The 55,954-nt window shown below is 60.5% G+C and carries 56 protein-coding genes, 3 tRNA genes and 2 riboswitches (2 of these 61 cut by a window edge); of the genes, 44 read left to right on the top strand and 15 right to left on the bottom strand.

Translation table 11 applies throughout. The features are described from left to right. The 17 genes from HYN24_RS08640 to pnp form a co-directional block, all read left to right on the top strand. A protein-coding gene (locus HYN24_RS08640) for a bifunctional 2-polyprenyl-6-hydroxyphenol methylase/3-demethylubiquinol 3-O-methyltransferase UbiG (protein WP_117608868.1) crosses the window boundary here: on the top strand, positions 1-124 show its final stretch. 572 nt of this gene lie to the left of the window's left edge; 124 of the gene's 696 nt are visible here — the last part of the coding sequence; its start codon lies off the left edge, out of view; its stop codon occupies positions 122-124. Between the two features lies 1 nt (position 125). Continuing rightward, positions 126-896: an S-methyl-5'-thioinosine phosphorylase gene (locus HYN24_RS08635; RefSeq protein WP_117608867.1), complete on the top strand. Its 771-nt coding sequence runs from the start codon at positions 126-128 to the stop codon at positions 894-896. A gap of 194 nt (positions 897-1,090) precedes the next feature. After that, positions 1,091-1,930 carry a 3',5'-nucleoside bisphosphate phosphatase gene (locus HYN24_RS08630; protein WP_240327642.1) on the top strand — a complete coding sequence of 280 codons (840 nt, stop codon included), beginning with the start codon at positions 1,091-1,093 and terminating at the stop codon, positions 1,928-1,930. Between the two features lies 1 nt (position 1,931). Then, positions 1,932-2,558 (top strand): L-threonylcarbamoyladenylate synthase, encoded by a 627-nt coding sequence (locus HYN24_RS08625; RefSeq protein WP_117608865.1) that lies wholly within the window; start codon positions 1,932-1,934, stop codon positions 2,556-2,558. A gap of 9 nt (positions 2,559-2,567) precedes the next feature. Then, positions 2,568-3,215: a site-2 protease family protein gene (locus HYN24_RS08620; RefSeq protein ID WP_117608864.1), complete on the top strand. Its 648-nt coding sequence runs from the start codon at positions 2,568-2,570 to the stop codon at positions 3,213-3,215. Positions 3,216-3,224: 9 nt separating this feature from the next. Continuing rightward, the gene (locus HYN24_RS08615; RefSeq protein ID WP_117608863.1) at positions 3,225-4,427 is read left to right on the top strand and encodes a tryptophan--tRNA ligase; all 1,203 of its coding nucleotides are present in this window, start codon (positions 3,225-3,227) and stop codon (positions 4,425-4,427) included. Further along, complete coding sequence (locus HYN24_RS08610) at positions 4,427-4,717, top strand: lipid-A-disaccharide synthase N-terminal domain-containing protein (protein WP_205421355.1); 291 nt, start codon at positions 4,427-4,429, stop codon at positions 4,715-4,717. The genes HYN24_RS08615 and HYN24_RS08610 overlap by 1 nt, the downstream gene beginning before the upstream one ends. Position 4,718: 1 nt before the next feature. After that, on the top strand, positions 4,719-5,570 hold the full coding sequence (locus HYN24_RS08605; RefSeq protein WP_117608862.1) for a ScpA family protein: 852 nt from the start codon (positions 4,719-4,721) through the stop codon (positions 5,568-5,570). 28 nt (positions 5,571-5,598) lie between these two features. Next, positions 5,599-6,084, top strand: a complete 486-nt coding sequence (gene scpB / locus HYN24_RS08600; protein WP_371413253.1) for an SMC-Scp complex subunit ScpB — start codon at positions 5,599-5,601, stop codon at positions 6,082-6,084. Continuing rightward, on the top strand, positions 6,071-7,123 hold the full coding sequence (gene rluB / locus HYN24_RS08595) for a 23S rRNA pseudouridine(2605) synthase RluB (RefSeq protein WP_117608860.1): 1,053 nt from the start codon (positions 6,071-6,073) through the stop codon (positions 7,121-7,123). Before scpB ends, rluB begins: the two co-directional genes overlap by 14 nt. Before the next feature lie 118 nt (positions 7,124-7,241). Beyond that, a complete protein-coding gene (gene rimP, locus HYN24_RS08590) occupies positions 7,242-7,682 on the top strand; it encodes a ribosome maturation factor RimP (RefSeq protein WP_205421354.1) in 441 nt (146 codons plus the stop codon). 21 nt (positions 7,683-7,703) lie between these two features. Then, the gene (gene nusA, locus HYN24_RS08585) at positions 7,704-9,176 is read left to right on the top strand and encodes a transcription termination factor NusA (RefSeq protein WP_117608858.1); all 1,473 of its coding nucleotides are present in this window, start codon (positions 7,704-7,706) and stop codon (positions 9,174-9,176) included. A gap of 17 nt (positions 9,177-9,193) precedes the next feature. Then, the gene (gene infB, locus HYN24_RS08580) at positions 9,194-11,914 is read left to right on the top strand and encodes a translation initiation factor IF-2 (protein WP_117608857.1); all 2,721 of its coding nucleotides are present in this window, start codon (positions 9,194-9,196) and stop codon (positions 11,912-11,914) included. Beyond that, positions 11,914-12,285, top strand: a complete 372-nt coding sequence (rbfA, locus tag HYN24_RS08575) for a 30S ribosome-binding factor RbfA (protein ID WP_117608856.1) — start codon at positions 11,914-11,916, stop codon at positions 12,283-12,285. The genes infB and rbfA overlap by 1 nt, the downstream gene beginning before the upstream one ends. Positions 12,286-12,292: 7 nt before the next feature. Then, a complete protein-coding gene (truB, locus tag HYN24_RS08570; protein ID WP_117608855.1) occupies positions 12,293-13,192 on the top strand; it encodes a tRNA pseudouridine(55) synthase TruB in 900 nt (299 codons plus the stop codon). A gap of 102 nt (positions 13,193-13,294) precedes the next feature. Then, positions 13,295-13,564 carry a 30S ribosomal protein S15 gene (gene rpsO, locus HYN24_RS08565; protein ID WP_117608854.1) on the top strand — a complete coding sequence of 90 codons (270 nt, stop codon included), beginning with the start codon at positions 13,295-13,297 and terminating at the stop codon, positions 13,562-13,564. A gap of 240 nt (positions 13,565-13,804) precedes the next feature. Continuing rightward, entirely contained in the window at positions 13,805-15,955 is a 2,151-nt protein-coding gene (gene pnp / locus HYN24_RS08560) for a polyribonucleotide nucleotidyltransferase (protein WP_117608853.1), read from the top strand. A 96-nt stretch (positions 15,956-16,051) separates the two neighbouring features. Here pnp and dksA read toward each other — a convergent pair whose 3' ends face one another. Continuing rightward, complete coding sequence (gene dksA, locus HYN24_RS08555) at positions 16,052-16,477, bottom strand: RNA polymerase-binding protein DksA (RefSeq protein WP_117610272.1); 426 nt, start codon at positions 16,475-16,477, stop codon at positions 16,052-16,054. Positions 16,478-16,615: 138 nt separating this feature from the next. Here dksA and HYN24_RS08550 point away from each other — a divergent pair. Together HYN24_RS08550 and HYN24_RS08545 are read left to right on the top strand one after the other, a co-directional pair. After that, positions 16,616-16,692 (top strand) — tRNA-Pro (locus tag HYN24_RS08550). A 22-nt stretch (positions 16,693-16,714) separates the two neighbouring features. Further along, a tRNA-Arg gene (locus HYN24_RS08545) sits at positions 16,715-16,791 on the top strand. 1 nt (position 16,792) lies between these two features. Here HYN24_RS08545 and HYN24_RS15880 read toward each other — a convergent pair. Further along, entirely contained in the window at positions 16,793-17,002 is a 210-nt protein-coding gene (locus HYN24_RS15880) for a hypothetical protein (RefSeq protein WP_162888665.1), read from the bottom strand. A gap of 202 nt (positions 17,003-17,204) precedes the next feature. Between HYN24_RS15880 and HYN24_RS08540 the strand changes: the two genes are divergently transcribed. The 5 genes from HYN24_RS08540 to rpoS are packed head-to-tail and all read left to right on the top strand — an operon-like array spanning position 17,205 to position 20,759. Further along, the gene (locus HYN24_RS08540) at positions 17,205-17,522 is read left to right on the top strand and encodes an H-NS family nucleoid-associated regulatory protein (protein WP_117608852.1); all 318 of its coding nucleotides are present in this window, start codon (positions 17,205-17,207) and stop codon (positions 17,520-17,522) included. Positions 17,523-17,525: 3 nt separating this feature from the next. Then, a complete protein-coding gene (gene surE, locus HYN24_RS08535) occupies positions 17,526-18,266 on the top strand; it encodes a 5'/3'-nucleotidase SurE (RefSeq protein WP_117608851.1) in 741 nt (246 codons plus the stop codon). A 26-nt stretch (positions 18,267-18,292) separates the two neighbouring features. Continuing rightward, on the top strand, positions 18,293-18,925 hold the full coding sequence (locus HYN24_RS08530; RefSeq protein ID WP_117610270.1) for a protein-L-isoaspartate(D-aspartate) O-methyltransferase: 633 nt from the start codon (positions 18,293-18,295) through the stop codon (positions 18,923-18,925). Further along, positions 18,922-19,833: a peptidoglycan DD-metalloendopeptidase family protein gene (locus tag HYN24_RS08525; RefSeq protein ID WP_117608850.1), complete on the top strand. Its 912-nt coding sequence runs from the start codon at positions 18,922-18,924 to the stop codon at positions 19,831-19,833. Before HYN24_RS08530 ends, HYN24_RS08525 begins: the two co-directional genes overlap by 4 nt. Next, a complete protein-coding gene (rpoS, locus tag HYN24_RS08520) occupies positions 19,830-20,759 on the top strand; it encodes an RNA polymerase sigma factor RpoS (protein WP_117608849.1) in 930 nt (309 codons plus the stop codon). The genes HYN24_RS08525 and rpoS overlap by 4 nt, the downstream gene beginning before the upstream one ends. On the opposite strand, the gene mltB is transcribed toward rpoS, so the two are convergent. From mltB to HYN24_RS08500, 4 genes are read right to left on the bottom strand one after another with little or no spacing between them, the layout of a single operon-like run. Further along, complete coding sequence (gene mltB, locus HYN24_RS08515) at positions 20,722-21,822, bottom strand: lytic murein transglycosylase B (protein WP_371413208.1); 1,101 nt, start codon at positions 21,820-21,822, stop codon at positions 20,722-20,724. The genes rpoS and mltB overlap by 38 nt on opposite strands. Positions 21,823-21,827: 5 nt before the next feature. Continuing rightward, positions 21,828-23,762: a DUF3488 and transglutaminase-like domain-containing protein gene (locus HYN24_RS08510; protein ID WP_117608848.1), complete on the bottom strand. Its 1,935-nt coding sequence runs from the start codon at positions 23,760-23,762 to the stop codon at positions 21,828-21,830. After that, the gene (locus HYN24_RS08505; protein ID WP_205421353.1) at positions 23,759-24,712 is read right to left on the bottom strand and encodes a DUF58 domain-containing protein; all 954 of its coding nucleotides are present in this window, start codon (positions 24,710-24,712) and stop codon (positions 23,759-23,761) included. The genes HYN24_RS08510 and HYN24_RS08505 overlap by 4 nt, the downstream gene beginning before the upstream one ends. A 5-nt stretch (positions 24,713-24,717) precedes the next feature. Further along, a complete protein-coding gene (locus HYN24_RS08500) occupies positions 24,718-25,665 on the bottom strand; it encodes a MoxR family ATPase (protein ID WP_117610264.1) in 948 nt (315 codons plus the stop codon). A 120-nt stretch (positions 25,666-25,785) separates the two neighbouring features. Between HYN24_RS08500 and HYN24_RS08495 the strand changes: the two genes are divergently transcribed. The 5 genes from HYN24_RS08495 (at position 25,786) to HYN24_RS15875 (ending at position 30,149) form a co-directional block, all read left to right on the top strand. Further along, the gene (locus HYN24_RS08495) at positions 25,786-26,712 is read left to right on the top strand and encodes a histone deacetylase family protein (protein WP_117610262.1); all 927 of its coding nucleotides are present in this window, start codon (positions 25,786-25,788) and stop codon (positions 26,710-26,712) included. An 85-nt stretch (positions 26,713-26,797) separates the two neighbouring features. Then, complete coding sequence (locus HYN24_RS08490) at positions 26,798-28,018, top strand: aspartate kinase (RefSeq protein ID WP_117608847.1); 1,221 nt, start codon at positions 26,798-26,800, stop codon at positions 28,016-28,018. 57 nt (positions 28,019-28,075) lie between these two features. Further along, positions 28,076-28,168 (top strand) — tRNA-Ser (locus HYN24_RS08485). Between the two features lie 344 nt (positions 28,169-28,512). Then, complete coding sequence (locus tag HYN24_RS16010) at positions 28,513-29,568, top strand: hypothetical protein (RefSeq protein ID WP_205421352.1); 1,056 nt, start codon at positions 28,513-28,515, stop codon at positions 29,566-29,568. A gap of 218 nt (positions 29,569-29,786) precedes the next feature. Continuing rightward, entirely contained in the window at positions 29,787-30,149 is a 363-nt protein-coding gene (locus HYN24_RS15875; RefSeq protein WP_162888664.1) for a DUF4124 domain-containing protein, read from the top strand. Between the two features lie 64 nt (positions 30,150-30,213). Here HYN24_RS15875 and HYN24_RS08475 read toward each other — a convergent pair whose 3' ends face one another. Together HYN24_RS08475 and HYN24_RS08470 are read right to left on the bottom strand one after the other, a co-directional pair. Then, positions 30,214-30,489, bottom strand: a complete 276-nt coding sequence (locus HYN24_RS08475) for a GIY-YIG nuclease family protein (protein WP_117608846.1) — start codon at positions 30,487-30,489, stop codon at positions 30,214-30,216. After that, positions 30,482-30,736: a hypothetical protein gene (locus HYN24_RS08470; RefSeq protein ID WP_205421351.1), complete on the bottom strand. Its 255-nt coding sequence runs from the start codon at positions 30,734-30,736 to the stop codon at positions 30,482-30,484. The genes HYN24_RS08475 and HYN24_RS08470 overlap by 8 nt, the downstream gene beginning before the upstream one ends. Before the next feature lie 65 nt (positions 30,737-30,801). Between HYN24_RS08470 and HYN24_RS08465 the strand changes: the two genes are divergently transcribed. The 5 genes from HYN24_RS08465 to HYN24_RS08445 all read left to right on the top strand — a co-directional run bounded on the left by HYN24_RS08465 (position 30,802) and on the right by HYN24_RS08445 (position 35,597). After that, a complete protein-coding gene (locus HYN24_RS08465; protein WP_117608845.1) occupies positions 30,802-31,440 on the top strand; it encodes a 3'-5' exonuclease in 639 nt (212 codons plus the stop codon). 18 nt (positions 31,441-31,458) lie between these two features. Further along, positions 31,459-32,097 carry a YceH family protein gene (locus HYN24_RS08460; protein WP_117608844.1) on the top strand — a complete coding sequence of 213 codons (639 nt, stop codon included), beginning with the start codon at positions 31,459-31,461 and terminating at the stop codon, positions 32,095-32,097. Beyond that, positions 32,094-32,990, top strand: a complete 897-nt coding sequence (locus HYN24_RS08455; protein WP_117608843.1) for an arginase — start codon at positions 32,094-32,096, stop codon at positions 32,988-32,990. The genes HYN24_RS08460 and HYN24_RS08455 overlap by 4 nt, the downstream gene beginning before the upstream one ends. Positions 32,991-33,119: 129 nt before the next feature. Beyond that, positions 33,120-34,559, top strand: a complete 1,440-nt coding sequence (locus tag HYN24_RS08450) for a mannose-1-phosphate guanylyltransferase/mannose-6-phosphate isomerase (protein WP_117608842.1) — start codon at positions 33,120-33,122, stop codon at positions 34,557-34,559. A gap of 15 nt (positions 34,560-34,574) precedes the next feature. Continuing rightward, entirely contained in the window at positions 34,575-35,597 is a 1,023-nt protein-coding gene (locus HYN24_RS08445) for a DnaJ C-terminal domain-containing protein (RefSeq protein ID WP_117608841.1), read from the top strand. An 11-nt stretch (positions 35,598-35,608) separates the two neighbouring features. Here the strand turns inward: HYN24_RS08445 and HYN24_RS08440 are convergent, their stop codons facing one another. From HYN24_RS08440 to map, 7 genes are all read right to left on the bottom strand, one after another. Then, a complete protein-coding gene (locus HYN24_RS08440; protein WP_117608840.1) occupies positions 35,609-37,207 on the bottom strand; it encodes a transglutaminase family protein in 1,599 nt (532 codons plus the stop codon). A gap of 75 nt (positions 37,208-37,282) precedes the next feature. Beyond that, the gene (locus tag HYN24_RS08435; RefSeq protein WP_117608839.1) at positions 37,283-37,825 is read right to left on the bottom strand and encodes a DUF2946 family protein; all 543 of its coding nucleotides are present in this window, start codon (positions 37,823-37,825) and stop codon (positions 37,283-37,285) included. Continuing rightward, positions 37,825-40,716 carry an aminomethyl-transferring glycine dehydrogenase gene (gene gcvP, locus HYN24_RS08430; protein ID WP_117608838.1) on the bottom strand — a complete coding sequence of 964 codons (2,892 nt, stop codon included), beginning with the start codon at positions 40,714-40,716 and terminating at the stop codon, positions 37,825-37,827. Before gcvP ends, HYN24_RS08435 begins: the two co-directional genes overlap by 1 nt. Before the next feature lie 13 nt (positions 40,717-40,729). Further along, positions 40,730-41,116, bottom strand: coding sequence for a glycine cleavage system protein GcvH (gene gcvH, locus HYN24_RS08425; protein ID WP_117608837.1), 387 nt, complete (start codon positions 41,114-41,116; stop codon positions 40,730-40,732). 23 nt (positions 41,117-41,139) lie between these two features. Next, on the bottom strand, positions 41,140-42,231 hold the full coding sequence (gene gcvT / locus HYN24_RS08420) for a glycine cleavage system aminomethyltransferase GcvT (RefSeq protein WP_117608836.1): 1,092 nt from the start codon (positions 42,229-42,231) through the stop codon (positions 41,140-41,142). A 77-nt stretch (positions 42,232-42,308) separates the two neighbouring features. Beyond that, positions 42,309-42,388: riboswitch (glycine riboswitch) on the bottom strand. A gap of 11 nt (positions 42,389-42,399) precedes the next feature. Further along, positions 42,400-42,488, bottom strand: a riboswitch (glycine riboswitch). 88 nt (positions 42,489-42,576) lie between these two features. After that, a complete protein-coding gene (locus HYN24_RS08415; protein ID WP_117608835.1) occupies positions 42,577-45,135 on the bottom strand; it encodes a [protein-PII] uridylyltransferase in 2,559 nt (852 codons plus the stop codon). Then, positions 45,135-45,935: a type I methionyl aminopeptidase gene (gene map / locus HYN24_RS08410; RefSeq protein ID WP_117608834.1), complete on the bottom strand. Its 801-nt coding sequence runs from the start codon at positions 45,933-45,935 to the stop codon at positions 45,135-45,137. The genes HYN24_RS08415 and map overlap by 1 nt, the downstream gene beginning before the upstream one ends. A gap of 114 nt (positions 45,936-46,049) precedes the next feature. On the opposite strand from map, the gene rfbD reads away from it, so the two are divergent. The 10 genes from rfbD to bamA form a co-directional block, all read left to right on the top strand. Continuing rightward, positions 46,050-46,961, top strand: a complete 912-nt coding sequence (rfbD, locus tag HYN24_RS08405; RefSeq protein ID WP_117608833.1) for a dTDP-4-dehydrorhamnose reductase — start codon at positions 46,050-46,052, stop codon at positions 46,959-46,961. Positions 46,962-47,149: 188 nt separating this feature from the next. Next, positions 47,150-47,896: a 30S ribosomal protein S2 gene (gene rpsB, locus HYN24_RS08400; protein ID WP_117608832.1), complete on the top strand. Its 747-nt coding sequence runs from the start codon at positions 47,150-47,152 to the stop codon at positions 47,894-47,896. Between the two features lie 55 nt (positions 47,897-47,951). After that, on the top strand, positions 47,952-48,851 hold the full coding sequence (tsf, locus tag HYN24_RS08395; RefSeq protein ID WP_117608831.1) for a translation elongation factor Ts: 900 nt from the start codon (positions 47,952-47,954) through the stop codon (positions 48,849-48,851). Positions 48,852-48,866: 15 nt separating this feature from the next. Next, on the top strand, positions 48,867-49,583 hold the full coding sequence (gene pyrH, locus HYN24_RS08390; RefSeq protein WP_117608830.1) for a UMP kinase: 717 nt from the start codon (positions 48,867-48,869) through the stop codon (positions 49,581-49,583). A 13-nt stretch (positions 49,584-49,596) separates the two neighbouring features. After that, a complete protein-coding gene (gene frr, locus HYN24_RS08385) occupies positions 49,597-50,154 on the top strand; it encodes a ribosome recycling factor (protein WP_117608829.1) in 558 nt (185 codons plus the stop codon). Between the two features lie 27 nt (positions 50,155-50,181). Then, complete coding sequence (gene uppS / locus HYN24_RS08380) at positions 50,182-50,943, top strand: polyprenyl diphosphate synthase (protein WP_117608828.1); 762 nt, start codon at positions 50,182-50,184, stop codon at positions 50,941-50,943. Next, positions 50,936-51,766 (top strand): phosphatidate cytidylyltransferase, encoded by an 831-nt coding sequence (locus HYN24_RS08375; protein WP_117608827.1) that lies wholly within the window; start codon positions 50,936-50,938, stop codon positions 51,764-51,766. Before uppS ends, HYN24_RS08375 begins: the two co-directional genes overlap by 8 nt. After that, positions 51,742-52,959 (top strand): 1-deoxy-D-xylulose-5-phosphate reductoisomerase, encoded by a 1,218-nt coding sequence (ispC, locus tag HYN24_RS08370; protein WP_371413207.1) that lies wholly within the window; start codon positions 51,742-51,744, stop codon positions 52,957-52,959. The genes HYN24_RS08375 and ispC overlap by 25 nt, the downstream gene beginning before the upstream one ends. Beyond that, positions 52,956-54,323, top strand: coding sequence for an RIP metalloprotease RseP (rseP, locus tag HYN24_RS08365; protein WP_117608825.1), 1,368 nt, complete (start codon positions 52,956-52,958; stop codon positions 54,321-54,323). The genes ispC and rseP overlap by 4 nt, the downstream gene beginning before the upstream one ends. 3 nt (positions 54,324-54,326) lie before the next feature. Beyond that, positions 54,327-55,954: the 5' portion of an outer membrane protein assembly factor BamA gene (gene bamA / locus HYN24_RS08360; protein ID WP_117608824.1), read on the top strand. It continues 655 nt past the right edge of the window; only the first 1,628 of its 2,283 coding nucleotides appear in the window; its start codon is at positions 54,327-54,329; its stop codon lies beyond the right edge, outside the window.

Below are 55,954 nucleotides of genomic sequence, written 5' to 3'. Positions count from 1 at the left end.
ACGCCAGTCGGCGCTCTATCGCAAGCTGGGCGAAGAGGTGGGCGGCCCCCAACGCAAACAGCACCCATCGCTCAAGGGCGTGGTGCCGACGCTGGCCTCGTTGCTGGCGGAAAGGAAGCAATAGCATGCTGGCAATCATCGGCGGCAGCGGTCTGACGACCCTGTCCAATCTCGACGTTTCGCATCGCGAAGTGGTGCGCACCCCCTACGGCGAAGCCTCCGGCGCCCTGGTGTTCGGCCAGATCTGTGGTCAGCCGGTAGTCTTTCTGCCGCGTCATGGCTACGGTCATACCATTCCGCCGCACATGGTCAATTACCGGGCCAACATGTGGGCTTTGCATCACCACAAGGTGAGCGGTGTCATTTCCGTGGCTTCGGTCGGCAGCATCCGTCCCGACCTGCATCCGGGCGACATCGTCCTGCCCGACCAGATCATCGATTACACCTGGGGCCGCAAATCGACCATGTTCGACGGTAACGGCACGCCGGTGACGCACGTTGACTTTACCGAGCCCTATGATGCCGACCTGCGTCGCCGTATTCTTGCGGCTGGGCAGCAACTGAGCATCGACGTCAAAGTGGATGCCGTTTATGCCGCCACACAGGGGCCGCGTCTGGAAACGGCGGCCGAAATCAATCGCCTGGAACGTGACGGTGCCGACGTGGTCGGCATGACCGGCATGCCGGAGGCCATTCTGGCCCGTGAACTGGGTTTGCCCTATGCGGCCATCAACGTCGTCGCCAACCATGCGGCGGGTCGTGGCAACAGCGTCAATGGCATTCATTTCGAAAGCCTCGAGCATGTCCTGCAGGAGGCGATGGGACGAGTCAGGGCGATTGTCGAAAATCTGGTCGGATGCACGGATAGTTGCCAGCCGATGGGTCTGTCGGGTTAAGTATCGACGCTACGGCCTGCTGTCTGACTGATCGGGGTGGTGCCGATAGTGGTGGGTATGGCGAGGATTGGGCGGGGAGTCAGCGGCGCCAGGGATCCGCTTGCTTGCCTCGCCAATGACCGGGCAGGGCACCTCGCCCTCGGGTCATGCCCGTGTTCGTGCTAAACTCTTCGTTTGCCTTCAAACGCTTACCCGTGACGCCTGCCAATTTTGATTTTCACTGCCATTCCATCGTCTCCGACGGCTTTTTGCCGCCGGCGGTCGTGGCGCAGCGGGCGGCAGCCAATGGTGTCGATCTGTGGGCACTGACCGACCATGATGATATTAGTGGCCTGTCGGAAGCCAGGGGGGCGGCAGAAGCGGCCGGCATGGCTTTCGTCAATGGCGTCGAGATCTCGATTGAATGGCGCGGTGTTCCCATCCATGTGGTCGGTCTTGGCTTCGATGCGGCCAATCCGGCCTTGACCGGTGGCCTCGATGAACTCCGACTGGGCCGCGTCGAACGGGCTAAACGTATGGGCGAGGCGCTGGCCGCCATCGGCATCCCCGGCGTTTATGAAGGTGCCCTGACCTTTGTCACCAACCCGAGCCTGATCTCGCGGGCCCATTTTGCCCGTTACATGGTGTCGATCAACATTGCCCGCGATGTGCCGGGCATCTTTCAGCATTACCTGACGCCGGGCAAGCCGGGCTATGTCGATCATCGCTGGGCAACGCTCGACGACGCCGTGGGCTGGATTGCCGGGGCGGGTGGCGTCGCCGTGGTGGCCCATCCTGGCCGCTACAAGATGTCGGGTGCCGACATGCGCCACTTTCTTGGCGATTTCAAGGATGCGGGCGGGCAGGGCATTGAAGTCACCTGTGGCAGTCATTCGCCTGATCACGTCATGCATTTCGCCCGTCTGGCCCGCCATTTTTCCTTCCATGCCTCACGCGGTTCCGATTTTCACGGCCCGGACGAGAGCTATGTTGATCTCGGCAAGCTGCCGCCCTTGCCGGAAGACCTCAAGCCAGTCTGGCGTCTGGTGATCTGACATGGCACGCGTTGTTCATATCCACCCCGAATCACCGCAGCAGCGCCTGCTCGCCCAGGCTGCCGAGTTCATCCGCAACGGCGCCATCGTCGCCCTGCCGACGGACTCCTGTTATGCCCTGGGTTGCCATCTCGGCGACAAGGAAGCGCTGGATCGCATTCGCCAGATCCGCCAGATGGATGATCGCCACCACCTCACGTTGATGGTCCGCGATCTGTCCGAAATCGCCCATTTTGCCCGCGTCGACAACGCCCAGTACCGCTTGCTCAAGGCGACGACACCGGGCAGCTACACCTTCATTCTCGAAGGCTCGAAGGAATTGCCGCGCCGGGTCATGCACCCCAAGCGCAAGACCATCGGCCTGCGTGTGCCGGATCACCCGGTCGCGCTGGCCTTGCTTGAAGAACTGAATGAGCCCTTGCTGACGACGACCTTGCAATTGCCGGGTGACGAGTTCCCGCTGACCGAGGGCTGGGAAATCCAGGACCGTCTCGATGACCATCTCGAACTCATTCTCGACGGGGGCCATTGCGGCACCGAGCCGACGACGATCATCGACCTGACCGGTTCGACGCCCGAACTGGTGCGCGCCGGGCGTGGTCCGCTGGCACCCTTTGGCCTGGGCTGAGCGTCGATCGTGGATAGCCTGATCCAGACCATTGCTATTTCCGCCTTGCCGGTGATTTTTGCCATCACCCTGCACGAAGCGGCGCATGGTTATGCGGCTCGCCATTTTGGTGACCCAACGGCATTTCTGGCTGGGCGGATCACGCTCAATCCGTTGCGCCATATCGACCCGGTCGGCACCATTCTGATTCCGGCCATGATCCTGCTCTTTTCCGGCGGCTCCTTCCTGTTCGGTTACGCCAAGCCGGTGCCGGTCGATTTTGGCCGTCTACGTCACCCCAAGCGTGACATGCTGTGGGTGGCGGCGGCCGGCCCGGCAGTCAACCTGCTGATGGCTCTGGGCTGGGCGGCGCTCCTCAAGTTCGCCGTGACCGCACCGGAGAACCTCTATTCACTGCCGCTGGCCGAAATGAGCCGGGTTGGTGTGATGATCAATTGCGCCCTCATGGTGCTTAACCTGCTGCCTTTGCCGCCGCTTGACGGTGGGCGTATCGCGGTCAGCCTGCTGCCCTATTCGCTGGCCTGGAAATTTGCCCAGCTTGAGCGCTGGGGCTTCCCTATTTTGCTGGTCCTGCTGTTCACCGGTATCCTCGATGCCATCATGAATCCGCTGCTCGGTATGGCGATGCGGATAATCCGAGTCATTTTCAGTTTCTAATTAAAAAATATGTACGCAGAACGTGTTCTCTCCGGCATGCGCCCCACCGGGTCGCTCCATCTTGGCCACTACCACGGTGTTCTCAAAAACTGGATCAAGCTCCAGCACGAGTACCCCTGTTTGTTTTTCGTGGCTGACTGGCATGCGCTGACGACCCAGTACGACAGCCCGCAGGGCATTGAAAAGGCGTCGATGGACATGGTCGTCGACTGGCTGGCCGCCGGCGTAGATCCCAACCAGGCGACGCTGTTTGTCCAGTCGCGGGTGCCCGAGCATGCCGAACTGCACCTCCTGATGTCGATGATGACCCCGCTCAGCTGGCTGGAGCGCGTGCCGACCTACAAGGACCAGCAGGAAAAGCTGGCCGGCAAGGACCTGACCACCTACGGCTTTCTCGGCTATCCGCTGCTGATGAGCGCCGATATCCTGATCTACCGGGCCGACAAGGTGCCGGTCGGCGAAGACCAGATTCCCCACGTCGAATTCACCCGCGAACTGGCCCGCCGTTTCAACCACATGTACGGCCGCGAGCCGGGCTTCGAGGACAAGGCGCGCGAAGCCGTCAAGAAACTGGGCAGCAAGAAGGCGCGTCTCTATGAAGAGATGCGTACCCGCTTCCAGCAGAATGGCGACCGCGATGCTATCGAGCAGGCCAAGGCCGTGCTCGATGAAGTCCAGCACCTGTCGATGGCTGACCGCGAGCGCCTGTTCGGCTATCTCGAGGGGACCGGCAAGATGATTCTGGTCGAGCCGGGCTACCTGCTCACCGAAGCCTCCAAGATGCCGGGGCTGGATGGCCAGAAGATGTCGAAGTCGTACAACAACACCATCACCATGCGTGAATCCGAGGAGTCGGTCAGCAAGAAGGTGCGCAGCATGCCGACCGACCCGGCCCGCGTCCGCCGCACCGATGCCGGCGACCCGGCCAAGTGTCCGGTCTGGCAACTGCACCAGGTCTACTCCAACGACGCCTGCAAGGAATGGGTGCAAGCCGGTTGCCGCAGTGCCGGCATTGGCTGTATCGAATGCAAGCAGCCGGTGATCGACGCCATTCTGCGCGAACAGGCGCCGATGCGCGAACGCGCCCAGGTCTATCTGGACGATCCGACGCTGGTCAAGAACATCATCGCCGACGGCTGCGAAAAGGCCCGTGAATACGCCCGCGAAACCATGCGCGACGTGCGCGAGGCGATGGGGCTGGAATACCACTGATGTTCGACATGGACTGGGAAACGCTGATCTGGATCGGCATCGGCTTCGGTGGTCAGGCGCTGTTCATGATGCGTTTCGTCATCCAGTGGTGGAGCAGCGAAAAAGCCAAGATGGTCGTCATACCGGTCTCATTCTGGTATTTCAGCCTGGCCGGCGGCATCGTGCTCACCATTTACGCCATTCACCGCAAGGATCCGGTCTTCATCTTCGGGCAGGCGCTCAGCCTGATCATCTACGTCCGTAACCTGCATCTGCATTACAAGGGCAAGGGCCGCGCTGCGGCCTCCTGAGATGAACGCCGTGCTCGACGTGCCGGAAACGGCCCCAGCCGCATTGCTCTTCGATCCGGTCGCCCGCGTTTACGGGCAGCCCATCGAGCAGTTGCCGCTCGACCTCTACATCCCGCCCGATGCGCTGGCGGTGATGCTCGACGCCTTCGAGGGGCCGCTTGACCTGTTGCTGTACATGATCCGCCGGGCCAATATCGATATCCTCGATATTCCCATGGCGCCGCTCACCCGGCAGTATCTCGATTACGTCGAGGCGATGCGGGCCAGCAATCTCGAACTGGCGGCTGACTACCTGGTGATGGCTGCCATGCTCATCGAGATCAAGTCGCGCATGTTGTTGCCTCGGCCAAAGTTGGGCGAGGGCGACGATGCCGACGATCCGCGGGCAGAACTGGTACGCCGGCTGATGGAGTACGAGCAGATGAAGCTGGCCGGCCAGAATCTCAACGCGCTGCCGCAGGCCGAGCGCGAATTTTTCTGGGTCGAGACGCTGGTCGAGAAGTCGCTGCTGGTTCGTTTGCCGGAAGTCTCGGTCGATGACCTCAAGAACGCCTGGATGGCCGTCGTTCGTCAGGCCAACCTGAAGCAGCATCACAAGATCGGGCGTGAAGAGTTGTCAGTGCGCGAGCACATGGGCATCATCCTGCGCGCCTTGCAGGCGAAGGGCGGTTTCGTCCAGTTTGAAACACTGTTCGACCCGGACATGGGTGTCCCCGGACTGGTTGTTCATTTTATTGCCATGCTTGAACTGGGTCGCGAAAAGCTGATTGAAATCACCCAGACCGAGGCCTTTCAACCCATTTACATTCGAGTGCATCAAGGTGGAACCGAGCCAGGTCAAGAGAGTGCTTGAGGCTGCGCTGCTCGCTGCCCGCGAGCCGATGCCGCCGAGCGAGATGAAAAAGATGTTCGACGAGGAACTGTCGACCGATACCCTGCGCCGTCTTCTCGACGAACTGCGCGAGGAATGGGGTGAGCGGCCGGTCGAACTGATCCAGCTGGCTTCTGGCTGGCGTTTCCGGACGCGAGCTGAATATCTGCCGTATCTTGAACGCCTCAATCCCGAGCGACCGCCGAAATATTCGCGGGCGGTCCTCGAAACCCTTGCCATCATCGCCTATCGCCAGCCGGTGACGCGTGGTGATATTGAAGAAATCCGTGGCGTCGCGGTCAATACCAACGTCGTCAAAACCCTCGAAGAGCGCGGCTGGATCGACGTTGTCGGCCATCGCGAAACACCGGGCCGACCGGCCCTGTTTGCCACCACCAAGCAATTTCTCGATGATCTGGGACTGCGTAGCGTCAGCGAACTGCCGCCGCTTGAACAAATCGCCCAGACACTGGAGCTGAACCATGAAAACCAATAAACGTACCCCACTTCGTTCGAGCAGCAAGCCGGGCGGGCCGGAAAAACGGGCGCCGAGCACCGGCGGTCGCGGCCGTCAGGCCCCGCCCTCGGCCGAGCGCACGCTGCCGCCGCGTGGCCGCGCCCCGCGTGAAGACCACGACGAAGCGCCAGAAGTCGACGCCGTTGCCGAGGCGCCAAAGCCGCGTCGGCGCGCGGCGCTGCCGGCCACAGGTCGAGCCAGTCGCGGCAACATTGCGCGCAACGGCAAGGCAGTCGTTGAGGCCAAGCCGGAGCGCCTGCAGAAGATTCTCGCCCAGGCCGGCGTCGGTTCGCGCCGCGAAATGGAAGAGTGGATTTCGGCCGGCAAGGTTACGGTCAACGGCGTCGTCGCCACCATCGGCCAGTCCGTGGTACCGACCGACAAGGTCAAGATCGGCGGCCGCCTGATCAATATTCGTTTCACCGGCAGCACGCGCCCGCCGCGCGTCCTCATGTACCACAAGCCGGAAGGTGAAATTGTCTCGCGCGACGACCCGGATGGACGGCCCTCGGTGTTCGCGGCGCTGCCCCGCATGCGTGGTGGGCGCTGGATCAACGTTGGTCGACTCGACTTCAACACCTCTGGCCTGCTTATTTTCACGACTTCGGGTGATCTGGCCAACAAGCTCATGCACCCGAGTTCGGAACTGGTTCGCGAGTATGCCGTACGTGTCCTCGGCGAACTGACCCTCGAAGCGCAACAACAGTTGCTGCATGGCGTCGAACTTGAAGACGGCCGGGCCAATTTCGGCACCCTGCACGACGGTGGCGGCGAGGGCGCCAACCACTGGTATCGCGTCACCATCTTTGAAGGGCGTAACCGCGAGGTGCGTCGCATGTTCGAAGCGGTTGGCTGTACGGTCAGCCGCCTGATCCGTGTCCGCTATGGCCCGTTCATCCTGCCGCCGCAACTGAAACGAGGCATGGCGCGGGAGCTGAAAGAGGCAGAAATCAAAATGCTGATGCGCGACCTCGAAAACCATGCGGCAGCGCCCCGAAAAGGCCCTGAAAGCAAGTAAATCGATTGTCGGTGAGGAACAAATCCGTTATAATTCACGGGTTTGTTCCTCCTGCCATTTTTGGCAGGGCATCTTTTTTTCATAAGGTGGGCGTTTCGCCCATTTTTTATTTGTGGCTATGGATTTAAACGCACTGCTTGAAACGACGGTTGTCGGTCTGGGTTATGAACTCGTGGATGTCGAGATGTCGCCGCGTGGGCGCACGATTCGTGTGTTCATTGATGCGCCTGGCCGGGCTACGGGTATTGATGTCGAGGATTGCGCCAAAGTCTCGAATCAGCTGACCCGTGTTTTCGAAGTCGAGAACTTCGATTTCGACCGCCTTGAGATTTCTTCGCCGGGCCTCGATCGCGTCGTCAAGAAGGCTGAAGATTTTGCGCGCTTTGCCGGCCAGGAGATCCAGATCAAGCTGCGTATTCCGCATGGCGGTCGCCGTAACTTCCAGGGCGAACTCCTCGGCTGTACGGATGGAAAAGTTGGTCTGCGCCTTGAAAAAGATGCTGTGGAACTGGAATTCAATAATATCGAGAAGGCACGTCTGGTGCCTCGTTTCGACTGAAGGACTAGGAGGTTTTAGCCCATGAGCCGTGAAATATTGCTGCTGGTTGATGCACTCGCCCGCGAAAAGAATGTCGCCAAGGAAATCGTTTTTGGCGCCCTTGAGCTGGCCCTTGCGTCGGCCACCAAGAAGCGTATCCATGACGAAGCCGAAGTGCGCGTGTCGATCGACCGCAATACGGGTAGCTACGAGTCCTTCCGTCGCTGGCAGGTAGTCGCGGACAGCGAGTACGTCAACGAATACGTCGAAATTCCCCTGTCGGAAGCCCAGAAGGACGATCCGGAAATCGAGTTGGGCGATACCCTCGAAGAAGGTCTCGAGCCGATCGATTTCGGTCGCATTGGTGCCCAGGCGGCCAAGCAGGTCATCCTGCAAAAAATTCGCGATGCCGAGCGTGAGCAGATCCTGTCTGACTTCCTCGATCGCAAGGAACACGTCGTTTCCGGCACCATCAAGCGCATGGAGCGCGGCAACGCCATTGTCGAAGCCGGCAAGATCGAAGCCATGCTGCCGCGTGACCAGATGATCCCCAAGGAAAACCTGCGGGTCGGTGACCGCATCCGTGCCTTCCTGCTGCGTATCGATCGCAATGCCCGTGGTCCGCAGATCATCCTCTCGCGTACCGCGCCGGAATTCGTCATCAAGCTGTTCGACATGGAAGTCCCGGAAATCTCCGATGGCCTCATGGAATTGAAAGCCTGTGCCCGCGACCCCGGTCTGCGCGCCAAGATTGCTGTCAAGTCGAATGACCCGCGTGTCGATCCGATCGGTACCTGCGTCGGCCTGCGTGGTTCCCGCGTGACCGCCGTGCGCAATGAAATCGGTGGCGAAAACATCGATATCGTCCTGTGGTCGGCTGACCCCGCCCAGTTCGTGATCGGCGCCCTGTCGCCGGCTGAAGTGTCCTCCATCGTGGTCGATGAAGAAAAGCACGCCATGGACGTGGTGGTCGACGAAGACAACCTGGCTATCGCCATTGGCCGTAACGGCCAGAACGTTCGCCTGGCTTCCGAGCTGACCGGCTGGACGATCAACCTGATGACTCAGGACGAGTCGGCCAAGCGTTCCGAGGCCGAATATGCCGTGACCCGCATCACCTTCATGGAAAAGCTCGATATCGACGAAGAACTCGCCGATCTGCTGATCGAAGAAGGCTTCTCGTCACTGGAAGAAGTGGCCTATGTGCCGCTCGCCGAAATGCTGGAAATTGATGGTCTGGACGAGGGGATCGTCAATGAACTCCGCACCCGTGCCCGCAATGTTTTGCTGACGGAAGCGATTGCGACTGAAGAGAAGCTGGAAAATGTTTCCGAAGACCTGATGGGTCTTGAGGGGATGAGCAAGGAATTGGCCGCGAAACTGGCAGGTCACGACGTCAAGACCCGCGATGATCTCGCGGAGCTGGCGGTAGATGAATTGACGGAAATGACCGGCATCGACGACGAGCGTGCCAAGGAACTCATTCTGACGGCACGGGCTCACTGGTTCGAGTGAGCGGGAGGTAGCAAAGTATGTCCGCAACAACAGTTTCACAATTTGCCGTTGAACTCAAAATGCCGGTAACGGCCCTGCTCGAGCAATTGGGCAAGGCCGGTGTAGGCAAGGAGGGTGTCAACGATGCGCTGACCGATCAGGACAAGGCCAAGCTGCTCGATTATCTGCGCCGCGCGCATGGTGACGAGTCGAAAGCAAAGATCACCCTGACCCGCAAGCAGACCAGCGAGATCAAGGCGACCGATTCGCATGGCCGCGCCCGCACCGTTCAGGTTGAAGTCCGCAAGAAGCGCGTCCTGATGAAGCGTGAAATCGGCGAGCACGTGCCCGAGAACGAACTCGAAGCGCTTGAGCTGCAGCCTGAAGCGCCGGTGGTCGACGTGGTGCCGGAGCCAGTTCCCGAGCCGATCCCTGAGCCGGTGGTTGAAGTCATCCCGGAGCCGGTCGTCGAAGTTGCGCCGGTCGAAGTGCCGGTCGAGCCGGTTGCCGAACCGGTCGCTGAAGTCGTTGTTGAGAAGCCGGCTCCGGTTATTCTCGACCGTGCAGCCATCATTGGCGAGAAGGAACTCAAAGCCCGTGAGGTCGAGTCCCGTCGCTATACGACGCTGCGTGAAATCCAGGAGCGCGAGCTGCGCGAGAAGCAGGCGCGTGAGGCCGAACTGGTGCGCATGCGTCAGCAGGCTGAAGTAGCTGCCGCTGCTGCCAAGGTGGCTGAGCAGGCGAGGCTGGAAGCTGCTGCTGCCGCCAAGTCTGCGGCACCGACGGCGCCGGCCGCCGACAAGGGCACCCTGCACAAGAAGCCGGATGCACCGGGCAAGAAGGGTGACAAGGGTCGCACAGCCGACGACGGCAAAAAGAAGGGCGGCCTCAAGACGCGCGGTTCCGATGCCGGTACCGGCTGGAAGGACAACCGTCACGGCCACAAGAAATCGCACAAGGGCGACGACGGTCAGGGCAGCTTCCAGGCGCCGACCGAGCAGGTCGTCAAGGAAGTCCATATCCCCGAAACCATTTCGGTCTCCGATCTGGCCCACAAGATGGCCATCAAGGCCATCGAAATCATCAAGGTGATGATGAAGATGGGTTCGATGGTCACCATCAACCAGGTGCTCGACCAGGAAACGGCCATGATTGTGGTCGAAGAAATGGGGCACAAGGCGCTGGCCGCCAAGCTCGACGATCCGGATGCCTTCCTCGAAGAGTCGGTTGCGCACAAGGATGTGCCGCTGGAGCCGCGCGCCCCGGTGGTTACCGTCATGGGCCACGTCGACCACGGCAAGACCTCCTTGCTCGACTACATTCGTCGCGCCAAGGTAGCAGCGGGTGAAGCCGGCGGCATTACCCAGCACATTGGTGCCTACCACGTCGAAACCGACCGTGGCATGATTACCTTCCTCGATACCCCGGGTCACGAAGCCTTTACGGCCATGCGAGCCCGCGGTGCCAAGGCGACCGACATTGTCATTCTGGTCGTCGCAGCTGACGACGGCGTCATGCCGCAGACCAAGGAAGCTATCCACCACGCCAAGGCAGCAGGTGTGCCTCTGGTGGTCGCGGTCAACAAGATCGACAAGCCGGATGCCAATGCCGACCGCGTCAAGCAGGAACTGGTCGCCGAAGGCGTCATTCCTGAAGAATACGGCGGCGATTCGCCGTTCTGCCCGGTTTCTGCCAAGAAGGGCACCGGTATTGATGAGCTGCTTGAGCAGGTTCTGCTCCAGGCTGAAGTGCTTGAACTGACGGCGCAGAAGGACGCGCCGGCCAAGGGTCTGATCATCGAAGCCCGCCTCGACAAGGGGCGTGGTGCCGTGGCAACGATGCTCGTCCAGTCCGGTACGCTCAAGCGCGGCGATGTCGTGCTGGCCGGTCAGGTTTTCGGTCGCGTTCGTGCCATGCTCGATGAAAACGGCAAGGCCATCAACGAAGCGGGTCCGTCCATCCCGGTCGAAATCCTCGGTCTTTCCGATGTGCCGGCCGCAGGCGAAGAAGCCATCGTCCTCACCGATGAAAAGAAGGCGCGTGAAATTGCGCTCTTCCGTCAGGGCAAGTTCCGCGACGTCAAGCTGGCCAAGCAACAGGCCGCCAAACTTGAGAACATGTTCCAGCAGATGGAAGAGGGCGAGATCAAGACCCTGCCGCTCATCGTCAAGGCCGACGTGCAAGGTTCGCAGGAAGCCCTGGTGCAGACCCTGTCCAAGCTGTCGAACGAGGAAGTCCGCGTTCAGATCATCCACGGTGCGGTTGGCGCGATCAGCGAATCCGACGTCAATCTGGCCCAGGCTTCGGGTGCCGTCATCATCGGTTTCAACATCCGCGCCGATGCCGGTTCGCGCAAGCTGGCCGAAACCTTCGGTGTCGATATCCGTTACTACAACGTGATTTACGATGCGGTCGACGAGGTCAAGGCAGCGCTGTCCGGCATGCTGTCGCCTGAGAAGCGCGAGCAGGTTACCGGCATGGTCGAAATTCGCCAGGTCTTCCAGGTCTCCAAGGTTGGCGCCATCGCCGGCTGTTATGTGCTGGAAGGCTTCGTCAAGCGCAGTTCCCGCGTTCGTCTGCTGCGCAACCATGTGGTGCAGTGGGACGGCGAACTCGACTCGCTCAAGCGTTTCAAGGACGACGTCAAGGAAGTCCGTTCCAATTTCGAATGCGGTCTGTCGCTGCGCGGCAATAACGACATCCAGGTGGGCGACCAGCTGGAAGCGTACGAAATCCAGGAAGTGGCACGCACGCTGTAATGAAGAAAAAAGGATTTCAGCGTAGTGACCGGGTCGCGGAGCAGGTGCGCCGCGACCTTGCCGATCTGATTCGTACCGAATTGAAGGATCCGCGCGTTGGCATGATCAGCCTGACGGCTGTCGAACTGACGCCGGATTACGCCCATGCCAAGGTGTTTTTTGCCACCCTCAATTCCGAGCATCTGGAAGAGATCGAGCGTGGCCTCAAGCGGGCTTCGGGTTTCCTGCGGCGTGAACTGGGTCGGCGCATCCACATTCATACCCTGCCCGAACTGCACTTCATTTACGACAACTCCATCGAGCACGGCGCCAGCATGTCGCTCCTGATCGATCAGGCCAACGCCCTGAGCGATCTGACGCCGGAAGAGTAAGTACCCCATGCACGTCAAGAAGACCTGGAAACAGGTCGATGGGGTTTTACTGCTCGACAAACCCATCGGATTCACCTCGAACGACGCGCTGCAAAAGGCGCGTCGTCTGTTTTCAGCAGCCAAGGGCGGCCATACCGGCACCCTCGATCCGCTGGCGACCGGCCTCTTGCCGCTGTGTTTTGGTGAGGCCACCAAGTTCTCGGCTGATCTTCTCGATGCCGACAAGACCTATGAAGCCGTGCTCAAGTTGGGGGTTACCACCGACTCCGGAGACGCTGAGGGTAAGGTGACGGCGACGGCGCCAGTCAATGTCGCAAGAGCGGACATTGAGCGCGTTCTGCCGCAGTTCACTGGTCCGATCCAGCAGATTCCCCCCATGCATTCGGCCCTCAAGCGCGATGGCCGCCCACTTTACGAACTGGCCCGCCAGGGGATCGAAGTCGAGCGCGAGGCGAGGGCGGTGACCATCCATGCCATTGATCTGCTCGATTTTGCCGGGGATGGCGTGACCCTGCGTGTGGCGTGTAGCAAGGGGACCTATATTCGCGTACTGGCCGCCGACATTGGGGCCCAACTAGGCTGCGGTGCACACCTGACGGCCCTGCGCCGGACGCGGGTTGGCGATCTTGATCTCGATCGGGCGGTAACTCTGGCCGAACTCGAAGAACTGGACGAAGCCGGTCGCCTGGCCCATCTGCAACCGGTCGATGCCTTGTTGCACAGCTTGCCGCTGGTCGAGGTCGAAGGTGAAGCGGCACAGCGTTTCAGTCATGGCAATCCGGTCGAACTACCCGCCGGCCTGAGCGGAAAAATTCGCGTCTATGCCAATGGTCGCCTGATCGGTATCGGCGAACCGGGGGCCGGTGAGCGCCTGTGGCCCAAACGACTGGTGCAACTGGCTGATTAACTGATATAATCAGAGGCTTCCCGTCGCCAACGGGAAATTTTATCCACTGGCGCTGGCTCTATCAAACCGGGGCGGCGTCGTTTTCTTGAAAGAGAGTTTGAAATGGCATTCACTACCGAAACCAAAGCCGGCGTCGTCGCCGAATTCCAGCGCGCCCAGGGCGATACCGGTTCGCCGGAAGTCCAGATCGCTTTGCTGACCGCCCGCATCAACGATCTGACCCCGCACTTCAAAGAGCACAAGAAGGATCACCACTCGCGTCGTGGTCTGCTGCGCATGGTCAATCAGCGTCGCAAGCTGCTTGATTACCTCAAGGGCAAGAACGTTGATTCTTACCGCACCCTGATTACCCGCCTCGGTCTGCGCAAGTAATTTCTTCCGTCTCCGGACGAACCGTGACTTTGTCGACGTCGCCCTGCCGTGCTAAGGCACTGTCTGCGACCAGTCTTCGCGTCACGATTCACCCGGAAACCGAATAAGCGCGGTTGAAGGCAAAAAGAGCGGCCCGGATTGTTCCCGGCCGCTTTTTCGTTTTTTGCAGTTCTGTTTGTTGTTGTCTATTGTAAGTTGTTGATAAATCGTTGTTTATTGTGATGAGAGTGAAAGGAAATTATGTTTAATGTCGTGAAAAAGACCTTCGCCTATGGGGCCCATCAGGTCACCATCGAAACCGGCGAAGTTGCCCGCCAGGCTGGCGGTGCCGTTCTCGTTTCCATGGAAGAAACCGTGGTTCTGGTCACCGTCGTGGCGGCCAAGAGCGCCAAGCCGGGCCAGGATTTCTTCCCGCTGACCGTTGATTACCAGGAAAAAACCTACGCTGCCGGCCGTATCCCCGGTGGCTTCTTCAAGCGCGAAGGCCGTCCTTCCGAAAAGGAAACGCTGACCTGCCGCCTGATCGACCGTCCGATCCGCCCGCTGTTCCCGGATGGTTTCTATAATGAAGTCCAGGTCATCGCCACCGTGATGTCCCTGAACCCGGAAATCGATTCCGACATCCCCGCCCTGATTGGCGCTTCCGCTGCTCTGGCCATCTCCGGCGTGCCGTTCAACGGCCCGATCGGTGCCGCCCGCGTCGGTTACATCGATGGCCAGTACGTCCTGTGCCCGACCCTCAGCCAGCTCAAGGGTAGCCAGCTCGACCTCGTCGTCGCCGGTACCGAAGCCGCCGTTCTGATGGTTGAGTCCGAAGCCGACCAGCTGTCCGAAGAAGTCATGCTCGGCGCTGTCGTGTTCGGTCACACCGAAATGCAGAAGGCGATCAACGCTATCAACGAACTGGTCGAAGAAGCCGGCAAGCCGGAATGGGAATGGGAAGCTGCACCGAAGGACGAAGCGCTGGTTGCCAGCCTGTCTGCCCTCGTCGCTGCCAAGCTCGAAGAAGCCTACAACATCACCGTCAAGCAAACGCGCAGCCAGGCCGTCAAGGCCATTCGTGCCGAAGCTGTCGCCGCCCTGTGTACCGGCGGTGAAGGTGCCCCGGACGAAAACACCGTCGGCAACCTGTTCCACGAAATCGAAGCTGCCATCGTGCGTGGCCGCATCCTCTCCGGTGCTCCGCGTATCGACGGTCGCGACACGCGTACCGTGCGTCCGATCACCATGCGTTCAGGCGTCCTGCCGCGCACCCATGGCTCGGCCCTGTTCACCCGTGGCGAAACCCAGGCGCTGGCTGTTGCCACGCTGGGCACCAACCGCGACGAGCAGATCATCGACGCCCTGGCTGGCGAATACCGCGACCGTTTCATGCTGCATTACAACATGCCCCCGTACGCCACCGGCGAATGTGGTCGTGTCGGTACGCCGAAGCGTCGTGAAATCGGTCACGGCCGTCTTGCCAAGCGCGCGCTGCTCGCCGTGCTGCCGAAGCCGGAAGACTTCTCCTACTCGATGCGTCTGGTTTCGGAAATCACCGAATCCAACGGCTCCTCCTCGATGGCTTCCGTCTGCGGCGGCTGTTTGGCCCTGCTCGACGCCGGCGTGCCGCTCAAGGCGCACGTTGCTGGTATCGCCATGGGTCTGATCAAGGACGGCAACCGTTTCGCCGTGCTGACCGACATCCTCGGTGATGAAGATCACCTCGGCGACATGGACTTCAAGGTGGCTGGTTCGACGACCGGTATCACTGCGCTGCAGATGGACATCAAGATCCAGGGCATCACCAAGGAAATCATGCAGGTCGCCCTGGCCCAGGCCAAGGATGCCCGTATCCACATCCTGAACCTGATGCAGGAATCGGCCGCTGGCCCGCGTGAAGAAATGTCGGCCTACGCGCCGCGTCTCTACACCTTCAAGATCAACCCGGAAAAGATCCGTGACGTCATCGGCAAGGGCGGCGCTGTTATCCGCGCCCTGACCGAAGAAACCGGCACCACGATCGATATCCAGGACGACGGCACCATCACCATCGCCTCGAGCAGCGGTGAAGCCGCCGCCGCCGCCCGTGCCCGCATCGATGCGATCACGGCAGAAGTCGAAATCGGCAAGATCTACGAAGGTACGGTCCTGAAGATTCTTGATTTCGGCGCGATTGTTTCCGTGCTGCCGGGCAAGGATGGTCTGCTGCACATCTCCCAGATCGCCCAGGAACGCGTCAACAAGGTCGAAGACTACGTCAAGGAAGGCCAGATCGTTCGCGTCAAGGTTCTCGAGACCGACGACCGTGGCCGCGTCAAGCTGTCGATGAAGGCTGCTGCTGCAGATGAAGGTACGGCGCCGGCTCAGCCAGTGGCGGCCGAAGCTGCCGCTCAGGATCCGCAGCAATAAGCTTTAGCCTGGTCTGAATGCACAAAGGGCGCCTTGCGGCGCCCTTTGTTTTTGGCGTTGCTGCTGCGGCTGGCACTTGCCAGTCCGCCGGGCGAATTACTTCGCCATCTGCTTTTCCTTGAGCTCGTCGAGCGTCTTGCAATCGATGCACAGCGTCGCCGTCGGGCGCGCTTCCAAGCGCTTGATACCGATCTCGACACCACACTTGTTGCAGAAGCCATAGTCGCCACTTTCGATACTGGCGAGGGTTTCATCGATCTTCTTGATCAGCTTGCGTTCGCGGTCGCGATTGCGCAATTCGATGGCCATGTCGGTTTCCTGGCTGGCCCGGTCGTTCGGGTCGGCAAACACGGTCGCTTCGTCCTGCATGGTGTGAACCGTGCGGTCGATGTCTTCGCTCAACTCCTTTTTGAGCGTTTCGAGAATCTTGCGGAAATGCGTCAGTTGCTTCGCGCTCATGTAATCCTCGCCGGCTTTCGGCTGGTACGGAGCGAAGTGTTTGTGGAGCAGTTCTTCTGCCATGTTCTTGTGCGCCTGATGACGAAAAAAGCGATTAAATATCATGAAGGCCGTCTGTGGGCAAGGATTCTTTCTTGCACAAAGATAGGCTCTTGATCTGGTGCGGTTTTCCGTAGGGTGATAGAATGCCGTTCCTCGTGTCGGGGCGTAGCGCAGCCTGGTAGCGCATCTGCTTTGGGAGCAGAGGGTCGTGAGTTCGAATCCCACCGCCCCGACCAATTTTTCTTGATTCACCCTCAGGTGCCCGTAGCTCAACTGGATAGAGCAGCTGCCTTCTAAGCAGCAGGTCGGGGGTTCGAGTCCCTCCGGGCACACCAGTCACACCAATGGTTTTAGCGGTTTGTCGATGTTGTGGCCTGGGCCATCGCTAAAGTTTCTGGTTGTTTGCCGGTATTTTCCTGGCTTTTTATAACTCCCCTGACCGAGTTTCATCTCAGCCAATTCTCGGGTGTCCCGTTCAGGCAAGTTGAGCTGTGCCTTGGTGGCCAGGGCAAGGTAGCGTAACGACAGTCGTTCCCAATCAGGCATGTTGGCAGCCGCCACAAAGGCGGCGCCCGGGATTGGTCAAGACTTTGGCGCTGAACAATAGTAAACTAGGCATCTGGCAGCGATGGCATGGCGTGCTGCATTATTTAAATAAACCGGCCCGAGCCGGTTTTTTTAATGGTTGGCGTTGATAAGTTGTTTCAAACAAATTAAATTACCGCTACCCATTTAAAAGGAGATAAACATGGATATTTCTACCCTTACCGTTGCCCAATTGCGTGATTTGCAGCAACAGATTCCGGCTGAAATTAAACGCCGTGAAGCTCAGGAAAAGATTAATGTCCTGAATGAATTGCGCGCTTTTGCCAAAACCCGCGGTTATGCCATCGAGGATTTGCTCGGCAAGGAAACCAAGGTCAAGGCATCGACCGGTAATAAGGTCAAGGTTAAATATCGTCATCCGCAAAATGTCGAACTGGAATGGACCGGTCGCGGCCGCAAGCCGAAATGGGTTGAAGCCTGGGTGGCCAATGGCGGCTCGCTGGACAATCTGCTGGTCTGATCGATGCGTATTCTCCTGAGTAACGACGACGGCTACTTTGCGCCGGGGCTTGCCGCCCTGGCTGAAGCGCTGCAGGGTCTGGGCGAGGTGGTGGTGGTTGCTCCCGAGCAGAATCGCAGCGGCGCCAGTAATTCGTTGACACTCGACCGCCCCCTGCATTTGAAAAAGGCGGCCAACGGGTTTTATTTCGTCAATGGCACGCCGACCGATTGCGTCCATTTGGCCGTGACCGGCATGCTTGATGAATTGCCCGATATTATTGTTTCCGGAATTAATAATGGTGCCAATATGGGCGACGATACCATTTATTCCGGCACGGTAGCGGCAGCGACTGAGGGCTATTTGCTCGGTATTCCCTCCATTGCAATTTCCCTGACCAGTTTTGAGGGAAATAATTATGCGACGGCCGGTCTGGTTGCCCGTGAACTGGTCGAACGTTTTATTCGCGATCCGATTCGTGAGCCGGTGCTTTTGAATGTCAATGTGCCGGATATTCCCCATGCCGAATTAAAAGGTATGGAAGTTACCCGTCTTGGCCGTCGGCATAAGGCTGAGCCGGTGGTCAAAATGATGTCGCCGCGCAACGAGACTGTCTTTTGGGTTGGTGCGGCCGGGGCGGCCGCTGACGCCGGGCCGGGTACCGATTTCAATGCCGCCGAGCGTGGCGTGGTGTCGATTACTCCCTTGCAGATCGATCTGACCCATGCTGCCCAGTTGCCATCGATTCGTCAGTGGATGAGGTGAGTCACGGCGTGTTGCACGGCATCGGCATGACTTCGCAGCGAACGCGGACGCGGATGATCGAGCGTCTGCGGGAGAAAGGTATTCGCAACGAAACCGTCCTCAAGGCAATGGCTGCCGTGCCGCGCCACGTCTTTGTCGAGGAAGCCCTCGCTTCGCGGGCCTACGAAGACACCGCCCTGCCGCTCGGCATGGGGCAGACCATCTCGCAGCCCTATGTCGTGGCGCGCATGATCGAGTTGCTGTTCAACGGTCGAAAGACCCTCGGCAAGACCCTCGAGATCGGTGCCGGTTGTGGCTATCAGGCGGCCGTTCTGGCCCAGCTGACAAGCGAGGTCTATGCGGTTGAGCGTCTGGCCCCCTTGCTTGAAAAGGCCAAGGCCAACATGCGCACCTTGCAACAGTTCAATGTTCGTCTCAAACATGCCGATGGTCAGTTCGGTTTGCCCGAGGCCGGCCCGTTTGACAGTATCATCGTTGCAGCAGCCGGGGCCAGTGTGCCGCCGGCCTTGCTCCAGCAGTTGGCACCGGGTGGGCGTCTGGTCTTGCCAGTCGGGGCTGCCGAGCAGTATCTTAGCTTCATTGAGCACACCCCACAGGGTTATGTCGAAACCCGGCTTGATGCCGTCCGTTTCGTCCCGCTACTTTCAGGAACGCAATGATTCGATTCGTCGCTGCAATTTTCCCGGTTCTGCTGTTGGCAGGCTGTATTTCCCAGCAGCCGGTGGCCTCGGTCGACCGCTCTGTGCCGGTGCCGAGAAGCGCCCCGGTCCAGCCTTCGGGCCCCGGCTATTACACTGTTAAACGCGGCGATACGCTCTACCGCATCGCCCTCGAGAACGGTCAGGATCATCGCGATATCGCTAACTGGAACAATATCGCCAACCCTTCAGCCATCAAGGAAGGTCAGGTCCTGCGCGTTGTTCCGCCAGGTGCCGCCGAACCGGCTGGTGATGGTGCCGTTGTGACCAAGCCGATTGCTGTCGGTGCAGTTGTCGAAGCGCGCTCGCTCGACCAGCCTGCTGCCGCGCCACAAACCGGCGCACTCAAGCGCGAACCGAGGGTCGGCAAGGAGCCATATTCGGACGAAGCCTATGCACGTTTGAACAAGGTCGGCGGCGAGCCAGCCAAGCCGGCCGAGGTGAAGCCGGAAACCAGGATCGAAGTAGCACCGCCAGCGCCTGCCGCTGCGGCAAGCCCGGACGATGTGCCATGGATGTGGCCGACCTCGGCGAAGCTCTCGGCAACCTATAGCGATGCCGGCAACAAGGGGCTCGATTTCGCCGGCAAGGCCGGCGATCCGGTGCAGGCTGCCGGGGATGGCAAGGTGGTCTATGCCGGCAGCGGCTTACGTGGCTTCGGTGAGCTGGTCATCATCAAGCATAACGCTACCTATCTCTCGGCCTACGCCCATAACCGCAAGATTCTCGTCAAGGAAGGCCAGCAGGTTAGCCGCGGCCAGAAGATCGCCGAGATGGGCAACACCGATGCGGATTCGGTCAAACTGCATTTCGAAATCCGTAAACAGGGCAAGCCGGTTGATCCGGCACAGTATCTGCCGAAACGATGAGCGATACCGGCGATGTCCTGGATGACGAGTTCGACGGGCCAGCCGATGAAGAGGTCTTGCCGCCCGAGCCGGAGCAGGTTGCGCCGGAAATTGAGCTGCTCGAGGATGTCACCCAGCTTTACCTGAGCGAAATTGGCGCCAAGCCGCTACTCACGCCGGAAGAAGAACTGGCGACCACCCGGCTGGTCAGGGCCGGCGATTTCGCCGCCCGCCAGCGCATGATCGAGCACAACCTGCGCCTCGTCGTCAATATCGCCAAGCACTACCTGAACCGTGGCATCCCGCTGCTCGACCTGATCGAAGAAGGCAACCTCGGCCTGATCCATGCGCTGGAAAAATTCGATCCCGAGCGCGGTTTTCGCTTTTCCACCTATGCCACCTGGTGGATACGCCAGAACATCGAGCGCGGCATCATGAACCAGTCGCGCACCATCCGGCTGCCGGTCCATATTGTCAAGGAAATCAACGTTGTCCTGCGTGCCATGCGGCACCTCGAGTCAGCTGACAGGCGTGACTCGACAGTGGAGCGTATCGCCGCCCTGATCGACTGGCCGGTCGAGGATGTCCGGCGCACCCTGTCGCTCAACGAACATATCGCCTCACTCGACGCGCCGCTCGATATCGATCCCAGTCACACCATCGCTGAAGTCATCGCCGACAATGGTGCTGGCGACCCCGAGTCGCTGCTGCAACTGAGTGAGGTCGGAACGCTGGTGGATGACTGGCTGGGCCAGTTGAGCGAGCGCCAGCGTTCCGTCATCGAGCGCCGCTATGGCCTCAATGGCGCTGATGTGGCGACGCTCGACGTCATCGCCCACGACCTCGGGCTGACCCGCGAACGGGTCCGGCAGATTCAGATGGAAGGTCTGGATCGCCTGCGCAAGATCATCAAGCGCGGCAATATTTCTCGCGATTCGCTGCTGTAGCGTCGAGCCGGCTGCACATCCGGTTGCGTATTTCCTCGCCAAGCTGAAACACCGACATCGCATAGAAGCTTGACCGGTTGTAGCGGGTGATCACGTAAAAGTTCTCGAAACCCAGCCAGTATTCCGTCTCGCTTCCTGGCGAAACCAGATCGATCAGCGCCGCCGTTGTTTGTCCATCAGTCTGAGCGCGGATACCCCGCTCGGCCAGATCGGCAATCTTGAGCGCGGGGCGCAGGCCGGCCTGAATCAGTTCGGCATCGGGCGGGCCGGACAGGGTGGCGGGCACGGCAACGGGCTGCCCGGCCTGCCAGCCATGCTGTTCGAGAAAGCGGCCGACGCTGCCGATGGCATCGTCGACACTGGTGGCGAGATCGACCCGCTGGTCGCCGTCAAAATCAACGGCATAACGACGCTGGCTGCCCGGCATGAACTGCGGGATGCCGATGGCACCGGCGAAGGAACCCTTGACGGCGAGCGGATCGAGACCGTTTTCGCGGGCCAGCAGGAGGAATTGCTCCAGTTCGGTGCGGAAAAATTCGGCGCGCGGCGGATAGTTGAAGGCCAGCGTGGCAAGTGCCTCAAGGACGCGGAACCCACCGGTATTGCGACCGTAGACGGTTTCGACACCGATGATGGCGACGATGACTTCCTCGGGTACGCCATAGCGTGCGCTGGCCTTGGCCAGGGTGCCGGCATTTTCCTGCCAGAAGCGGACGCCACCCTCGATGCGTAGCTCGTTCAGGAAGCGTGGCCGGTAGCGTTCCCACGAGCGTTGCAGCGGCGAAGCAGGTGGCTTGATCAACTTGAGGACGGTGGCGTTCGGATGGGTTTGGGCAAACTGGCTGAGTAAGGCATCGGCGTTGAAACCATGCCGGGCTTCGAGGTCGCGGGCGAAGGCGATGGCGGCCGGTTCGTCGGCGAAGGTCGGGGTCTTGATGGCGTGTTTCGTGGTGTGACTGGCGGCGTGCTTCACGCCATCCTTCGCGGCAGGCTTGGCCGCAGCGCTGGCCAGTGAGGTGAGGGCGGCGAGCAGCAGGAGGGCAAGGGTGTGTTTCAGGTTCACGGTCATCATCGCAGTTGCGCAACGGCGTCACGCAGGGTTGTCAGGGCTTGGTCATTATCGCCGTAGCGCGCCACCAGATAGGCGTCGACCACGGGCTGGAAGGCTTCGGCCAGTTCCGGGCATTGTTCCCGAACGCGGCGGGCGACGACCAGCGGCGTTTCCCACGGCGCGCAGTCTACCTGTCTTCGGGCCAGATGTCGCAGCGCCTGATGCCAGAGGCGAACGACCGGGTCGCGTTGGGGACGTTGGTAGAGTGTCCACATCAGCAGGCTGGCGACGAGCAGGCTGCAGGTGATGCCGAGCGCCGTTGCCAGGCTGCGCCAGTCGGCCTCGGGCATGCCGAGACGGCTAAGAAACTCGCGCTGGCGTTGCGGATCGTAGCCGAGGATATTCTGGTTCCAGGCATTGTTGATCGCTTCCCAGCGGTAGCGCAGGGTGAGCACCCAGTCGGCCCGCCACTGGACGAGGGCAGGCAACGGTTCACCCAGATCCAGCGCATCGGCGATGCCGGTCTCGATGCGGCTGGGCGACACGGCAGCGGTCGGATCGACGCGTACCCAGCCCAGGCGATCAAGCCAGACCTCGGCCCAGGCATGGGCATCGGACTGGCGAACCACAAGGTAGCCATCGAGTGGATTGAATTCGCCGCCCTGGTAGCCGCCAATGACGCGGGCCGGAATCCCGGCCGAACGCATGAGGACGACGAAGGCGGCGGCGTAGTGTTCGCAGAAGCCACGCTTGCTCTGAAATAGGAAGTCATCGACGCCGTCTCGGCCAAGCAGGGGCGGGCGCAGGGTGTAGGTAAACTCGCTGGCAAACAAGGTGAGGGCCTTGCCGAGGATCGCTTCGGGTGAGTTGCCCGCTTGCCACTGGCTGGCCAGCGACCGTGTCCGGGGATTGCTGCCGGACGGCAGAGTGAGATTGCGGCGCAGGACAGTCGCGTCTTCACTGGTATTGAAACGGTAATCGAGATTGGCCGACAGACGGAAACGCTGGCGCTCGTTGATGGCCTCCCGGTTGGTTGCCGTCAAGGTGCCGGTCAGGAGTATGTCCCCTGGTACGCTGCTGGGTGCATCAAGGGCCAGCAGCCAGCGCTGGCCATGTGGCTCCAGGGTTGTTTCATAGGTGACCGGTGGCGACAGGCCGGTCAGTTGTGGTGCCCGGCCACGGCCTTTGTACGGGTTCCAGGTGGTGCCGTCGAACTGCTCCATGACCGGGCCGCGCCAGTAGAGCTTCTGTTTCGGCGGCAGTGGCCCGTCGAAGCGGACGCGAAAGGCGATGTCGGCACTTTGTACCAGTTCGGCAATGCTGCCCGGTGACATCGAGTCGGACAACCCGGTCCTGCCGCTATGGGCATCCAGTGGCAGGCCCCAGAGCGGGCCGGAAATGCGTGGAAAAAGCAGGTAAAGCACGAGCATGAACGGAATCGCCTGCAGGCAGAGCACCCCGGCATGGCGCAACGTGTCGCGCGGCTGGCTGGTGGGCCCGCTGTGCAGGCGAACCAGGCTTGCCGTGATGAGCCACATCGTCGCCAGCAGCCAGAGGCCGGTCGGGATACTTTGCGAATACAGGTAGTGGGTGAGTAGCAGAAAATAGCCGAGGATGACGACAACCATCGCATCGCGTCGCGACTTCACTTCGAGCAGTTTCATGGTCATGAACATGACCAGCATGGCCACTCCGGCATCGCGTCCGAACAGGGTGCGGAATTCGATCAGGATTCCGGTACAGCCGACGGCGACGAAGATGGCGAGTAGCCAGCGGCCGGGCAGGCGGACGTCCTTCCACCACAGCCAGACAGCCCACAGCAGCATGGCTCCGGCCAGGGCGGTGAGCCACGGTGGTTGATGCAGGGCATGCGGTGCCGTCGTCGCCAGTGCGGTGGCAAACAGCCACGGCGCAGCATGACGGGGCAGGGCGTCGCGGACCAGTGTGCTCATGGCTGGTAGAGGGCCAGTGCTTCCAGGCAGCGCTGGCGATGCGCTTCGCCGCTGCCGGGTTCGATAGCGTAGCCGGGCAGGCGCAGTCCGTAACACGCATCGGCCGTATCGGCGGCGAGTACCCAGCCGGTCAGAATGCTGAGGCGGGTTTCAGCGGACAGCCCGGGCTCGGTGGCTTGCCAGTCGAGACTCAGTTGAAGTTGTGCCCCGCCGGCAAATTGCTTGATCAGCAATGGTCCTTCACCGGCGTGGCGGGCACTGGCCTTCCAGGCGACGTGGCGCGGCGAATCAGCCGGCTGGCGGTCGCGAAATCCGGCAAAATCCTCCTGGCCGCCATCGCCCGTCCGTTCGCCACCGACCGGCGTCGGCAAGGCGGGGGGAAGCGGAGAGGCAATCGGCTGCGGATAGACGAGGCAGCGCATGGACGGTTGCAGATAAGCCCAGGCCGTGAACAAGCCGAGTGGATAGCCGGTCGATAGCCGGACACGGGGCAGGGCCAGCCAGCCCCGATGCGTGGCAGTGACCGGAATGCTGGATCGTGTACCTTTTCGGCCCTCGGTGGCGGCAAAAACCGGAAGTCCTTCTTCGGCGGCCAGTTCGAGCGCCAGCCGCGGGGTGGGGCGGTCGTTGTCGAGGCGCAGTTCAAAATGCGCCCTTTCCCCGACAAAGACGGGGTTGCTGCGACCGGGGGTGACGACCAGTCCATGCAGGTTGCGGAAGGTGTGAATCATGCCGACGATACCCAGCCCGGCAAGCAGAAAGACCAAAGCATGGCCGAGTGCCAGGTTGTAGTTGATGGCACCGATGAGCATGACAATAAGCGCCACGGCATAGAGCAGGCCAGCGCGCGACGGAATGATGAAAATGCGCCGCTGACCAAGGCGCAGCGGGGCTGTCCCGTCGCTGCGCCAGCGGAAGAGTTGCTGCTTGAGTCTGGCGACCAGGTTCACGGCAATCAGGGAATGGCGACGCTGCGGATCAGCGCGGCGATGTCCTCGTCCTGCGCATAGCCGCCTCCCTGCGCTGAGCGCAGGCGATGCCGGGCGACGGCAGGGAGTACCGCCTGCACGTCATCCGGCAGCACCATGTCGCGTCCGGCCAGCCATGCCCAGGCCCGCGCTGCGGCGAGCAGGGCGAGACCGGCGCGGGGCGACAGGCCATGCTGGAAGGCCGGGTTGTGGCGGGTTGCTTCTACCAGAGCTTGCACATAATCGATCAGCGGCCCGGCGGTGTGCATCGCGGCGGCTTCTTTTTGCAGGGCTGGCAAGTCTTCGGCCTTCAGCATCGGGGGCAACTGCTCGGCCCGTGCCCGCTGGCCGCCAGCGGTGAGCAGGGCGCGTTCGGCGGCGCGATCTGGATAGCCGAGTTCGAGGCGCATCAGGAAGCGGTCGAGCTGAGACTCGGGCAACGGAAAAGTGCCGATCTGGTGCGCTGGATTCTGCGTGGCGATGACGAAGAAAGGTGTCGGCAACTGTCGCGTCTGGCCCTCGGCGGTGACCTGTCCTTCCTCCATCGCTTCGAGCAGGGCACTCTGCGTTTTTGGCGTGGCGCGGTTGATTTCGTCGGCCAGCACCAACTGGGCGAAGACCGGACCTGGGAGGAAGCGGAATTCGCTCTTGTCGCGCTCGAAAATCGACACGCCGGTGATGTCGGCCGGCAGCAGGTCGCTGGTGAACTGGATGCGCGAGAACTGCAATCCGAGCAGGCGTGCCAAGGTGTGGGCCAGGGTTGTCTTGCCCATGCCCGGCAGGTCTTCGATGAGCAGATGGCCATTGGCCAGCAGGCAGGTAATGGCCAGGCGGATTTCGTGATCCTTGCCGAGAATGATGCCGCCGGCCTGATCGAGAACCCCGTCGAATGCTCGCGGGCGTCCACCCAGGGCAGAAAGTGTGCTTTTCAACATCATATGTTCTCGCGATAGCTGTCTAAACCCATTCTAATGCTTGAAGCGGTGTCATGAATGGGACGATAATGACAAATCGACGTGCGCCGTTTTGTGCGCCGCATCGCAGAGAGAGAACAAGTGACGACCACTGCCATCATCACCCATCGTGATTGCCAGCTGCACGACATGGGTTCGCATCACCCGGAATGCCCGCAACGTCTGACCGCCATCAATGATCACCTGATCGCTCAGGGCATTGACGCCTATTTCGTCTATTACGACGCACCGCTGGCTACCTTCGAACAGCTGATGCGGGTTCATCCCGCCTCGCACCTTGAACGCATCAAGCGTGCTTCGCCCGAACACGGCGTGGTGCACCTCGACCCCGATACGGCAATGAATCCGCACACCTGGCAGGCCGCCCTGCGCGCTGCCGGTTCCGGCTGCCTGGCGGTCGACCTGGTGATGAAGGGGGAAATCGAAAACGGTTTTTGCGCCGTTCGCCCGCCCGGCCACCATTGCGAGAAGGCCAACCCCATGGGCTTCTGCTTCTTCAACAACGTTGGCGTTGCAGCCAAGCATGCCCTCAAGGCGCATGGCCTCGAACGCGTGGCGATCATCGACTTCGACGTCCACCATGGCAACGGTACTGAAGACTGCTTCGCCGGCGATGAAGAAGTCCTCATGTGTTCGATCTTCCAGCATCCCTTCTATCCGTACAGTGGTGCCGACAAGCCGGCCGCCAACATGTGCAACGTGCCGCTTGCCTCCGGTTGTGGCGGCGAGGAGTTCCGCGATGCCGTGACGCAGGTGTGGATGCCCCGTCTGCGCGAATTCAAGCCGCAGATGATCCTTATCTCGGCCGGCTTCGATGCCCACTTCGAGGACGACATGGGCAACCTGCGTTTCCTTGAAAAGGACTACGCCTGGGTCACCGATCAGCTCAAGCAACTGGCCGCTGAAATGTGCAACAAGCGCATCGTGTCGATGCTCGAGGGCGGTTACGTGATGACTTCCCTGGCCCGTAGTGTGGGCGCGCATCTGCGTTCGCTGGCTGATCTCTGAGCATTGTTTTCTTTCGGAAAAAGCTCAGGGTGGGGTAAAATCCCGCCCTCTTTTTCCTGTTTCCAACGTTTAACCGGATGAATCCATGGCGTTGATTGTTCAAAAATACGGCGGTACATCGGTCGCTAATCCCGACCGCATCAAGAATGTCGCCAAACGCGTTGCCAAGTTCCAGGCACAAGGCCATCAAGTGGTCGTCGTCGTCTCAGCCATGAGCGGCGAAACCAACAAGCTGATTGCGCTGGCCAAGGAAGTTCAGGCCACTCCCGATCCGCGCGAGCTGGATGCCATCATGTCCACCGGCGAACAGGTCACCAGCGGCCTGCTTGCCCTGGCCCTGATGGACATCGGCTGCAAGGCCAGAAGCTACAACGGTGGCCAGGTCAAGGTACTGACCGACAGTACGCACACCAAGGCGCGCATCCTGTCGATCGACGAAGCCAACATGCGGCGCGATCTCGATGCCGGTCATGTTGTCGTCGTTGCCGGCTTTCAGGGTGTTGACGAAAACGGCAACATCACGACCCTCGGTCGCGGCGGTTCCGACACCTCGGGCGTGGCGCTTGCCGCTGCGCTGAAGGCCGACGAGTGCCAGATCTACACCGACGTCGATGGCGTCTACACCACCGACCCGCGCGTCGTGCCCGAAGCCAAAAAGCTCGACACCATCACCTTCGAGGAAATGCTCGAAATGGCCAGCCTCGGCTCCAAGGTGCTGCAGATCCGCTCGGTCGAATTCGCCGGCAAGTACAAGGTCAAACTGCGCGTTCTTTCCAGCTTCCAGGACGAAGGGGAAGGTACGCTGATCACTGTTGAGGAAGACAAGAACATGGAACAACCGATCATTTCCGGTATCGCTTTCAACCGCGACGAAGCCAAGCTGACCATGCTCGGCGTACCCGACACCCCGGGCATCGCCTACCAGATCCTGGGTTCGATTGCCGACGCCAACATCGACGTCGACATGATCATCCAGAACGTCGGCCACGACGGCACCACCGACTTCTCCTTCACCGTCAATCGCGGCGACTACGCCAAGGCCCAGGGCATTCTCGAAGGCGTCAAGGCCAAGCTCGGCGCTCGCGAGATCACCGGTGACAACAAGATCTGCAAGGTCTCCGCCGTCGGCGTCGGCATGCGTTCGCACCCCGGTGTTGCCTCCAAGATGTTCAAGGCGCTGGCCGATGAAGGCATCAACATCCAGATGATCTCGACGTCCGAGATCAAGATCTCCGTCGTTCTCGACGAAAAGTATCTGGAACTGGCCGTTCGCGTCCTGCACCGGACTTTTGGTCTCGACCAGTAAGTTTGACCAAAAGGCGCGGAGGCTATATCATCCGCGCCTCGTTGTTGTAGCAGGACTGGATACGTGGCCGAGTGGTCGAAGGCACACCCCTGCTAAGGGTGCATCCGGGCAAAACCTGGATCCAGGGTTCGAATCCCTGCGTGTCCGCCAATCCTACAACTTCGGTAATGCAAACAAGCGCCTTTCGGGGCGCTTTTTTGTTGCCCTCCAATACTGCGCAGGTCACTTACTAGATGCTTGAGGCAATCGCCGATTTTTCAATGCAGATCTGGAGTTTTGCCAATCGTCTGGCGGCCTATGCGCTGCTTAACCTGATTGATGATCCGGCGCTACTGGCCATGGCTTTCTGCTGAGCGCGCCGCGAAACATTCTCCGTTGACGATGTCCTTAAGTTGCCGGGGCGTTTATCGCCAAGGCGAAAACTATCCGCTCAATGCGGCTTGGCCGATACAATGTGCCGACAGATGCATGAATAATCGTTTCCCGGATAGGCCATGTCTAGAGAAAATTGTTCCCTTCGGATTCTGTCGTGGGTTGTCAGTCTCGCCCTGAGCGGGGTGGTTCAGGCCAGTGCAGACGGTCCCGATTATTACCGGGTGACTGGTATCGCCAGCGATGGGGAACTTGTTCTGCGTGCAGAACCCACTTCGCACGGCGCGCGGGTAGCCAGTCTTCCACCCCAGGCGCACTGTTTGCGCAACCTGGGCTGTCAGGGGGGGCTGAGTTTGCAGGAATTCAGCACGCTGTCAGAAGCCGAGCAACAAAAGCGACAATTGGCCAATCCCCGCTGGTGCAAGATTGCCCATCCGGCTGGCAGCGGTTGGGTAGAAGGACATTTTCTGGCCGAGGCTGCCTGTGTCGAGCCGAGTCAGCCTGACCAGCGGATCGAGCTGATCAACTTTTCCGGAAAAGCCGGGGCCAGGGTGATCAAGGGGCGCCTGCAGGGTCGCCAATACGTTGATTACCAGTTCCAGGGGTATGCCGGCCAGACGCTCGATATCGCCTTGGGTGGCAGCAATCGGCAGCATTATTTCAATGTCAATCCGCCGGGTTCCGAGGTTTCGATGTTTGTTGGCAGCTCGTCGGGCAACCAGTTTGTCCGTCAGCTGCCATCCGATGGGCGTTATACCGTCCGGACTTATCTGATGCGTGCAGCAGCCCGACGTAACGAATCGAGCCGCTATACCCTCCACATCAAGCTATCTGGTGAGCCACTGGTGGCTGTGGCGGCGCATCGTGATGCCGTGATTGCCGGAACGCCCTATCACGCCTCGGCGACAGTCGCCTGTGCCTATGATGCCCCGGCACTCAGCCAGCGGTGCGAGGCAATGGTCATTCGGCGGAGTTTCGATGGTGACGCCACCCTCGAAGTCCGCTGGCCGGCCGGGGCGCTGACGCCGATCCGGCGCATCCTCTTTATCAAGGGCCTGCCGGTTTCATCGGATGCGCCCGAAGCCGTTTCCTCGAAACGTCAGGGGGATGTGACCAGTATCCGGATTGGTGATCAGGAATCCATTGCGGTTCCCGATGCTTTGATCATCGGGGGATGATGCTGGACTCAGATTTCCTGAGCTCAATGTAATTGACCGTTCTGGATGGCCGGGGCGGGAAGTCATTTTTCCGGCGTTACCACCTTGGTGTCAGGCTGGCCGGTGACTAATCCGGGGCCACAACTGCGATCCGATCCCGAGGAGAAATTGATGCCATGCGGCACCTTGTAGCCGCATCGTTTGGGGCGTAGATTGTATGGGTTCGAAAGGAGATAACCATGCGCTACCCTATCCTTTTCGTATTGCTGCTTTGTGCCAATCCATCCCACGCTGCCGTGTTCACCTGCCATACGCGCAGCGGGGAGATTGTCTATTCCGATATCCCTTGCGACAAGGGGGCGACCATCGAGAAAGTCAGCCCGAGTGAGTCGATCTCGGATCCGGATGCTGCCCGGAGAGAGCTTGAAAGACAAAAGGCTTACGCTGCGACGCAGGCCGCCGAAAATGCCAGGGCGCGGGCCGCCGCACCAGGGCCGGCAATTCTCCCGGATTACGCCAGCCCTCCGCCGTCATGGCCGGCCCCGACGCCGTTATCACCCGCCTCAACCGGGCAATCGGCGACGCCGCCCAATACCCGGTAAATTCCGGTTTTCCGCAAACCGTGGTTTGACGCTGGTTTGATTGGACCGTCGCCAGTAGGTAGCGTTAGGCGCGCTCCACCGGGAGCGGTGTGAGTGAAGCGGCGTAGCATCGCTTTTCGCCCGGCGATAACTGCTTGATCCGGTATTCAGCCTTCGAGGCGGATGAGCGATCCGGGTGGGCTTCGTAGCCCAGCAGCCGGAGCGGAGGGTGCGAGCGCGTATAGCGGGCACCGGTCCCCTCGCAGTGGGCGGCATAGCGGCCTGCAACATCGACGGCGATGCCGGTGTAGATACTGCCGTCGGTGCACTCGATCAGGTACAGGAACCAGGGCTTAGTCATGCTCGGGAGCCCGTGTGAGGGCCAGGCGGATGCGTTCGAGAGTGGCTTCGACCGGCGCCTGCCGGGGCACTTCCAGGCCGAGGTCGCGGGCGATGGCATTGACCTTTGCCGGATTGAGCGGGATGCCGCCACGGTCGACCGCAGCCATCAGCTGGCGGGCCCGTGCGTAGTCCGAGAGCGGGGCAGGGCGACTGAAAAAGAGCGCCCTGATCGGTGAGAAAAGGCCCGAGAGCCAGCGTGATCCCATACACTTGCGACTGGATAAAACATCAAGGATACATGGATGCAGCCGGGAATGAGGAGGGAAGGGGCATGAGCGACGTCACATTCAGTCGCCGGGCGCTGGCCGAAAGCGATCTGCCGATCTACGCCGGAGTGGCGATGGACCGCATCAGCCTGGTCAACGATGCCGCCCTGGCTGCGCAGGCCAGCACGGCATTGCTTGCCGCACCGGCCATCGGATTCGACACCGAATCGAAGCCGACCTTCCTGAAAGGCGAGATTTCAACCGGGCCGCATCTGGTTCAACTGGCGACCGATGACCATGTCTATCTCTTTCCGGTCGTCTTCGCCGCCAATCACGACATACTCCGCCAGATACTCGCCGCGCCCCACGTGCTCAAGGTCGGCTTCGGTTTGGGCAACGACCGCAGTGCATTGCGCACGCGCTTGGGCATCGAACTCAACAATGTTCTCGATCTTGGCGAAGTACTGCGCGGACCGGGGCATCGTGGCACGGTCGGGGCCAAAGTGGCGGTTGCCCATTACTTCGGCCAAAAATTCCAGAAATCGAAAAAGGTCGGCACCAGCAACTGGGCCAGCGCCCGTCTTAACGAGCGCCAGTTGCTCTATGCGGCCAATGATGCCCATGTCGCCTTGCACATCTATCGCGCCTGGCTGCGCGATCCCGACCGACTGGCCCGGTTGGATCAGGCGATTGAACCCGATTGACGCTTAGGAAAAACCATCATGACCAACCCCTTACCGCCGCTCTCCCTGCTTGAAACCCGCGTCCTCGGTACGCTCGTCGAAAAGCAGCGGACTGTACCCGACACCTATCCGCTCTCGGTCAATGCCCTGCTCGCCGGTTGCAACCAGAAGACGAGTCGAAACCCGGTCATCGAGGCCAGCGAGAGCGATGTTGTCCAGGCCATTGATGTCCTCAAGGGACTCTGGCTGATCAATGAAATTAGCGGCAGCCGGGTCAGCCGCTTCGAGCATCGGCTTGAGAAAATTCTCGGCATCCCGTCTCAAGCCTCGGCCTTGCTCACCGTGCTCATGCTGCGCGGCCCGCAGACGGCTGGCGAGTTGCGCCTCAACTGCGAACGGCTGCATAAATTTGCTGACATTTCATCGGTTGAAGCCTTTCTCGAAGAACTGGCCAGCCGCGAGGCCGGCGCCCTCGTGGTCGAATTACCGCGCCTGCCGGGCTCGCGCGAGAACCGCTGGGCGCATCTGCTGAGCGGCCAGCCGGACATTGACATGGCCACCCCGGCCAGGACGAATCAACCAGCCAGCCAGGAAATCGATGACCTCAAGGCTCGGGTCAGTATTCTCGAAACCGAACTGGCTGACCTGCGCGCCCGGCTGTCGGCCATCGGCGCATGAAGAAAAGCCATCCGGCCCGCCTTCGCATCATCGGTGCTGCCAGCGGCATCGGCGCCCAGGACCGCGCCTGCGAGGACGGACCGGTTGCCTTTCACCATTCGCAAGCCTGGCATGAACTTGAGCATCACCCCATGCTTGACTGGGGCAAGACCCTGTTTGCCCCGGATAGCGACGGTGCCTCGCTCACCGGACGGGTGGCCGAACTGTGCCGCAATCTCGCTGATGAAGTGGCTCTGGCCATCGGTGCCAACGAGTTTCCGGTGGTCATCGGCGGCGATCATTCGGTGGCCATCGGTACCTGGAGCGGCGTTGCGCGAGCCCAGGCGGGGCCGGTCGGCCTCCTCTGGATCGATGCCCATCTTGACAGTCATACGCCGGAGTCGAGTTACTCCGGGGCCATCCACGGCATGCCGCTGGCCTGCCTGCTCGGGCGGGGCGACAAGCGCCTGCTCAATATCGGCATCGAAGGTTCTCAGCTGAGCGCCGCTCATACCGTCGTGCTCGGGCCGCGCAGCTATGAGCCGGAAGAGCTGGCGTTCCTGCAGCGCATGCAGGTGCGCATCATCGATAGTGATGAAATAAATCGCCGTGGCTTTGCCCCCTGCCTCGACGACGCCATTGCCATCGTCAGCAGCGCCCCGGCCGGCTTTGGCGTGACCCTCGACCTCGATGCCATCGACCCGCAACTGGCCCCCGGCGTCGGCAGCCCGGAACCGGACGGGCTGGTTGCATACGATGTCGTGGAGGCGATGCGCCGGTTGGGCGGCCTGCCTGGACTGAAAGCACTGGAAATCGTCGAATACAACCCGGATCGCGACCGCCACGGAACGACCGCCGGGCTGATATCCGACCTGATCGGCGAATTGAACCCGATCCGCTATGGCAGCAGGTAAGTTGTGCCAGGTATTGCGAATGGCTGGTTTATCGACGCCATGAAAGGCCCGTCGGAATGCCCGGTGGCTGTAAAATCACTGGTTTGATGGACGGTCTTCGTCGATCTGCTTTTTCTGGTGTCGATTCTGATGAGCAAAATTCTCCCTGTCGTTCTCTCTGGTGGCTCCGGCACACGTTTGTGGCCGCTTTCCCGAGAGAAGTATCCGAAGCAGCTCTTGCCGCTAGTCGGCGAGCAGTCAATGCTGCAGGCGACTTTGTCGCGTCTCGACGGTCTGGTTGATATGGCGGGGCCCTTGCTGGTATGCAACGAGGAGCATCGCTTTGTGGTTGCCGAGCAGGTGCGCACCCTGGGTCTGCATGGTTCCGTATTGCTTGAGCCGTTTGGCCGAAACACGGCCCCGGCACTCGCCCTGGCCGCCCTGTGGGCGGTGCGCGAGGGGGAGGACCCCGTGTTGGTGGTGATGCCGGCCGATCACGATATCGCCGATGCGCCGGCCTTTCGCGATGCGGTGGTGCGGGCCGTGGCACTGGCAGAAACCGGGGTGACGGTGACGTTCGGTATTACGCCGGATTGCCCGGAAGCCGGCTACGGCTATATTCAGCAGGGACAGGCGCTGGCCGATGGTTCGGGTGCCTTTGCCTTGGCCCGCTTTGTTGAAAAACCGGACCGCCAGACGGCTGAAGGTTATCTGGATTCTGGCGATTATCTGTGGAACAGCGGCATTTTCGTGATCAAGGCATCGGTCTGGCTGGCGGCGCTCGGTGTTTGTCGGCCGGATATTCTGGCAGCGTGCCAGCAAGCCTTGGCTGGTGGCAAGACCGATGGCGATTTTGTGCGGGTGAATGTCGAGGCCTTCAAGGCTTGCCCATCGGACTCAATCGACTATGCGGTGATGGAGCGCCTGACCAGTGGCGAGGCAGGCTTGCCCAGCGCAGCGGTGATTCCGCTGACCGCCGGGTGGTCGGATGTGGGTGCCTGGGATGCGCTGTGGAAGGTGCTGCCGAAGTGCGGTGAGGGCAACGCGACGCGTGGCGATGTCATGCTCGAAAATTGCCGCGATACGCTGGTGGTGTCCGAAAGCCGTCTGGTTGCCTGCGTTGGCCTGAGCAATGTGGTGGTGGTCGAGACTGATGATGCAGTGCTGGTCGTCCATCACGATGCCACGCAGGATGTGAAGAAGATTGTTGATCGACTCAAGGCTGACCAGCGCAGCGTGGCGCAATGGCATCGCAAGGTGTATCGGCCGTGGGGCTGGTATGACGGCGTCGATGCTGGCGAGCGCTTTCAGGTCAAACGGATCGGCGTCAATCCGGGCGGCACGCTGTCGCTGCAGATGCACCACCACCGGGCCGAACACTGGATCGTGGTGAGCGGCACGGCGCGGGTGACGAGAGGAGAAGAAACCTTCCTCGTTTCCGAGAACCAGTCCACCTACATCCCCCTGGGCGTCAAACACCGCCTGGAAAATCCCGGTATCGTGCCGCTCGAAATGATCGAGGTGCAGTCCGGCAGCTATCTCGGCGAGGACGATATCGTGCGTTTCGAGGATACCTACGGGCGGACCTGATCGCCACGTTCCTCCATGTCGTCACTCAATTCCGATCCCCATGAAATTCTCGGCATTTCGCCCGGCGCGACGCCAGCCGAGCTGAAGCGCGTCTACCGGCGGCTGGCCATGCGCTGGCACCCAGATCGCAGCGACCATCCGCAGGCCACCGAGCGTTTCAAGGAAATCAGCGCTGCCTATGAGCAGCTACTCGCCGTCGATGCGCCGGACGATGAGGATGGCGAGACGGAAGAGACTGCATCCGCCCCGGTCGAGCCGGAGGAAAGTGTCGCCCGGGCGGCCGATATCCGGCTCAACCTTGAAATCAGTCTTGAGGAGGCGGCGGCCGGTTGCCGCAAGACCATCCACTACACGCGCGGCAAGGACTGCCCGACCTGTGCCGGTAGTGGCGAACATGGGATGGCGCGAACGCGTTTCTGTGGTGCCTGCCATGGCAGCGGACGGGTGCATGATGCCAAGCGCAAGTTGGTGCACTGCGACGATTGCGGTGGGCGGGGATTCTTTACCGAACGCATCTGCCCCGATTGCGGCGGTAGTGGTCGGGAGCTGGCCGATGTCAGCCTTGAGATCCGCGTGCCGCACGGCATGTTGCCCGGTGATGAACTTCGCCTGAGCGGCCAGGGCGAGCCGGGGGATGACGAACTGCAGGCGGGTGATCTCTACCTGACGGTGATCATCCATTCCCACCCGCTCTATCAGTTGCGAGGTCGTGATCTTCATTTCAGCATGCCGGTCAGCGCCCTAGCCATGATCGGCGGCGGCGATATCGATCTGCCCTCGCTGTCCGGGGTGGTCAGCCATAGTCTCGATGCCGGCCCGGCCAAGCATCAACAGTTACGTCTTGCCGGCCGTGGCTTTCCCGGACGCGGCAAGAAGCCGGCGGGCGACCTGGTGGTCGATTTGACCCCGGTGTTCCCCCGCCAGCTCAATGCCCGTCAGCGCAAATTGCTGCTGCAGGCCAATGCGGCGCTGCTCGACGATGCGTCCGAGGCGCTACCGGAGATTGCAGACTGGCAGGCGGCGCACGGCGGCGACTGAGTTCGCTGCGGCTAGTTGTGATTGTTCGGCGCAGCCTGTTGCAGGTAGGCCGCCCGGATGTGATTGGTTGCTGTTTGTACCCGCCAGGCAAACTGGTTGGCATAGGCCATGCGGTCAGTCGGCCCCTGACTGCCGGCGGTGTACAGCAAATGTGTCTTTTCCCGCGTTGCCTGATCAACTGCCATGGTGTTGTGATGCGGTAGCGAACCACGTTGTGCAAAGTCGGTGCGCTTCAGCAGACTGTCGGGAATCTTCGTTGGCCCTTCGAGTATCGATTGCGAATCGCCGGGCTGGGCGTAACGGCCGGAAATCAGCTGCCCTGCCCAGAGATCGGGAATGCTGTCACGGTCACCCTTGAAGATCGTGCGATTGGGCTTGAAGACGCCCGAGGCGGAGAGATCGAAGCTCGATCCGGCGGCGTAATTTGGCGGTGCCATGCCGAGGCTGGCGGGATTCTGCGGGTCGTAGGTCTCAAAGGCATTACCGACGATTTTGGCGAAGTGGCCGTAGGAGCTATGGGCATAGAAATCAGAAATGCCATGGGCGGCCAAGGCAAAGCTGTCGAAATCGGTATTGTTCTTGCCGAAATTGGTCAGGCGTTCAGTGACCACTGCCCAGCCTTCGGCAATGAAGCCGTTGTCGAAGTGATCGAGGGAGTTGTAGCCGTGGGTGACGAAATTGTCGATGTCTTCGATGATCGGGACTAGGCCATTGGTCCACCCGAAAGAAAAGTGGCGGTTCAGTGAATTGACCATGGCCGCTGGGGCAATGCCGGCGAGCGCCTGGTTGACGATGTTCTGGTGTACGGCACCGGCAAATTTGGGATTGATCCGATGCCAGTTCTTGCGGACCAGTTGTTCGAGGTCGCCATCCTGATCGAGATTGCGCATGATCCATACGTGATCGCCGTTGAAGACAAAGCGCGGCCGGTATTCCATCGATACCAGTGCGTCATTAAGCGGCAGGGCCGGCTGGCCGCTACCTGTTTCGGCGGTCGACGGCGTTTGGCGCAGGGGCTCGAGGAGATGCCACTGGCCTGACTCTGCCTTGTACATGACCCACATGTGGTCATAGCTGATCTCTTGACCATTGCTGTGCCGGGTCAGGACATTGCCGAGAGCGACGCGCAGGTTGTAGGCGCTGACGCCCGAGGCGAGGAGCAGGGAGGCAAGGACAAAAGCGATGTCTTCGCAATCGCCGGTGCGCAGGGCCAGGGTTTCTTCCGGGTATTGCCAGGGATCGCGTCCGCGCCGGGTCTGGTACTGGATGCGTTCGCTGACAAAATTGGTCAGGACGTGGACGCGATAATCGAAGGCCCCCTTGCGCCGCTGGCTGAACAGGGCTTTGTTCATGTGCTCGCGGCGCATATAGGCGGTGACGTCCTTGCTCAGCGTCTGGCGAATCAGCGCATTGTTTTCAGTCGCCACGTATTCCCGTACATCCATCGGGTATTGCTTGTAGGGCTTGGCGACAGTCGGCCGGCCGGATTTGAGGACGGTGTTGAACATGATGTGATCACCATCCCAGTTCCAGTCGTTCAAACCGATGATTTTGGATTGCTTGAAACACATGATGATCCCTTCGCGGCAGGCGCAATGGCTTTGGATCATCGCAATATGCCTAATTATTTGGCATTTGCGCAAGCAATTTTCCCGGCATGGCGCCGGATCTGTTGTGCTGAATGTTCAGGGACGGGGGGTGGGCTGGAAATTGAAACGGCGGGCGACGTCAGCGCCTTGCAGTTGGCGAATCGGCATGCCATGCCAGCTGATGTTGGCGGCGCAGCCGGACATCAGGCTGAGCCAGTTTTCTTCGCTGACCGGCCAATCATTGTCGTGCCGACATTCGTCGAGCCAGGCCGGGAGATCGCGGTCGTCGAGAAGGCCGATGCCGAGCGCGGTTTCGAGCAGAACGCTGCCTTCTTCGTCGAGATGGATGGCCGTGATGGCACCGGCTGCCTCGCCGGTATGGCTGACAAACATCTCGCCGTCGCGCCGGAAAATCCAGGGGGTGTAGGCCAGTGCAACGAAGACGCGTTGCGGGCCGTTTTGCAGAAACCAGCAGCCTGATTTGTCGCAACCGTATTGCCGGTTGATGAACTGGATCAGGCCGCTGTGAGTGACGCGCGCTCCCTGCAATCGCCAGTCGCCCCGCCGGTCAAGCGACAACCAGTCGTAACAGGCGGGGACGTTCGGCCATTTGGCGATGGCAGAGAGATCGACGGCCATCAGTCGGCGTAGGCTTCCATTGGCGGACAGGCACAGTTCAGGTTGCGGTCGCCATACACATCGTCGATGCGATTGACGCTCGGCCAGAACTTGTTGGCGGCTACCCAGGACAGCGGGAAAACGGCCTGCTCCCGGCTGTAGGGATGCTGCCAGTCACCACTGATGACATCGGCCTGCGAATGCGGAGCATTCTTCAGCGGATTGTTGTCAGCGGTCCATATGCCGTTCTCGATCTGGCGGATTTCTTCGCGAATGGCGATGAGGGCCGCGATGAAGCGGTCCAGTTCAGCCTTCGATTCGGATTCCGTCGGCTCGACCATGATCGTGCCGGCAACCGGGAAGGACACCGTCGGCGCATGGAAACCGTAGTCCATCAGGCGCTTGGCAATGTCGATTTCGGCGATGCCGGTGGCCGCCTTGATCGGGCGGATGTCGAGAATGCACTCGTGGGCGACGCGGCCGTTCTTGCCGACATAGAGCACCGGGTAGTGGGCGTCGAGCTGGCGGGCGACGTAGTTGGCGTTGAGGATGGCAACCTGCGTCGCCTTCTTGACACCGGCGCCGCCGAGCATGGCGAGGTACATCCAGGAGATGGTCAGGATCGAGGCCGAGCCGAAGGGGGCGGCAGAGACCGCACCCTGGCCGGCATTGACGCGCTGGGCGTCGCCGGTCGGCTGCACGACGTGGTCGGCCATGAACGGCGCCAGATGTGCCTTGAGGCCAATCGGGCCCATGCCCGGTCCGCCGCCGCCGTGCGGGATGGCGAAGGTCTTGTGCAGGTTCATGTGGCTGACGTCGGCGCCGATGAAGCCGGGCGAGGTCAGGCCGACCTGGGCGTTGAGGTTGGCACCGTCCATGTACACCTGACCGCCATTGGCATGGACGATGGCGCAGATGTCCTTGACCGCCTCCTCGAACACGCCGTGCGTGGACGGGTAGGTGATCATCAGGCAGGCCAGATCGTCCTTGTGTTCTTCGGCCTTGGCCTTGAGGTCGGCGACATCGACGTTGCCATTGTCATCGCAGTCGACGACGACGACCTTCATGTTGGCCATCTGGGCCGTGGCCGGGTTGGTGCCGTGGGCCGACTTGGGGATCAGGCAGACATTGCGGTGCGCCTCGCCGCGGCTGGCGTGGTAGCGGTCGATGGCGACCAGACCGGCGTATTCGCCTTGCGCCCCGGAGTTGGGCTGCATGCAGATGGCGTCGAAGCCGGTCACGGTTTTCAGCCATTCGGTCAGGCTGGCGATCATGTCCAGATAGCCGACTGCCTGATCACGGGGTGCGAAGGGATGCAGGCCGCCGAATTCCGGCCAGGTGACCGGGATCATTTCGCTGGTGGCGTTGAGCTTCATGGTGCACGAGCCGAGCGAAATCATCGAGTGGTCGAGGGCCAGATCCTTGTTCTGCAGCGACTTGAGGTAGCGCAGCATCTCGTGTTCGGTGTGGTGCGTGTTGAACACCGGGTGCTGCAGCACGGCATCGTTGCGGATCTGCGCTTCCGGCAGGGCGGCGTCAGCGGCGGCGACCTGGGCGTCGATCACCGCCATGTCGAGGGTGACCTGGGTGATCTGCTTGAACAGGGTGGCGACATCGGCGCGCGTCGTTGTTTCGTCGAAAGAAATGCCGAGCACGCCAGCCGCGACGCGACGCAGGTTGTAGCCGGCGGCGAGGGCATCGTGATAGACCGATTCAGCGCGGGCGCCGAGGTCGATGTGCACGGTGTCGTAGAACTGCTTGGTCAGCAGATTGACGCCGGCCCGCTTGAGGCCTTCGGCGAGAATTGCAGTCAGGCGGTGGATGCGGCCGGCGATGGTACGCAGACCTTCGGCACCATGATAGACGGCGTACATGCCGGCCATGTTGGCGAGCAGGACCTGCGAGGTGCAGATGTTGGAGTTGGCTTTTTCGCGGCGGATATGCTGTTCGCGCGTCTGCAGGGTCATGCGGTAGGCGGTCTTGCCACGGGCATCCTTGGAGACGCCGATGATACGGCCCGGCATCGAGCGGACGAAGGCTTCGCGGGTGGCAAAGAAGGCGGCGTGCGGGCCACCGAAGCCCATCGGAATGCCGAAACGCTGGCTCGAACCGAGGGCGATATCGGCCCCCATGGCACCGGGCGACTTGAGCAGCACCAGCGCCATCAGGTCGGTGGCGACAGCGACAGTGGTGCCCTTGGCCTTGAGGCCGGCGATGGTGGCGGTCAGGTCACGGACTTCGCCGTTGTCGCCGGGGTACTGGAGCAGGGCGCCGAAGAAGTCGTCATCCTTGACCGTGTCGACGGCGGCGATGACCAGTTCAAAGCCGAAATAGCCGGCGCGGGTCTTGACCACGTCGATGGTCTGCGGGAAGCAGGCGGCGTCGACCAGGAAGCGGTTGGATTTTGACTTGGAGACGCGGCGCGCCATGGTCATCGCTTCGGCCGCGGCGGTGGCTTCGTCGAGCAGTGAGGCGTTGGCGATTTCGAGGCCGGTCAGGTCGACGACCATCTGCTGGAAGTTCATCAGCGCTTCCAGGCGGCCCTGGGCGATCTCCGCCTGGTAGGGCGTATAGGCCGTGTACCAGCCGGGGTTTTCCATGACATTGCGCAGGATGACCTTGGGCGTCAGGGTGTCGTAATAGCCCATGCCGATGCAGGACTTGTTGACGACATTCTTGCCCGCCATGGCCTTGAGGTCGGCCAGTGCTTCATGTTCGCGACGCGGGGCCGGCAGCGGCAGGTCGGCCGGCAGGCGGATGGCGGCGGGAACGGTCTGGTCGATCAGCTGTTCCAGGCTGTCGGCGCCGATGGCGGCGAGCATGGCAGCCATTTCCGAGGCGCAGGGGCCGATATGACGGCCGATGAATTCGTCGTGCTGCTCCAGTGCGGAGAGCGGTTGATTGAGCGGCATGGGCAGTCCTTGCTTAGGCGGCGTCGGCAACAGCCTGATAGGCGGCGTCGTCGAGCATCTTGTCGAGGTCGGCGACGTTGTCCGGGGTCATCTTGAACAGCCAGGCGGCGTAGGCATCCTGATTGACCGATTCCGGGGCGTCAGCGGCAGCCTGATTTACTTCGGTGACGGTGCCGGAGATCGGCGCATAGACGTCAGCTGCGGCCTTGACCGATTCGACAACGGCGATTTCCTTTTCCGCGGCGTAATGGGCGCCGACTTCCGGCAGTTCGACGAAGACGAGGTCGCCGAGGGCTTCCTGGGCGTGGTCGGTAATGCCGACGGTGACGGAGCCGTCAGCGTTAAGCAGCATCCATTCGTGGGAGGCGGCGTACTTGAGGTTGGCGAGGACTTTGGACATGGGTTTCTCCTGAATGGGGGGATTTAGATGACTGCTTTGCCGTTGCGGGCGAATACGGGTTTGCTGACCTTGGCCTTGAGGGCCTTGCCACGAATATCGACTTCCACCGTGTCGCCGATCTGGACGCCGAGCGGCAGGCGGGCGAGGGCGATGGATTGTTGCAGGGTCGGCGAGAAGCTGCCGGAGGTGATTTCACCGTCGCCCTGGGCGGTCATGACTTTCTGGTGGCCGCGCAGGACGCCCTTGTCGAGGAGGATCAGGCCGAGGAATTGTTTCTGCTGGCCGTTGGCGATGAGGGCTGCCTTGCCGACGAAGTCGCGCTCGGTATTGAGGGAAACGGTCCAGGCCAGACCGGCGTCGAGCGGCGAAACCGTCTCATCCATGTCCTGGCCGTAGAGGTTCATGCCGGCTTCAAGGCGCAGCGTGTCGCGGGCGCCGAGGCCGCAGGGTGCGACGCCAGCAGCGTTGAGCTTGTTCCACAGGGCTTCGGCTTCTTCGGCCGGCATCATGATTTCGTAGCCGTCCTCACCGGTGTAGCCGGTGCTGGCGATAAAGTACTGGTCGACTTCTGCGGCGAAGAAGGCTTTCAGGCCCTCGGTCGCAGTCTTGGCCTGGGGCAGGACTTCCCAAACCTTGCTGCGGGCATTCGGACCCTGGACGGCGATGATGCCGAGGTTATTGGTTCCGTCACGGCGCTGGGTGATGCTTACGTCAAGTTTCCATTCGGCGACCTTGGCCTGCATCCAGGCCAGATCCTTGTCGGCCGTGCCAGCATTGACGACGATACGGAAGCTGGTGTCGGTCAGGAAATAGATGATCAGGTCGTCGATGACCCCGCCGGCATCATTGAGCATGACGGCGTAAAGGGCCTTGCCGGAAACCTTGAGCTTGGCGACATCGTTGGCGACGAGGCGGGAGAGGAAGGTGCGGCAATCAGCGCCGACGACATCGACCGGGCACATGTGCGAGACATCGAACATGCCACAGTTGTTGCGCACGGCGTTGTGCTCTTCGATCTGCGAGCCGTAGTTCACCGGCATGTCCCAGCCGCCGAAATCGACCATCCGGGCATTCATCGCACGGTGAGCAGAATTTAAAACAGTTTTCTTCAGCATATCAATCCTTTACAGGCATTTGTTAATGCCAGTTCTAGAAACGAAAAAGGGGTGAAACGAAAGATACACATCTTGCGTTTCACCCCTCTGTCCTCGATACCTGAGAGATTTGCCCCATCGGTGGGCGCTGTTGACGCCGCTCTCCAGAGTTTCAAAATGGCAAGCCATTTCGGTTCCGCGGTCCTTTTGCCTGAGCGTTTTCGGGTGAAATTGCGCCTTCGGCGGCAGACGGATCTGCGCTCTCCCACGGAACGGCTGGCACTATAACGGGATGCGGCGGACAGAGCAACCTGCTGCACTGCACAAGGGGTTTGCCCGGTGCCGTGCAGCCTGCCGAAAAGCCGGTTAAACCTTGAGCCGCTCCATCAATTCTGTTTCAAGACGGATGCGCTTGCCGGTATCACGCAGGTCGCCGCCACTGATCAGGAAAACGTCTTCCGCACGTTCGCCAAGTGTTGTGATCTTGGCGGTATGGAGATAGGCGCCATGCTCGGCCAGGGTATTGGCGACGGTGTAGAGGAGGCCGGGGCGGTCGGCAGCGACCATGGTCAGAATGAAATGCGAGCCCTTTTCATCGCCCCGGATGTCGACTTCGGGCTTGATCGGGAAGTGTTTGACCTGTCTTGACAGTCGGCCGGAGGAGGGAACATCGGGAGGCATCTGGTGGAGCAGGCGCTGCTCCAGTTCATGCTCGATGTAGGCGACCATTTCACGGTCGTTGTCACGATTTTCAACATCCAGCACGACAAAGCTGTCGAGGGCGTAGCCGTGGGCCGTGGTGTGGATCTTGGCGTCGACGATGCTGTAGCCGGCGCGGGCGAAGAAGCCGACGATGCGGGCGAAGAGATCGGGCTGGTCCTGGGTGTAGACCATGACCTGGAGGCCGTCGCCTTCCTGATATTGGCGGGCCCGGACGACCGGCTGGTTGTTGTAGATCCGGTAGTGCAGCGAACGTGTGTGCCAGGCGATTTCCTCGGCCGAATGGCGCAGGAAATAAACGGTGTCGAGCTGCTTCCAAAGGCGCTCGTGCACGGTGTCGGAGAGGGCGAAGAAGCGCAGCAGGCGCATCGCTTCTTTCTGGCGGTCGGCGATTACTCCGTGCGCGGCCGGCGCATTGCCATTCGAGAGGTGTTCCAGTGCCTGATAGTAGAGGTCGGCCAGCAGTTTGCCTTTCCAGTGGTTCCAGACCTTCGGGCTGGTGCCCCGGATGTCGGCGTGGGTCAGCAAATATAGCGACTGCAGGTGGCGAACATCGCCAACCAGTTTGACGAAGTTGCCGATCACATCGGGGTCGCTGAGGTCTTCCTTCTGGGCGACTTGTGACATGACGAGATGATTGCGCACCAGCCAGACCACGAGCTCAGTGTCTTCAGCACTCAAGCCATGATTCTGGCAAAACTCCTCGGCGTCGACGGTGCCGAGCGCCGAGTGGTCGCCGCCGCGACCCTTGGCAATGTCATGGAAAAGGGCGGCGATGTAGAGCAGCCAGGGGTGCTCGAGTTCGGCGACGATGCGCGAGCAGAGCGGATATTCGTGGGCGAACTCGCTCATCGTGAAGCGGCGGATATTGCGCAGGACTTGCAGGATGTGCTGGTCAACGGTGTAGACGTGGAACAGGTCATGCTGCATCTGGCCGACGATGCGTCCGAAATTGGGCAGGTAGGCGCCAAGGATGTCGAGCTGGTTCATCCGGCGGAATTCATGAATGATGCCGCGCTCGCTTTGCAGCAGCCTGAGGAACAGCGCCCGGTTGGCTGGATCGGCCCGGAATTCGGGGGTTATCTGCTCCCGGGCCCGCCACAGGGCGCGCAAGGTGCGGGCCGTCATGCCGGACAGTTCATGGGTTTCCTGCATGACTAGGAAGCTGTCGAGGATGGCTGACGGCTGCTTTTCGAAGAGGGCTTCGTCGCGGATATCGAGCAGGTTGCCGACGGTCTGGAAGTGGTCATCGAACGGCTGGGGCGTCAGTTCGTTTTCCGGCGTCAGTGCGGCTGCCATGTTTTGCAGCAGGATGGTGTTGAGCAGGCAGACCGTTTTGGCTGTGCGGTAATAGACCTGCATCAGTTGTTCGGAGGCGCGTTTTGCCTCATTCGAGACAAAGCCGTATTTGGCGGCCAGATTGCTCTGGTAGTCGAAGAGCAGGCGATCTTCGCGCCGTCCGAGCATGAGGTGGAGGCGAATGCGCAGATGGGACAGATATGCCTGACACTCCCTGGCCTGGGTCATGCCTTCGGTGGTGATAATGCCGTTGGCGTGAAGTTCTTCCCAGGTTGATCCATAACCGGCGGCCTTGGCAATCCAGAAAATGACCTGAAAGTCGCGCAGACCACCCGGGGAATCCTTGCAGTTGGGTTCGAGACTGTAGGGCGTCTCGTTGAAACGAAGGTATCGCTCCTGTTGCTCGATGCGCTTGGCTTCGCAGAAGACCAGCGGGTCAAGATTGCCGCGCAGGCGCTTCTCGAAGGTGGCAAACAGCTTGCCATTGCCGGTCAGCAGGCGAGCTTCGAGGAGAGCGGTCTGCACCGTGATGTCATTGGCGGCTTCATTCAGGCAGTCCTGGATGGTCCGGACGCTGTGGCCGATCTCCAGTCCGATATCCCAGAATGAACTGATCAGGCATTCCAGTTTTTCCTGGAGGGCGCTGTTTGCTTCCTGTGGCAGCAAGACCAGCAGGTCGATGTCGGAGGCCGGGTAAAGTTCACCGCGACCATAGCCGCCGACCGCCGCAAGCGCCAGCGTGGCCGGGAAGTCGAAGGATTTCCACAGGCGCTCGAGAACGCTGTCTACTTGCTGGCAGCGCTCAACGAGGAGGGCGTCGGCGTCGCCGGTCTGTTCATAGTTTTGCTGGAGGCGGCTATAGCCAGCCTTGACTTCAGCCCGTAGGGCGGCGACATCGCAGGACATCAGTTGATCCAGTCAGGTTTGGCGCGGCTACCGGCAGATTGCGTCATGATTTCATAGCCTGTGTCGGTTACCAGCACGGTATGTTCCCACTGCGCCGAGAGGCTGCGGTCCTTGGTGACGATGGTCCAGCCATCGGCCATTTCGCGGATGGCGGCCTTGCCGGCGTTGATCATCGGTTCGATGGTGAAAATCATCCCCGGTTCGAGCTTGGGACCGGTGCCGCCCTTGCCGTAGTGCAGGACCTGCGGATCTTCGTGAAATTTGGCGCCGATGCCGTGGCCGCAAAACTCACGGACGACCGAGCAGCCATTCTTTTCTGCATATTTCTGGATGATCGCGCCGATGTCGCCAAGATGAGCGCCGGGCTTGACCACCGAGATACCCAGCCACATGCATTCAAAGGTGATTTCGCACAGGCGCTTGGCCTGGATCGAGCCTTCGCCGACGACGAACATGCGGCTGGTGTCGCCGTGGTAGCCGTCCTTGATGGTCGTGATGTCGAGATTGATGATGTCGCCAATCTTCAGCACGCGCTCGCCGGGGACGCCGTGGCAGACCTGTTGGTTGACCGAAGTGCAGATCGACTTGGGGTAGGGATCGTAACCCGACGGTGCATAGTTGAGCGGGGCGGGGATGCAGCCCTGGACATTGACCATGTAGTCGTGGCAAAGCTTGTCGAGTTCGTCGGTGGTGATGCCGGCCTTGACGAAGGGCTCGATGTAATCGAGGACCTCTCCGGCCAGACGCCCGGCGATTCTCATTTTTTCGATTTCTTCCGGGGTCTTGATGCTGATGCTCATGGCTGCTCTGTGGGGCGTTGGCAAAGGATAAGGATAAATGATGGGGCGGGTTTCGCAAAGCCGAGCGCGCCTGAAATGGCATACTGTCAGCTTTTTCGAAGCGCGGATTTACAGATGACAATACTTCTGCTCGGCAAGGATGGTCAGGTTGGCTGGCAACTGCAACGTTCGCTGGCGCCGCATGGTCCCGTGGTGGCCTGTGCGCGATCTCAGTGCGATCTGGCCGATCCGGCGCAGATTCGTTCCGTGCTGCGGTCGGTTCGCCCTTCTGTCATCGTCAATGCCACGGCTTACACCGCTGTCGACAAGGCGGAGTCGGAGCCCGAACTGGCGTACCGCATCAATGCCGAGGCACCGGGCATTCTGGCGGCTGAGGCAGCGACGCTGGGTGCCTTGCTGATCCATTACTCGACTGATTATGTCTACGATGGTAGCAAGGCAGCACCTTATGTCGAAAGCGATGCGACCGCGCCGCAAAGTGTTTATGGCCGAAGCAAGCTGGCCGGTGAGGAAGCAATCCGGGCCGCCGGCGGCAAGTCGCTGATCTTTCGGACGAGTTGGGTGTTCGGCGCGCGTGGCGGTAATTTTGTCAAAACCATCCTGCGTCTGGCACGTGACAAGGAGAATCTCAATGTCGTTGCCGACCAAGTTGGATCGCCGACACCGGCGGCGCTCATCGCGACGGTGAGCGGTATTGCCCTGGCCATGACGCGTCGGGGGCAGATGCTCGAAAATGGAGAGAGCCGCCTGTACCACCTCGCTGCGGCGCGGCCGGTCAGTTGGTGCGAGTTCGCCCGGACCATCGTTGAGCAGGCCGGGCAGGTGCCGGGCTTCGATCTGCGCCTGAAGGCCGATGCCATCAAGGCCATCACGACAGCGGAATATCCGACGCCAGCCCGGCGTCCGGCCAATTCGCGTCTGGATTGCAGCCGTCTGGAAACGGATTTTGGCTTGCAGATGCCCGACTGGCAACCCTATCTGGAGCGCATGCTGCAGTTGCTGGCCCTCAAACAGAACGGTTATTGAGCTTCCGGAACGCCTGTTCTGCTGCTATAATCCGCAGGTTTTTCTCAGCCGTTATGGCTGAAAAAACGGTGGTCTGCACGGTGCAGCCCACCAAAATCCACACATCCGCCGATTAAGGGTGTCTGCCAGAATTCAATGCTGGCGGGCGTTTCAGGCGGGTGGAGGTTCAACCCTTAAGGAGTTTTACTATGTCCGTTACCATGCGCGAAATGCTGGAGGCTGGTGTCCACTTCGGTCACCAAACCCGTTTCTGGTCCCCCAAGATGGCCCCGTATATCTTCGGCGCCCGCAACAAGATTCACATCGTCAACCTCGAAAAGACCCTGGCTAAGTACAACGAAGCCATGGCCTTCGTGAAGAAGCTGTCGGCCAATCGCGGCTCCGTGCTCTTCGTTGGCACCAAGCGTCAGGCCCGCGAAATCATCGGTGAAGAAGCGCTGCGCGCCAGCTCGCCGTTCGTCGACCAGCGCTGGCTGGGTGGCATGCTGACCAACTTCAAGACCGTCAAGACCTCGATCAAGCGTCTGAAGGACATGGAAGTTGCCGTTGAAGCCGGCGAACTCGAAAAGATGCCGAAGAAGGAAGCGCTGACCTTCCGTCGCGAACTGGAAAAGCTCCAGAAGTCCATCGGCGGCATCAAGGAAATGGCCGGCCTGCCGGACGCCATCTTCGTGGTTGACGTCGGTTATCACAAGATTGCCATCACCGAAGCCGAAAAGCTCGGTATCCCGGTCATCGGCGTGGTAGATACCAACCACTCCCCGGAAGGCGTTGCTTACGTCATCCCGGGTAACGACGACTCTTCCCGTGCCATCCAGTTGTACGCCCGCGGTGTGGCTGATGCCATCCTCGAAGGCCGCAACCAGGTCATGCAGGAAATCGTTGCCGCCGGTGGCGATGACGAATTCGTCGAAGTGGTCGACGCAGCTGAATAAAGTTGTAACGGCGGGGCGTTAAGCTCCGCCTGTTTTAAAAGCTCAGGAGAAAAATATGGCGGCAATTACCGCAAGCATGGTGGCAGAACTGCGCGGCAAGACCGACGCGCCCATGATGGAATGCAAGAAGGCCCTGACCGAAGCCGATGGCGACATGGGCAAGGCTGAAGAAATCCTCCGCATCAAGCTCGGCAACAAGGCGAGCAAGGCTGCAACCCGTATCGCCGCTGAAGGCATCGTTGCCGTCAGCATCTCCGCTGATGGCAAGCAGGGCGCCATCATCGAAGTTAACAGCGAAACCGACTTCGTGGCCAAGAACGATGAATTCATCGCTTTGTCCAATGGTTCGGCCAAGCTGGTTGCCGACAAGAACCCGGCTGACGTCGCTGCCCTGTCGGCTCTGCCGATGGGTGAGGGTACGGTCGAATCGACCCGCGCCGCGCTGGTTGGCAAGATCGGTGAAAACATGTCGATCCGCCGCTTCGTCCGTTTTGAAGCCAAGGGCAAGCTGGTTTCCTACATCCATGGTGGTGCCAAGGTTGGCGTCATGGTTGATCTGGTGGGTGGCGACGAGCAACTGGGCAAGGATCTGGCGATGCACATCGCTGCCTCCAAGCCGAAGTCGCTTGATGCCTCTGGCGTTTCCGCCGACCTGCTTGACATGGAACGTCGCGTCGCCATCGAAAAGGCCCGCGAAGCCGGCAAGCCGGAAGCCATGCTGGAAAAGATCGCCGAAGGTACCGTCCAGAAGTATCTGAAGGACGTCACCCTGCTCGGTCAGGTCTTCGTCAAGGCTGCCGATGGCAAGCAGACCATTGAACAACTGTTGAAGGAAAAGGGCGCTTCGGTGGCTTCCTTCACGCTGTACATGGTTGGTGAAGGCATCGAGAAGAAGGTTGACGACTTCGCTGCCGAAGTGGCTGCCCAGGCTGCCGCTGCTGCTGCCAAGAAGTAATTGAAAGGAACGCCGATGACTGCCCCCAAGTACAAGCGCATTCTCCTGAAACTCTCCGGCGAGGCCCTCATGGGCAATGACGCCTACGGCATCAACCCGCAGACCATCGCGGGTATTTGCGGAGAGATCAAGGCGGTCGCTGACATGGGCGTGGAAATCGGCGTCGTTATCGGCGGCGGCAACATCTTTCGCGGCATGGCCGGTACGGCCACCGGGATGGATCGCGCCACGGCCGATTACATGGGCATGCTGGCCACGGTGATGAACGCCATGGCGCTGTCCGACGCCTTCCGCCAGTGTGGCCTCAACGCCCGCGTGCAGTCGGCCCTCAATATTGAGCAGGTTGTCGAGCCGTATATCCGCGGCAAGGCCATCCGCTATCTGGAAGAAGGCAAGGTCGTCATCTTTGGTGCCGGTACCGGCAACCCCTTCTTTACCACCGATACCGCTGCAGCATTGCGCGGCTCGGAAATTGGCGCCGAGATCGTTCTCAAGGCGACCAAGGTCGACGGTATCTATTCGGCTGATCCAAAGAAGGATCCGCTCGCCACCCGCTACGACAAGATCAGCTTCAACGAAGCGATCTCGAAGAATCTGGCGGTCATGGATGCGACGGCGTTTGCCCTGTGTCGCGATCAGAAATTGCCGATCAACGTCTTTTCCATCTTCAAGGCCGGCGCGCTGAAGCGCGTGGTCTGCGGTGAGGATGAAGGTACGTTGGTCTATTGCTGAGGGAGAACAAGAAATGATTCCTGAACTCAAGAAAACTGCCGAAGCCAAGATGCAGAAGTCGCTGGAAGCGCTGCGCCTTGATCTCCAGAAAGTGCGTACCGGCCGCGCCCATACCGGCTTGCTGGATCATGTCCAGGTGGATTACTACGGCTCCATGGTGCCGGTTAACCAGGTCGCCAATGTGACCCTGGTGGACGCCCGTACCATCGGTGTGCAGCCGTGGGAAAAATCCATGCTGCAAAAAGTTGAAAAAGCTATTCGCGATTGCGACCTCGGTCTCAATCCGGCTTCCCAGGGCGATCTTATTCGCGTGCCGATGCCGGCCCTGACCGAAGAGCGGCGCAAGGAAATGATCAAGATCGTCAAGACCGAAGGCGAGGGCGTCAAGGTCGCCATTCGCAACCTGCGTCGCGATGCCATCAGTCACCTCAAGGATGCCCTGAAAAAAGGCGAGATTCCGGAAGATGACGAGCGCAAGGCACAGGACGACGTGCAGAAACTGACCGATCGCTACATCGTTGAAGTCGACAAGATGCTCGCTGCCAAAGAGGCCGAGCTGATGCAGGTTTAAGCCGGTTCCGTTCGGATTCCCGGCGGCATGGCCCTCTTTTCCAGTTCGACTCGGCAGGTTCCGCCAACGGCGGCTGTGCCACGGCACGTCGCTGTCATCATGGATGGAAACGGTCGCTGGGCAAAAAAGCGCTTCCTGCCGCGCGTCGCCGGCCATGTCAAAGGCGTTGAGCTGGTTCGCGAAATGGTGCGTGCCTGCCTCGAACGTGACATCAAGTATCTGACCCTGTTTGCCTTTTCGTCCGAAAACTGGCGGCGACCGCAGGACGAGGTGTCCCTCCTCATGCAACTCTTCGTCAAGGCGCTCGAGCAGGAAGTGGAGAAGCTCGATCGCAACGGCGTTCGCCTGCGCGTCATTGGCGACTTGTCACGCTTCGAGCCGCGTCTGCAGGACCTGATCCGGCAGGCCGAGGCGAAGACTGCCGGCAATACCCTGCTTGACCTCACCATCGCCGCCAATTATGGCGGGCGCTGGGACATCATGCAGGCCGTCGAGCGCATGCTGGCGGCGCAGCCGGACAAGCGCGACGGTTGGCAGGATGCCGATCTTGAGCCGCACCTGTCGATGGCGTATGCGCCGGAACCCGATCTTTTTATCCGCACCGGTGGCGAGGAGCGGATCAGCAATTTCCTGCTCTGGCAGCTGGCCTATACCGAACTCTATTTCACGCCGACCCTGTGGCCGGATTTCGACACGGCTGAATTCGACAAGGCCATCCTCTCGTTTCAGCAGCGCGAACGCCGCTTTGGCCGGACAAGCGAACAATTAGTGGAAAAACCGAATGCTTAAAACGCGCGTTATCACGGCGCTGGTCCTGATGGCGTTGCTGTTGCCCAGTCTGTTCTATTCATCGCAGGCTGGATGGGCCTTGCTGGTCGCCGGTTTCGTCGGCGTCGCTGCCTGGGAGTGGGGGGCGCTACTGGGCTGGAGGAGCGTTCAGCGCATTGTTCTCGGTATTGCGACTGGGCTCATCTGCGTGGTGCTTGGGGTGCTGGCTCCGGAGGCCATCGGCGCGGCTGATCTCGCTGCACCGGCCCAGCCATGGGTGCTGATTACCTACGCCGTGGCAGCCGTTTTCTGGTGCCTGGTCATGCCCTTTTGGCTGAAAAACAAGTGGTCGCTGGATGGCGTGCGCGGCCTTCTGGTTGGTGCGGTTGTACTCTTGCCGACCTGGCTGGCCATGGTCCAGCTGCGATTGCTTGGGGCGGCTGCGCTTCTCGGTATTTTTGCCGTCGTCTGGATGGCCGATATCGCCGCCTATTTTTCCGGCAAGGCTTTCGGCAAGCACAAGCTGGCACCGACCATCAGCCCGGGAAAAACCTGGGAAGGGGCGATCGGGGCTGGTATTGGCGTAGTCGTTTACGGCCTGGTGGTGCGTCAGCTATTCGGCCTTGAATTGATGCCTCTGCCCTTATGGATTGTTGCGCTGCTGGGGGTGACGGCGGTCAGTATCGTTGGCGACCTCTACGAATCCCTGCTCAAGCGCAAGTCCGGTATCAAGGACAGCAGCAACATCCTGCCCGGCCATGGTGGCGTCCTTGATCGCATCGACAGCCTGACTTCGACGCTGCCCGTGGTGGCGCTGCTTTGGCTGCTTTTCGCGGCTCGGTGAACGCTTCCGTGCAGAACATTACCGTACTGGGTTCGACCGGCTCGATTGGCGTCAGCACGCTGGATGTGATCCGGCGTCATCCGGATCGCTATCGCGCCTTTGCCCTGTGCGCCCACAGCCAGATCGACAAGTTATTCGAGCAATGCGTTGAATTCCGGCCGCGCTTTGCCGTGTTGCGCGATGCCTCGCTGGCGGCACAACTGGCCGAGCGTTGCCGGACTGCCGGTGTGGATACGGAAATTCGGCATGGCATTGAAGCGCTGATTGAATTGTCGTCGCTACCCGACGTCGATGCGGTGATGGCCGCCATTGTCGGTGCCGCTGGTCTTGAACCGACCTTGGCCGCGGCGCGCGCCGGCAAGAAAGTTATGCTGGCCAACAAGGAAGTGCTGGTGATGGCCGGCGAACTGTTCATGCATGCCGTGCGTGAACATGGTGCATCGTTGCTGCCGGTCGATAGTGAACACAACGCCATTTTCCAGTCATTGCCCGCCGATTTCGCGCGCGGCCTCGCCCCGTGTGGCGTTCAGAAAATTCTCCTGACGGCGTCCGGTGGCCCGTTCCGCAATACGCCCTTGGCTGATCTGGCCCACGTGACCCCGGATCAGGCCTGTGCCCACCCGAACTGGGTGATGGGGCGCAAGATCTCGGTCGACTCGGCGACCATGATGAACAAGGGCCTTGAAGTCATCGAAGCCCGCTGGCTGTTCGATGCACCACCGGAGATGATCCAGGTCGTTGTCCATCCCCAGAGCGTCATCCATTCGGCCGTCCAGTACGTTGATGGTTCAGTGCTGGCGCAGTTGGGCAATCCCGACATGCGTACCCCGATTGCCTACGCCATGGCCTGGCCGGAGCGTATTGCCGCTGGTGTCGAGCCGCTCGATCTATTCAAGATTGCCCGTCTCGATTTCGTCGCTCCCGATTTCGAACGGTTCCGATGCCTGCAACTGGCCTATGACGTCTTGCGCGAAGGAGGAACGGCACCGGCCATCCTCAACGCGGCAAACGAAGTCGCGGTGGCCGCTTTCCTCGACGGAGCATTGCCTTTCCTGGCCATTGCCCGGCTCAATGATGCCGTGCTGCAAGCCTTGCCGGCGGGGCCGGAGGGGAGTCTGGCCGATGTCCTCGCAGCCGATGCTGAGGCGCGGCAACTGGCCCATAAAATGGTGAGGGAACGCCGGTTCACGTGAATAACATCCCGTTTTACCTCGCCGCCTTTCTGGTGGTTCTCGGTGTCCTTATCGTTGTTCATGAATTGGGTCACTATCTGGCGGCGCGATTTTGTGGCGTCAAGGTTCTTCGCTTCTCTGTCGGCTTTGGGCGGATGCTGTGGAAAAAGCGCCTGGGACAAGACCGGACTGAGTGGGCGATCAGTATTTTTCCGCTCGGCGGCTACGTCAAAATGCTCGACGAGCGTGAAGGCAAGGTAGCCGAGGAGGAAGTCCATCGAGCCTTCAATCGTCAGAGTGTCGGCAAGCGCAGCATCATCGTGGCGGCTGGGCCGCTGGCTAATTTTGCCCTGGCCATCCTGATCTATTGGGGCGTTTTCATGCATGGCAGCGAGGAGTTGCTACCGATGCTCGGCGCTCCCCCGAATGGCACTCCGGCGGCCATGGCGGCGGTCGGTAACGGTGAACTGGTGAGGTCGCTTGACGGTCAGCCGGTGGCAACCTGGGACGATTTGCGCTGGATGATTCTGCAAAAGGCGGTCGATCACGAAAGCGTTGTGCTTGAAGTGGTCAACGAGCGCGACGAGATTTCCATCCGCCGGCTCTATCTGTCAGCTGCTGGTGAGCAGGGCTGGGAGGGGGATGCGCTGGAGCGCCTGGGCATCCGCTTCTATCGTCCGGAAATGCCGCCGGTGATCGGCAAGGTGGTGGCTAACGGGGTTGCCGAGCGGGCCGGATTACAGAATGGTGACCGGGTGCTGGCCCTTGCAGGCAAGGAAATTTCATCGTGGTACGACCTGGTGACGATCATTCGTGATTCGGCCAGCAGGCCCCTCCGAATCGAATTCGAACGTCAGGGCGAAGTCTTGTCGGTGGATGTCGTTCCTGATGCAGTGTTGGAGCGTGGGCAGACGGTCGGCAAGATTGGGGTTGCCGTTGCCCCGGGTCCGAAGCCGGCCCGCGAGGTGAAAGCCTTTGTCCGCTACGGCATCATCGAGGCCGCGGGCAGGGCGCTTGAAGAAACCTGGGACAAGTCGGTATTCAGCCTCGTGATGATGGGCAAAATGCTGACTGGCGAGGTTTCCTGGAAAAACCTCTCCGGGCCGGTGACCATCGCCGACTACGCCGGGCAATCGGCACGCCTCGGGCTCGATTACTACCTCAAGTTCATGGCCCTGGTCAGTATCAGTCTGGGTGTGTTGAATCTGCTGCCCATACCGGTTCTGGATGGTGGGCATTTGTTGTATCATATGATCGAAGTCGTCAGGCGCAGGCCGCTTTCCGAGCGCGCCATGGAAATTGGACAGCAGGTTGGCATGTCCATTTTGTTTGCCTTGATGGCTTTCGCCTTTTTTAACGACTTGACCCGCCTGTTTAATGGCTGAACGATGAAAAAATCCCTGTTGTCCATTCTGATTGCCGGCATGTTTTCAACCTCTGCCCTGGCTTTCGAACCTTTTGCCGTCAAGGATATCCGGGTCGAGGGCATTCAGCGCACGGAGGCGGGTACGGTCTTTGGCTACCTGCCGGTCAAGGTCGGCGAAACCCTGACTGATGAAAAAGCCGCCCAGTCGATCAAGGCACTGTTTGCTACCGGTTTCTTCAAGGATGTGCGGATCGAGGTCGAAAAGGACGTCATGGTGGTTGTCGTCCAGGAACGCCCCGCCATCGCCACGATCAATTTTGTCGGTCTCAAGGAGTTCGACAAGGATGTCATCGTCAAGGCCCTCAAGGAAACCGGCATTGCCGATGGTCGTATCTTCGACCGGGCGCTGCTGGAAAAAGCCGAGCAGGAACTTAAGCGTCAGTATCTGACGCGCGGCAAATATGCCGCCAATATCACGACGACCGTTACGCCGCTCGAGCGCAATCGGGTCGGCATCAATTTCACCATCGAAGAAGGCGTCGCCGCCAAGATCAAACAGATCAACCTGGTTGGCACCAAGGCCTTCTCCGAAAAGGAACTGCTCAGCCAGTTTGAGCTGACGACGCCGGGTCTGTTGACCTGGTACAGCAAGAACGACCAGTATTCCCGGCAGAAACTGTCGGCCGATCTGGAGAAGCTCAAGTCCTTTTACATGAATCAGGGCTACCTGGAGTTTGCCGTCGAGTCGACACAGGTTTCCATCTCGCCGGACAAGCAGGATGTATACATCACCGCCAACGTGATCGAAGGCGAGCGGTATCAGGTCTCGTCGGTGAAAATGGCGGGCGAATTCACGATTTCTGAAGACGAATTAAAAAAGCTGGTGACGGTCAAGCCGGGCGATGTCTTCTCGCGTGAAAAGCTCAATGAAACGACCAAGGCCATCAGCGACCGCCTCGGCAAGGAAGGCTATGCCTTTGCCAACGTCAATGCCGCGCCGGAAATCGACAAGGACAAGCGCAAGGTGGCGTTCACCATCTTCGTCGATCCGGGCAAGCGGGTTTACGTGCGTCGCCTGAACGTGACCGGCAATACCAAGACCCGTGATGAAGTCATCCGCCGGGAAATGCGCCAGATGGAAGGTGGTTGGTACGACGCTGAAAAGGTCACCAATTCGAAGCAGCGCGTTGACCGACTCGGATATTTTGGCGATGTCACCGTTGAGACCCCCGCTGTGCCGGGTACGGCCGACCAACTGGATGTGAATGTCAATGTGACCGAGAAGCCAACCGGCAACCTGATGCTGGGTGTCGGTACGTCCAGCACCGACAAGGTTATCCTGTCCGGCTCGATCGCCCAGAACAACTTCATGGGTAGCGGCAATAACGTCTCCATCCAGGTCAATTCGGCTAAGACCTACCGGACCTACGTGTTCTCGTACACAAATCCGTATTTCACGCCGGATGGTGTGAGCCAGGGCTTCGACCTCTATCAGCGGACCTTCAACACGACCTCGACGGCGATTGCCGCCTACAGCTCGTCGTCTTATGGTGGTGGTCTGCGCTTTGGCTTCCCGATTGGCGAGAAAGAGTCGATTGGGTTGGGGCTTGGGGTCGATTCGACGACGATTACGACCTACGATTCAAGTCC

The sequence above is a fragment of the Dechloromonas sp. HYN0024 genome, from assembly GCF_003441615.1.
Classification (GTDB): Bacteria; Pseudomonadota; Gammaproteobacteria; order Burkholderiales; family Rhodocyclaceae; genus Azonexus.
Note: the sequence above shows the minus strand (reverse complement) of the source record. Positions and strands in the feature narration are given on the sequence as shown.

Coding starts and splice junctions, on each gene's coding strand:
- HYN24_RS08615 (WP_117608863.1), top strand. CDS start 3,225: ATGTACGCAGAACGTGTTCTCTCCGGCATGCGCCCCACCGGGTCGCTC.
- rbfA (WP_117608856.1), top strand. CDS start 11,914: ATGAAGAAAAAAGGATTTCAGCGTAGTGACCGGGTCGCGGAGCAGGTG.
- rfbD (WP_117608833.1), top strand. CDS start 46,050: ATGACAATACTTCTGCTCGGCAAGGATGGTCAGGTTGGCTGGCAACTG.
- pnp (WP_117608853.1), top strand. CDS start 13,805: ATGTTTAATGTCGTGAAAAAGACCTTCGCCTATGGGGCCCATCAGGTC.
- HYN24_RS08460 (WP_117608844.1), top strand. CDS start 31,459: ATGACCAACCCCTTACCGCCGCTCTCCCTGCTTGAAACCCGCGTCCTC.
- nusA (WP_117608858.1), top strand. CDS start 7,704: ATGAGCCGTGAAATATTGCTGCTGGTTGATGCACTCGCCCGCGAAAAG.
- gcvH (WP_117608837.1), bottom strand. CDS start 41,116: ATGTCCAAAGTCCTCGCCAACCTCAAGTACGCCGCCTCCCACGAATGG.
- pyrH (WP_117608830.1), top strand. CDS start 48,867: ATGACTGCCCCCAAGTACAAGCGCATTCTCCTGAAACTCTCCGGCGAG.
- HYN24_RS08440 (WP_117608840.1), bottom strand. CDS start 37,207: ATGATCCAAAGCCATTGCGCCTGCCGCGAAGGGATCATCATGTGTTTC.
- rpoS (WP_117608849.1), top strand. CDS start 19,830: ATGAGCGATACCGGCGATGTCCTGGATGACGAGTTCGACGGGCCAGCC.
- HYN24_RS08635 (WP_117608867.1), top strand. CDS start 126: ATGCTGGCAATCATCGGCGGCAGCGGTCTGACGACCCTGTCCAATCTC.
- HYN24_RS08540 (WP_117608852.1), top strand. CDS start 17,205: ATGGATATTTCTACCCTTACCGTTGCCCAATTGCGTGATTTGCAGCAA.
- HYN24_RS08625 (WP_117608865.1), top strand. CDS start 1,932: ATGGCACGCGTTGTTCATATCCACCCCGAATCACCGCAGCAGCGCCTG.
- rluB (WP_117608860.1), top strand. CDS start 6,071: ATGAAAACCAATAAACGTACCCCACTTCGTTCGAGCAGCAAGCCGGGC.
- HYN24_RS08475 (WP_117608846.1), bottom strand. CDS start 30,489: ATGACTAAGCCCTGGTTCCTGTACCTGATCGAGTGCACCGACGGCAGT.
- scpB (WP_371413253.1), top strand. CDS start 5,599: ATGCCGCCGAGCGAGATGAAAAAGATGTTCGACGAGGAACTGTCGACC.
- map (WP_117608834.1), bottom strand. CDS start 45,935: ATGAGCATCAGCATCAAGACCCCGGAAGAAATCGAAAAAATGAGAATC.
- HYN24_RS08435 (WP_117608839.1), bottom strand. CDS start 37,825: ATGGCCGTCGATCTCTCTGCCATCGCCAAATGGCCGAACGTCCCCGCC.
- rpsO (WP_117608854.1), top strand. CDS start 13,295: ATGGCATTCACTACCGAAACCAAAGCCGGCGTCGTCGCCGAATTCCAG.
- surE (WP_117608851.1), top strand. CDS start 17,526: ATGCGTATTCTCCTGAGTAACGACGACGGCTACTTTGCGCCGGGGCTT.
- HYN24_RS16010 (WP_205421352.1), top strand. CDS start 28,513: ATGTCTAGAGAAAATTGTTCCCTTCGGATTCTGTCGTGGGTTGTCAGT.
- infB (WP_117608857.1), top strand. CDS start 9,194: ATGTCCGCAACAACAGTTTCACAATTTGCCGTTGAACTCAAAATGCCG.
- HYN24_RS15875 (WP_162888664.1), top strand. CDS start 29,787: ATGCGCTACCCTATCCTTTTCGTATTGCTGCTTTGTGCCAATCCATCC.
- rpsB (WP_117608832.1), top strand. CDS start 47,150: ATGTCCGTTACCATGCGCGAAATGCTGGAGGCTGGTGTCCACTTCGGT.
- HYN24_RS08375 (WP_117608827.1), top strand. CDS start 50,936: ATGCTTAAAACGCGCGTTATCACGGCGCTGGTCCTGATGGCGTTGCTG.
- HYN24_RS15880 (WP_162888665.1), bottom strand. CDS start 17,002: ATGCCTGATTGGGAACGACTGTCGTTACGCTACCTTGCCCTGGCCACC.
- HYN24_RS08525 (WP_117608850.1), top strand. CDS start 18,922: ATGATTCGATTCGTCGCTGCAATTTTCCCGGTTCTGCTGTTGGCAGGC.
- HYN24_RS08500 (WP_117610264.1), bottom strand. CDS start 25,665: ATGTTGAAAAGCACACTTTCTGCCCTGGGTGGACGCCCGCGAGCATTC.
- rimP (WP_205421354.1), top strand. CDS start 7,242: ATGGATTTAAACGCACTGCTTGAAACGACGGTTGTCGGTCTGGGTTAT.
- gcvT (WP_117608836.1), bottom strand. CDS start 42,231: ATGCTGAAGAAAACTGTTTTAAATTCTGCTCACCGTGCGATGAATGCC.
- HYN24_RS08490 (WP_117608847.1), top strand. CDS start 26,798: ATGGCGTTGATTGTTCAAAAATACGGCGGTACATCGGTCGCTAATCCC.
- HYN24_RS08455 (WP_117608843.1), top strand. CDS start 32,094: ATGAAGAAAAGCCATCCGGCCCGCCTTCGCATCATCGGTGCTGCCAGC.
- HYN24_RS08465 (WP_117608845.1), top strand. CDS start 30,802: ATGAGCGACGTCACATTCAGTCGCCGGGCGCTGGCCGAAAGCGATCTG.
- gcvP (WP_117608838.1), bottom strand. CDS start 40,716: ATGCCGCTCAATCAACCGCTCTCCGCACTGGAGCAGCACGACGAATTC.
- HYN24_RS08445 (WP_117608841.1), top strand. CDS start 34,575: ATGTCGTCACTCAATTCCGATCCCCATGAAATTCTCGGCATTTCGCCC.
- tsf (WP_117608831.1), top strand. CDS start 47,952: ATGGCGGCAATTACCGCAAGCATGGTGGCAGAACTGCGCGGCAAGACC.
- HYN24_RS08470 (WP_205421351.1), bottom strand. CDS start 30,736: ATGGGATCACGCTGGCTCTCGGGCCTTTTCTCACCGATCAGGGCGCTC.
- truB (WP_117608855.1), top strand. CDS start 12,293: ATGCACGTCAAGAAGACCTGGAAACAGGTCGATGGGGTTTTACTGCTC.
- HYN24_RS08450 (WP_117608842.1), top strand. CDS start 33,120: ATGAGCAAAATTCTCCCTGTCGTTCTCTCTGGTGGCTCCGGCACACGT.
- HYN24_RS08510 (WP_117608848.1), bottom strand. CDS start 23,762: ATGAGCACACTGGTCCGCGACGCCCTGCCCCGTCATGCTGCGCCGTGG.
- dksA (WP_117610272.1), bottom strand. CDS start 16,477: ATGGCAGAAGAACTGCTCCACAAACACTTCGCTCCGTACCAGCCGAAA.
- HYN24_RS08610 (WP_205421355.1), top strand. CDS start 4,427: ATGTTCGACATGGACTGGGAAACGCTGATCTGGATCGGCATCGGCTTC.
- HYN24_RS08605 (WP_117608862.1), top strand. CDS start 4,719: ATGAACGCCGTGCTCGACGTGCCGGAAACGGCCCCAGCCGCATTGCTC.
- uppS (WP_117608828.1), top strand. CDS start 50,182: ATGGCCCTCTTTTCCAGTTCGACTCGGCAGGTTCCGCCAACGGCGGCT.
- frr (WP_117608829.1), top strand. CDS start 49,597: ATGATTCCTGAACTCAAGAAAACTGCCGAAGCCAAGATGCAGAAGTCG.
- HYN24_RS08530 (WP_117610270.1), top strand. CDS start 18,293: ATGACTTCGCAGCGAACGCGGACGCGGATGATCGAGCGTCTGCGGGAG.
- HYN24_RS08415 (WP_117608835.1), bottom strand. CDS start 45,135: ATGTCCTGCGATGTCGCCGCCCTACGGGCTGAAGTCAAGGCTGGCTAT.